Source organism: Polaribacter sp. M10, assembly GCF_054968445.1.
Genome location: NZ_JBSSBG010000021.1, coordinates 1 through 57,671 on the forward strand (window position 1 = coordinate 1; position 57,671 = coordinate 57,671).

The following is a 57,671-nucleotide window of genomic DNA, read 5'->3' on the forward strand; positions in this document are numbered from 1 at the left end:
GAAGGGTCTTTAAGTTCATCAAACAAAAAGAATTAAAGTACGGAATATGCTTTTAATAACACGTAAATAGAAAATATGAGTTAATCAATTGGTTAAAAAGAACAAGAAGTATTGCCAATAATTATGAATATTCTGGAAATTCTTTAATTATTGATTGTTTAGGTGATGTGCTTTCTGATATCTCTAAAAATAAAATTGATATGATTGAAGCTGCTTTAAATAAAAGCAATCAACAAAAGGATATAGAGCACAATTAGTTTGAAATCAATTTTTAGCTATATTTGAAAACAGGATTAAACTATGAAAAATCTAATCCTGTAATTTTTAACTTACACACTTGATGGGAAAGTGTCAAACTTGATGGGAAAGAGTCAAATTATCATACCCATTTTATTAATTGTATTAATTGTTATTTAACAATAATCTTTAATTGCTTAGTAACTTTTGTTGTTCTAATTTCAACAATATAAATATTACTTTTAGACGGTGCTTTAATAGTCATTTTAGCTTTATCAATTTTATGAGTACTTACTAAAGCTCCTAACAAATTATAAACGTTAATTGCGCCATTAATGCTTTTACTGTATATAGTGCTAAGGTCAATGTTAATTTTCTGTTCTTTTTCTAAGGGATTAGGATATACTCTAACATCTGCAGTATTAACATCGTCTATACTTTCTACAGATAAGGTTTCTCTATTAGAAAGTTTTGTAATATCACTTTCTGTTAAAGCATAGTTATAAATTCTAAATTCATCATAACTATAATTGGTAAACTCGTCTTGCGAATATTGTGATTTACCTAAATAATTTTGATTTGTAGAACCTACATCAGAAGGACTTAAAGTACAGTTATTGTCTGTAAATACTAATTCACCATTAATAAAATATTTTAATGTATTACCTTCTAAGGTTAAAGCTACGTGAACCCATTCGTCTATTGGAAAATTACAAGGCATGTACACATTATATCTACTACCTACAATTGGGTCTATTATAAATCTTGATTCTGTTTCGTTTGCCTTAGGTATTAATAACATAAAATTAGAACCACCAGCACCAAAATCAAATAAACGTAAATAGTTGTTGGTAACTGCGGGTGTTTTAAACCAAGATGCAATAGTAAAATCGGTAAGGTTTGCTACAATATCATCTCCAAGCTGTATATAAGATTCATCTGTTGCCGATAATGTAACTGCACTTCCATCGTTACCAGAAGACCATTGTGGATTTTCTTTTAACTCACCATGATAACCACCCCATTCATCAAACGTTTTAACTCCAGTGTTTTCATTAAAATGAAACATTGCATGTTGCCCCTTTTTAGGATTTGCAACTAAAACATTAGATTCTGGTCCAATACCTTGATCATTGTATGGTTGTACTTTATAGTAATAGGTATTATCATTTTCAACATTGCTGTTATCTACATATCTTGAACCAGAAAAGCTTGAAGAGATTTCTGTAAAAGGACCATTTAAGCTCGATGATTTACTTATTTTATATGCAGTATCATAAACAAAATCCCAAGTAATTATTACAGATTTATCACCAGAAGAAACATATAAGCCTTCTATTTCTTCAGGACTATTTATGGCATTGGTTGTAACCTCTACAACAGAAGAGTATGCTCCTTCTCCAGCACTGTTAAGCCCTACAACTTTATAATAATAAGAAGTTGTTGCAGTCAAATTTTCATCCTTATATGTAGTTGCATCAATATTTTCTGCAATTGTTTCAAATGTACCATCTATAGAGTTAGCTCTTTTTAAAGTATAGCTTTTTGCATGTGTTGCATTATTCCAATCTAACTGAATTATAGTTCCAGATATTGCTTTACCTGTTAACACTGGAGCAACTGCTGGTTGATCTATAACTACTTCTATTTCTCTAGAATAATTAGATTCTGTGTCTTTATAACTAGTAGCTTTAACTCGATATTTTGCAGAATTGTAAGTTAAATTATCATAGAAACTTACTGTTCCTCCAATTTCATAATCCTCGCGTTTTACTAAAGTTGCAATGGGTGTAAAATTGGTTTCTGTATCTGTTTTTCTTTCTAAAACATATTTTTTACCTGTTTCTCCATTATGATCATACCAAGAAATTATACTTTTGCTATAATCACTAGAAAAACGCTGTTGTAACCAAGCAGGTGCAATTTTCCATGTGTGATTATATTCTATAGATTTTTTAAACCCTTTATCAGATTTAAATTCTCCAAACATTTCACCTGCAGGTGTAAGTTGACCTCCTAATTCTAATGCTCTAGCATCATTAACCCATTGATATAAAAAATGATGTTCTACTAAATCATTTGTTTCAAAATAATTTAATATTTGTTCTAGTTTAACTTTGTTTCTTTCTGCATTAGCAGGTGTAAGTGGTAATGATCCTGTTTTTTGTACACCGTTTTCGTCTAATATTGGGTCTCCATTAGGGTAAAACCTTGGTCCGCTAACATCTGGCCATTTAGATGCATCTGCTCCATTGGTCCAGTTTGCTCCATTATTCCACTCTGTAATCCATACAGGCCTTCCTCCAATTGCTGCTGTAGAAATATTCCAACTCCACCAACTTGTTGGCTGATCTTGATAAGCATGAAAAGCAATAAAATCTACTCGATAATTTAGTTCGTCGCAAATTTGCATAAATTCTGTTAACCAAGAGCTACCTATAGCAGCTGGAGCAGGTGAACCGATTCTTAAACCAGATTTAAAAATTTCTGGCCATTGATTTATTGCAGAGGCAACAGACATGTTTGCTTGGTCTGGTCTTGCAGGTTCGTTATACCCTAATACATGAGATACATTGGTGTTAGAGTTTATTTTGGTAAAAGAATCCCAGCCCAGATTATGTCTCATAGGTACAAAAGTAACATCAACACTTTCTGTATCTCCACCTGCAGACCAGTTATAGCTTATTGTTGGACTTGCTTTATAGTTTGCATCTCCTCCTAATTTATTCGCTAATCCTTTTTTAGAATTCCATTGCCATTTAAACACTCTAATAAATGAAACAAAACTACTTTGGTCTGTTGAAGTTGCTATAAAACCTTCAGGTAATGTTGATACTTCAATATCATTATCACTGGCAATAAACATTTTACTAAATCCAGTTCCATTTGGGTTATTTGCAAAAGTTGCTGCGAAACCTTTTTTTAGTTTAAAAGATTTTACATTATTATCAAAAGCTCCTAAATTATTGTGGTATGTTTCAACTTCTAAATCTGTAGAAGTTCCACCAAAATTTTCTTCAGTATAAATGGTAAGTGCATTTTGCATGGCTAATTTTCCATTTGGAATAATAACACATCCAGACGCATAGATACCAATTCTATCTTTGGTAATATCAAATTTTTGTCCGTTAATTTTTACAGCATCTAACCAACCGTTTGTTTCCTGTAAAAAAATAGATGGTTTAATTCTTTCTATAAACAACCAAGCATCATTTGAAATTAAATTAATAGAACTGTTACGCAGAGGATCTTTATCTGTAATATGTAAATCAGATTTTCCAGAAACAGTTACTTCTGCATTTATAAAACGGGCTATACTAAAATCTTCATTATCTATTACTACCGGATTTCTAGGTGCATTACCTGATGAAACTGGTGCATAAGAACCAGAAGCATCAAAAGTTACAGATTTTATATTTATATCTGCTGCATTATTTGGGTAATTTTTACCTAGAATAATTCTGGGTTGTGCTTCAAATTTTTTAAGTGATAAATCTCCCACAAACCAAATACCTCCACCATCATTCTCAAATAATAAGTAATATGTACCGGCCTCTGTTGTTGTAAAAGCCATATTACTATCGTTTAGTTTTCTTTGGTTTCCGTTTGTAACAGTGGTAGAAAATTGATTGATAATGTTGTTTCCTGTGGTATCTTTACTTGCACTTATTTTAAACGTTCCTGCAGAACCATTTCCCCAATAAGCATAAAGAGAACTAAGATTATACGTTGTATTTGCCTCTAGAGTTACTGGATAATAGTACGAAGATCCGTTAGTTACACCACTTTCCCAGCGCATTAACATAAAATGACTTGCGTCTGTAAAAGTTTGTCCGATGTAAGTTAGATTAGCATTCAATGTATTTGTAAATCTTACTCCAGAGTTAGAGTTTGGGGTATTCCATGGTACATTTCCAGCACCATTATTATTCCAACCCGCCTGTAAAGGAGTTTGTGTTGTTAAATTACCAAATACATTTTCTAGTTTGTTCGGTCCATTAGTTAAAGAAGATAGGTCTGGATTTGTGTTTTCTACTCCGTTTTCAATATTAAAAATAGTTTCTAAATTTTTACTTTCAATAAAACTACCATTTTGATAAATGTGTACTTTATCTCCTTCTATAGCATATCGAATAGTTTGTTCTTCTATAGAAGAAAAATTCATCATGTATGAATTTGATAGTGAAGCTGTCCATTGTAATTTTTCGGTATTTAAAGAAGTTCTAAACCCTCTAAAATCTTTTTTTCTAAAGTCAAAATCTAACCCTCTACCACTAGTAGAATTAATGGTAGCTGTAATTTCTAGAGACATATTTTGATTCACATTTAAAGGTATATGAATAGTATCTATAATGTTTGTAGCATTAAAAATTCTATTAGATAAAAGTGTTGTGGGTAAATCTGCTTTTTCTACTAAGTTAGGTTCTTGAGAATAGATTTGAGTTGTTAAAAAAGCAAGTATTAAACTTACTAAGAGTAATTGTTTTTTCATTGTTTGTTGTTTATAGTTAATTGTTTTATTTTTTAAAATAAATCATGATAATTAATAGCCCATAATTATTTTACAAGTAATTAATCACATCATTTATAGTTAATTAAATATTTTATCTAAGAGCGTTTTTGCAATAAACAAAACCAAACTAAAAAATATAAAGAATGTTTTTGTACATTTACTCTTTTACAAGTGTAAATATAACACTTGTAATATGTTTGTATGGGGTATTAATCAGCAGGTAATGGGCTTTAAAATGACCTAAAGTACAGATTAAGTGCAGATAACTTATATACATTATAATAAATAGATAGCTATTTGATGATTTAAAATTATAGGAAAATGAAATTCTTTTTAGTATTATTTTTAACTTTTGGAGTATCAATATTCTCACAAAACAAGCATAAAAAAAATAAGATTTTTAATATAGAAAATCCTAATTATGAGATAAGTCCTTATACAGGTATGACCAAGCAGCATTGGAAAGATGCAGCCATGTATTTGTTAGAAGGTGCATTTAGTTACATAGATCATTTAGATGATCCGATGAAGTTTCCTAAACAACTAGGAAAAAGCTACCCTCATAATGAAGCGAGGGTTCCAACTGAAAAATTAGAGGGGTTGTGTAGAACATTGTTTGTAGCATCTCCTATTTTAAGAGATAATCCAGATTTGGTTATTAATAACATTAAAGTTGCCGATTATTATCGATATCAAATAGGTAAACTCATAGATTCTGATAGTAAGTCATATATTGTTCCTAGGTCTAAAAATGGAGGACCAAGTCAGAATTTAGTAGAGTTTGGAGCTTTAGCTTTATCAATGCTTGTAAATCCTGATGTTTTATGGGAACCTCTTCCACAACATCAAAAAGATGAATTGGCTAGAATTATGTTAAGTTATGGAGATGGACCCACAGTAGATTCTAATTGGAAGTTCTTTAACATTTTTGTGTTAAGCTTTTTTAAAGATCAAGGATATCGTGTTAACGAAAACTTATTGGTAAAATATTTAAATAGATCTTTAACTCATTATAGAGGTAATGGTTGGTATAATGATAGTCCTGCATATGATTATTATAGCATGTGGGCTTTTCAAATGTATGGAATGGTTTGGTCTCAATATTTTGGAGATAAATATTATCCAGAAATTGCAAAACAATTTAAATTAAACTTTAATGGTTTAAAAAATAATTACCCATATATGTTTAGTAAAGATGGGAAAATGATTATGTATGGAAGAAGTATTAGTTACAGAACAGGATCTATTGTTCCTTTTCCTTTAATGGGTTTCCAAAACGATGAAAACTTAAATTATGGATGGATGCGCAGAATTTCATCTGGAGTAATTAAACAGTTTTTTACACACCCAGATTTTATGAAAGACAATGTACCTACACTTGGATTTTATGGTGTCTTTGAACCCGCAGTACAAAATTATAGCTGTAGAGGAAGTGTATATTGGATGGGGAAAGCTTTTTTTGGTTTGTTAGTTCCAGATGATAGTCCTTTTTGGACAGCCAAAGAAAATAATGGAGCATGGGATGATGAATTGGAAAAAGGAAAAGTTTACAATAAGTTTCAAGGCAAATCAGAAGTTTTAATTACTAATTATCCAAATATAGGAGCCTCAGAATTAAGAGCTTGGTGTCATGAAAAAGTAAAAGATGATTGGCAAAAGTTTAGATCAACAGAAAATTATAATAGATTGTCATATAACAGTGCTTTTCCTTGGCAAGCAGATGGTAAAAATGGTGAAGTTGCCATGAATTATGTAATAAAAAATAAACAAAACCAATGGGAAGCCTTTAGGTTATATACCTTTAAAAAGTTTGAAGATGATGTTTATTATAGAGATGTAGTTTTAGAAACAGATGAAAATATTAAATTTAATTTAGCGGATATTCCTTTGCCAAATGGAATTTTAAGGGTGGATAAAAATAATAGTAACAAACCTATTTCTATGAGATTAGGACATTATGCATTGCCAAAACTAGATAAAGAAATTATAACAACTACAAAAAAAGTAAAAGGATATAAAGTAACAATTATTGATAACGGAGTTTATCAATTAGCAACTATTCCTTTATTAGGTTGGCAAAATATAGAGGTTGTAAAAGCAAAAGGATTGCATCCAGAAAGTGATGAAAGCTCAGTCATAAATGTTTTAGTTAATGAAAACATACAGCCTAAAAAAGCAAATATTTACGCAACTTTAATGCTTTGGAAAAAATCTGGAGAAAAATGGACAATAAAAGAATTATGCCCTGTTAAAAGTATAAAGGCAACAGATAATTCAAAAAAAATTATGATAAAATTTAATAATGATGAAACAAAAACAATTATATACAATGAATAATCAATTAAAAAATATCCTAATTTTAGGGTTATTCTTAATAACTATTAAGAGTTTTTCACAAGAAAATAAATTACAAAATAAGACAAATAAAGAAGTTAGAGAATTTTTTGTATCCTCATTAATTAAAATTGCAGATCCTCTACTATCCGCCTTAAGCGAAAATAAATTAAAAACATTAATGCCTGTAGAGAAATCACCTGGTGCTTGGGATGATAGAACCCATGTAACTTACTTAGAGGGTTTTGGCAGGTTACTCTCTGGAATGGCTCCTTGGTTAGAGTTAGGAGCAGATGATACAGAAGAAGGCAAATTAAGAGCAAAATATATAGCTTTAGCTCAGCAATGTATTCGTAATGCAACCAACCCAGAGTCTGCAGATTTCATGAATTTTAATAACGACAAACAGCCTTTAGTAGATGCAGCTTTTTTTGCGCAGGCCTTAATTAGAGCTCCAAAACAATTGTGGGAACCTTTAGACAAAACAACTAAAGAAAATGTAATTAATGCATTAAAATCTACAAGAGTTATTAAACCATATTATAGTAATTGGTTACTTTTTTCTGGAATGATTGAAGCTGCACTACTTAAGTTTGATGCAGGAGCTGATATGATGCGATTAGATTATCCTTTAAATAAACATAAAGAATGGTATTTAGGTGATGGTATGTATGGAGATGGACCAAATTTTCATTGGGATTATTATAACAGTTTTGTTATTCAACCTATGATACTCGATATTTTAAAAGTAATTATAGAAAAAAACAAGCATTTTAAAAGAGATTATGATGTAGCGTTAAAGCGAGCAAAACGTTATGCAGCTATTCAAGAACGACTAATTTCTTCTGATGGTACATACCCTCCAATTGGCAGATCATTAGCCTATAGATTTGGAGCATTTCAATCATTATCACAAATAGCTCTTTGGCAAGAATTACCAAAAGAAGTTAAACCAGCACAAGTTCGTTCTGCATTATATACTATGGTTAAAAATCAAATAAATGCAAAAGGTACTTTCGATAAAAATGGTTGGCTAAAAATAGGCTTGTATGGTCATCAACCAAATATCGGTGAAGGATATATTTCTACAGGAAGCTTATATCTTTGTTCAGAAGTATTTTTAATTCTTGGTTTGCCATTTAATAATGAGTTTTGGAATGCTCCCTATCAACCTTGGACTCAAAAGAAGATTTGGTCTGGGCAAAAGATAAATATAGATCATGCAATAAAGAACTAAAACAAAGTTTTTTAAAAAATTGCAATTTATACCAACTTATTGCAATTTAAAACAATTCACACCTCATTTTAAGCTGAATATTAACCCATAAATAGCCTAAATTTATATTTACTTTACAAGAAATTAAACAAGTGTAAAATATACATTTCTATTATCTCTTACAGAAAATTAAATACTTGTTTTTTAAAAAAAATTATAAACTATAAACTAAACATTATGAAAAAAATTACATTCTCTATTTATTTTATGTTAATCAGTGCATTTTCAATATTTGCTCAAAGCACAGAGCCTTTTCGCGTAGAAGCAGAATCTGGCACTTTAGGAAGTGATTACACCACTGGAACCGATGGTAGTATTACATATGTATATCCACAAACAAATTTTTTAGCAACAACCAATCCAGGTTCAGCTACTAAAGTAATTACATACAATATTACTTTTCCAGAAGCAGACACTTATGATCTGTATATGAAAATTTATATTGGTCCACTTGGTGACAATGACGACAGTTTTTATGTAGCAAACAGTATGGGTGCAAAAGACCCTTTTAGCGGTTCAGATTGGGTTAATATGAATCAATTAAATAATACAGGTTTTACTACAGCAACTGATGTTGTAACTGGTGAACTAGTAACGCCTGAAATTATTAATCAATGGAAATGGGTAAATATTTCACAATTGCATAACACAAGTGGATGGAGTTATGATATAACACCAGATAATCTTACAGTTACCTATCAAATAGGAGCAAGAGAAGATGGGATTTGGTTTGATAAATTAGTTTTTGGTAAAACAGGCACATCTTATACCGTTTCAGAGCTAGAAGCAGCTGCCACTTTAAGCACTGCAAAGTTTGATATTTTAAATACTGTAAGTGTTTATCCAAACCCAACCAATAATCAATTTACTATCGATAGTAAAGAAAAATATACCTCATATAAAATCTACAATATTTTAGGTGCAAAAGTTAAAGAAGGAACCTTTTATTTTGGTAAAAACACTTATGGGAAAGACTTAAAGGCTGGTTCGTATATTTTAGATATGACTTCTAGTAATAAAAGAAAAGTAATGAAACTTATTAAGTTTTAGTATCTATAATAATAGTAACCGATTATTATTAAAAAAGCTTCTATTCAAAAGAATAGAAGCTTTTTTTTTATTACAAATAATTATAAAACTACGATATAAAAGTAATGTTAGTTTAAAATAAAATTACCTCCTTAAAGTGTAATAATACTTCAACTATTTAGTTAGAAAGTTTTACTTTATTAGAAACATATAATCCATACCAAGCAATAAATACAAAGCAAAATAAAGGTAAAATAAACGAAAAATTGATTTCTGAAACGCCTAATATTTTAATGTCATTTACTTTATTACCACCAAGATCTATAATCATACCTTGTAGCTTAGGCATTAATGCACCACCTACAATAGCCATAATTAAACCCGCAGAACCAACTTTAGATTGCTCTTCAGTTAAGTCTCCTAATGCAATACCATATATTGTAGGGAACATTAAAGACATACAAAACGAAACCGCCACCAAACTATACAACCCAACAGTTCCTTCTATTACAATAGCACTAAACGTAAATACAAAACCTAATATAGCAAAGTACATCAACAATTTACCTGAGCTAATAAATCTAAGTAAATAAGTGCCCACAGCTCTACCAATTGTAAATATTACAAATGCAAACATTTGGTAATAACCTGCAGTAACAGCATCTATCCCTATGGCCTCAGAATATTGGTAAATATAAGTCCAACACATAATCAAACATCCCATGTGAAATATTTGAGCCAAAACACCCAAAGCATATTTTTTATTTTTAAAAAGAGATTTAAAAGTATCGCTTATTTTAGGCATTTTACCTTGATCTTTAGATTGTGGCATCTTACTTATTAAAAACAAAATAAAAACACCAATTAACACCAATCCTAAAATTACGTATGGATTTCTAATTACTAATAAATCGGATGTTTTTATTAAAATTTTTGAAGCTTCATCTAGAGTACTAAAATCTTCTATATCATCTGATTTTAAATTTTTTAACACAAATTGTTGTGCAACAAATAAACCAGCAATTAAACCAATAGGATTAAATGCTTGTGCCAAATTTAATCGCTGAGTTGCTGTTTCTTTAGCTCCCATTGCTAAAGCATAAGGGTTTGCTGCAGTTTCTAAAAAAGCCAATCCAAAAGTTAAAATATATAAACCTAAACAGAAAAACCAAAATTGTTCTGTAATTGCTGCAGGATAAAATAACAAAGCACCTGTTGCATATAAACCTAAACCAATTAAAATTCCTACTTTATAAGAATATCTTCTCATAAACATTGCCGCTGGTAAAGCCATACAAAAGTAACCACCATAAAAAGCCATTTGCACCCAAGCAGCTTGAGAATTGGATAGCTCTAAAACCTTTTTAAAGGCTTGTACCATAGGGTCTGTAACTGCGTTTGCAAAACCCCAAAGAGCAAATAAAGAAGTTACTAAAATAAAAGGAATTAAGATTTCTTTAGAAACCACAGGTGGTTTAGATGTATTTTTCATGTGTTTTATTTGATGTGTTTAGTTAATCAAATATGAATAATTAATACTAATTAAACCAAGACAAATTACTCAAAAGTATGGATAATTATACTACTTTATTAAAGTACTAGGTGCATGACCAAATTGTTTTTTAAAACATCTACTAAAATATAAAGGATCATTAAAACCAACCATATTGGCTACTTCAGAAACGTTGTAGTTTTTTGTTTTCAGTAATTTTGAAGACTTTTTTAAACGAATTGTTCTAATAAATTCATTAGGAGACATGTCTGTTAATTGTGTTATTTTTCTATATAGTTTTGAAGAGCTCATTGCCAACTCTTTACACAAAAAACTAGGTGTTAACTCTGGGTTGCTAATGTTAGCTTCTATAATATCTTTAATTTTTGAAATTAAATCGATATCTATTTGAGAATGTGCCAATGTTATAACATCACTTTCTGCATCTCCAGAAAACTTCTGTTTTAAATCGAAATAAGTTTTTATAATATTATCTATTCTTGTTTTAAGTAAAGATGGGTCGAAAGGTTTTACTAAATATCCATCTACACCAATTTTATAACCTTTAATTCTATTTTCATTTTCTGCTAACGCTGTAAGTAAAATAATTGCTGTATGGCTTATATTTTCATCTGTTTTTAATTCTTCTACAAATTGAAAACCGTCCATTACAGGCATCATAACATCTGCAACACATAGTACAGGTTTTACTTTCCTGCAAATATCTAAAGCCTCTTGTCCATTTTCTGCTTCATAAACCTTGTAGTAACTAGAAAGATATTCTACAACATATTTTCTTAATTCAGAATTGTCATCTACAACCAATATTTTATGTTTAATATCTACATTAGATTTAGATTTTTTTACAGAAATATTTTTGTAAGATGCCTCTACTTGTCTAACAGACACTAATTTTTCATCATTTTCTTTAGAAACTGTAAAATTAAATATTTCATCTTTAGAGAATGCTTCTAAATAAACCGGTAATTTTACTGTAAAAATACTTCCTTCTTTTGGTGTACTTTGTACTATAATTTCTCCTTTATGTAAATTAACTAGGGCTTTAACAAAAGACAAACCAATACCGGTTCCGGTAGTACTATCTTTACTGTTTTGGGCTTGATAAAATCGTGTAAATATTTTTTCTTGACTTTCTAATGGAATTCCAATTCCATCATCACTTACCTCAATTATAAGTTTTTTATTCTTTTTTCCTTTAAACCCAATAAATAAATCTACGTTCCCGTAATTATTTGTAAACTTCATGGCATTAGAAAGTAAATTGTATAATATTTTATTATACTTATCCATATCTATCCAACACTCTAAGTTTTCTTCTTCGATATATATATTAAAGTTAATATTTTTGGTTTGAGATAATTCTATAAAAGAATTAAAGATGTTCTTGGTTCCTGTTAAGATATCAACTTTAGAAATTTTAAGTTTTAATTCTCCTGTTTCTGCTCTTCTAAAATCTAAAGTTTGATTTACTAATCTTAACAATCTATTTGCATTTTGATTTATTAAATTTACTCTACTTTTTGCATATTCACTTAAACTTTTCTCTACTTGTAATTGCTTTACAGGGCCTAGAATTAAAGTTAACGGTGTTCTTAATTCATGAGAAATGTTTGTAAAAAAACGTAATTTCTCGTTATTTAATTTTTCATCTCTTTCTCTTTTTACTTTTTCTAGGAGAAGTTCTTGTTTTAATTTTAAACGTATTTTTAATTGTTTTCTTAATAGATAAATAAATGACGAAAGCAATAAAATTATTAAAAGAATACCTTCTACAGTTAGCCAAAAAGTAGGCAATACTGTAATGTTATAAGAAGAAGTTTTACTCCATTTACCATCACTATTACTAGACCTTACTTTAAAAACATAATCTTTAGAATACAAGTTTGTATATTGTACTGTTCTAGATTCGCTATTGGTTTCAATCCAATCATCATCAAAACCTTCTAATTTATATTCAAATTTATTTAACCTTTGATTTGTATAAGATGCTGTAGAAAATTGAATAGAAAAATTTCTGTTATTATAGTCTAATACAACCTTTTTTCCGTAGTTTAAATCTTCTGTAATTGGTGTTTTACCATTAATTTTAACACCTGGAAAAACTTCTTTATTCTGAATTTTAAATTCTGTAATTATTGGCTTTGGCGAATAATTATTTTCTTTTATTTCATTTGGCGCAAAAACAATAACTCCTTCTTTACCTGCCGCATAAATTTTAGAATTATTAAAATTATAAAATCCGTTAGTACTAAAAACGTCTAATCTATTACCACTTCTTACATTATAAATGTTTAAGTTTTTAGATTTTGTATTGTATTTAGCAATGGTATTATTATTCATGTTTAACCACAAATTGCCAAAATTATCGTTACTAATATTTGTAATCCATTTACCTTTTAAAGCCTTAGATTGAACAGGTTCAAAATATTTTTTCTCTTGGTTAAAAATTGCCAAACCCTTTCTAGTTGCTGCCCAAATTGTATTATTGTTATCTATAAAAATATCGCTAACATTGTCATGAGGTAAACCTAATTTATTATTTGTATTGTAACCATACTGAATAGTTTCTTTAGTTTTCAAATTAAACTTTACAACACCACCTTCAGTAGCAAACCATAAGTTATCTGCAACCTTTATTATTTTATTTACATCAAAATTTGGTAGTAATAATCCATATGCAGGGTTTGGTTGTAGAGTTTTTAAATCTATAATTTTAGTACCACCTCCAAAAGAACCTACTACTAAAGTATTTTTATTATACTTTACAAAAGTAAGAACAGGTGAGTTTTCAAAACCAACATCTACAATTTTTGAAGTATTGTTGGGGTAGTTATATATTAGTATTTTTCCGTTCCATAAACCACAGTAAAATATTTTTCCATCATTAGAATAAATACTTGCTATATTTTTATTATTACTAAGCGTATAAAATTTTTCTTTTTTCGAAATAAAAAGTCCATTATGCCATGTAGCTACAATAATATTATCATCAAATGTTTTTGCAAAACCTCTAATTCTAGGAACTTGATTGTCTATGTACAAAGAAATACTTTTATTTAAATGAAATTGATTTTCATAGGGATCGTACTTATCTAAACCTTCTTCTGTACCTATCCATAAAACCCCAGAAGCATCAAAATATAGCGAAGAAATAAGGTTGTCTACTAAAGATGTGTCGTCTGATAATATAGAATAATGCCATTGAAATTTTCCTTTTGCAATATCTTCTAATGTATTACAAACCAAAAGTCCACCAAGAGTTCCTACCCAATATTTTTTATCTGGAGCTTGTGCGATAGATAAAAAATAAGGACCCAAATTTTCTCTAATAATATTGTCTTCTATGTATAAATTTTTAAACCTATTTGTTTTATTATCTAATTTATACAATCCTTTTCTGGTTCCTATAAATATGCTAGAATTACTGTCTTCATATATAAAATTTAAGTATGGATTTTTTTCTTGAGAATTAGGGATTGAAAGTGTATAATTTTCTATTTCAGAAATATTACCTTTTGTATCTAAAGATATTTTGGCAACAGAAGCAGTACCAAAACTTCCAATCCAAATATTGCCTTTTTTATCTTCAAAAATTTCTTTTATGTATTTAAAACTTGGTAATTCTATTTTTTTAAAAATATTTTCTTCAGGATAAAATAAATATACTCCAGATGTTTTTGTACCAACCCAAACACGTTTAAATTTATCTACATGTACAGATCTAATTTCTTCATCTGGTAAACTATTCGAATTATTTTTATCTGGTAAATAGGTTTTAAATATTCTGGTATCTGTTTTAAAAAGTGTAAGCCCTTTTCTTGTACCAATCCATAAATTATTTAAAGACTCGTCTAACTCTAAATCTGTAATATCATCATTAAATAATTTGTTGTTTTTTGTTGATGAACTTAAATAAGATTTAAATTGATAACCATCAAACCTATTAAGCCCTTCAAAAGTACCTATCCATAAAAAACCATGTTTATCTTGTACAATATGTCTTACAGAATTATGTGATAATCCATCTGTATCATTGTAATGTTCAAACTTTAAATTTTGAGCATTAACACTGAATAGTGAAATGAAATAAATACATAAAATAATCTGTTTTTTCATAAATAAAACTTCCTTTTAGAAAATTACATACAAATTAAAAGAATACTAATATAAAGGATTTATAACAGTTATTCTATTGGTCTTTAAATCTATTTTAAAATGATTGGCAGGTGCTCCTTTTAAGCTTTTTAAAAATATAGTAGCCCATAATTTTAATTCATTTTCATTAGATTTTATTAAGTAATTACACAATATTTTATAAGCGTTTAATCGATTTTTATCTATGTCTGCAAAGGCCAATTTATCTGCACTTCTTAACTTATAAAAATCATTAATCATATCTAGACCTGTCCAATTTTCAAAAGAAGATAATCTTAATTTTTGCTGATTTAATTCTGCCTTATTTTTAAATGCTTTTAATAGTAAATCTTTACCTGTAGAAGTTAACATAACTGTTTTAAAAGTTTCTGGCCAATCGCTTTTTAGAAAACGTAATCGCACCAATTCTTCTAAATGCCACTTTGTAAAGTCTTTGTAGGTTTTTGCCTCTAAAACCTCTATATTCCAGATTGAAGGGTCGTTTTTAGATGATAAATACTTGTGTTCTTGCTTATATAATGAAAATAAAGTATTAAAATTAGGAACAGAATCTATAACAATTGTTTCTATTTGAAAATGAGAATTAGATTTAACTGTAAGCAATTTATACCCAGGAATATATGCTGCTAACGATGGTATTTGTATGTTTATTAAAGACGTTCCATTTTTAAAATTTCTAATACCTGTATCGTTAATATGCATATGTCCACCAAAATGAATTTTAACTCCGGCATTAGATAGTGCTTTTGCAACAGCCTCTTTTGGTACTCTATGCAACTGCATTTTATTTGCTCCGAATAAAGACTTCAGTTCTAAAGTAGCATCATCATTAAAATCTACCATTGGATAATGGCTAAACACAATTAAGGTTTTCCCTAACCTATTTGCTCTTTGGGTTACAGATTTAATCCATGTTAATAAATGCTCTTTATGAGTTAAAACATTGTTGTAACCAATACTTGCACTATTAAAATTCTCAGGATTATTATTTTCTTCATTAAGGTTTTGTTTTGGAACATAAACATTCGCATCTATAGCTAAAAACCACAAATTATCTGCAGGTTCAACTAAATAGGAAACATCGGGAAGTGATTGTTTGGTATTTGGTAAATTATAAGTTCTGTTTGTAATTTTCGCTTGTTTTTCAGCTTCACTAAAATTATAATTTTTATAAGAATAATTAGTGAACGGTGTTTCCCAATACACATCACTCTTTTTAGGAAAGAAACCAAAATCTTTTAATTCGCTTAACACACCTTGGTAGCCCAATTTTGCAATATCTTTTGTTATTACAGGTTCTAAATCATTTTCGTTTTCAAGAATAAATAATTCTCTTTTACTAAAAATAGCTTGCGCTTTACCTTCTTCTCCTAAAAAATCAGATTTTCCTGCATCTTGATAAAAGGGTTTAACTGGATCGTGATTTCCTGTGGTTGTTATAAACTGAATATCGTGCTTTTTGCTATAGTTATGTAAAATTCGTTTTAATCCTCTTATATTTACTAGTTGTCCGTCATCACTAAAATCTCCAGGTAATACCACATACTTAACACCGCGTTTTACAACATCATTTAATGCGGCTAAAAAAGCGAAATAGTTTTCGTTAAAAAGTCTCGTAGATTTTAACTGAGACCCCATAGTTCTTGCTAAAGTGTATTTTCCTGTAGAAGGATTTAAAACACCCTTGTAATCGTTATCTCTAAAATTACCATAAATATCACCCAAATGCACATCTGCTAAAAATGCGATTTGAATATTTGCATCTTTTTTATCTGTTTTTTTATTACAAGACACTACTAAAAAGAACAATACTAATAGTGCCAGTATAAATTTAGTCTTATTTTTTTTTACCATTTATATTAATAATCTACAACTAAAAACCACCTGTTTTTGTAATTTAAAGAGCAAACTTAGGATTTTTTACTTTTAACGGCATTAGATAGAGGTATTTTTTATCGATGATTCTAATGCTTTATTATACCATTTGCTATTAAAAACAATTGGAATAAAGCAGTTATTTTTAATATAAAGCGTTCCATAACCTTAATTTTTAATTTTGGTTTCTTCAGGAAAAGCATAACTCGATTTCCAACCACCTAAGTCTATTAAAATTTGATCTAGCATAACACCAGGATCTACCATCCAAATTTTTAAAGTGTGCTTACCAGCTTTGTTTACAATTTGCGAAACGGATTTTACGGCAGCATTTTTAAGTACATTTTTTTTCCATTGTTCACTACGTCCAAAGGTTTGAAAATCTACAATAACTGGTTCTGCATTATCAATGGCTACTGCAACACGTACACCAATACCTACATGAGGTGCATGGGTTGGCACCGCTTGAAGGTTTACATCAACCTCGCCAAAATTAAAGCTATAAAAATCGTATTCTAGAACAGGGCTGTCCTTTAAAATATTGGTAATATTCTCGATAGGTTTTATTGTTCTTGGTAATGCAGTAATAACATTATTAGTGTAGCCTAGACCTTCATAAATATCCCAGTTAGCTTCTGTACCTTTTAATTTTCGGCTAAAATTTTCGGCGTTTATAGACACATACCCTTTATCTTCAACAAAACCATTGTAGTTTTTTAAGTCTTCGAATTTAGGATTGTAAACAGAAACACCTATGCTCGTTTTTTTTCCTTCGGAAATAAAATCGATCGCACTATTTACTTTAAAACTAGGCGGAATTAACTGAAAATCATGACCAAGAGGAGCTTCCTTTTTGTTTTCTCCTTTAGGCACTTTATCCCAATCGATACTTACCCAAATACGTTTTTCTGATGTGTTTGTAGCTGAGTTTAGAGTTCCTTTACTTTCCGACAATTTAATCCATTCTACCTTAGGTTTTGCTTCCCAATTTATACTGCCTTTACCATTAACAAAAACATCTATAAAATAAGTGCTTTTCGTATAACTGTTAAAAACGGGTAAAACATCAGCATAACTATTTACAATTTTATCATTCACTTCCATTTGATAACCTTCTAAAGCCAAACCTAAAGTGGCTTGCTCTTGGTTTCCAACATTTGATGTTGCAGGTTGCGAAAAAACAGGTAAAAAACGTGGGGCCATTGTCATAATATGATTCCATTTTCCGTTTTGAAGCACTTCATTATAATAATTAGTTTCCTTTTCTATACGCTTAAATGCCGCTCTAGATAAATCGCCAAAGGTATTTGCACTTGCTCGACCTTGTTTTGCCGTAAATTTATTTTTAAAACTATACAACCATTTCTCATTTAGTTTTGATGCGCCAATTATGGGATAATATACCAACTGATAAAAAGCATCTTTACGATTATCTCGTATGTTTTTGTATAAATTTTCTGTAGTTTCAACTAACTTCTGATGACATTCAATGCGCGTTGAAACCTCATCGTTATAATGAAATTGAGTTAACTCGGTTTTGCCGGCTTTAGTTACAGGTTCTACTTGACTCCATGCCATAAACTCTGGGCGTCTAATATAAGACAACCGATTGTTTTCGAATAAAAGATTGGTTATTTCTGAAGCAGATTCGGCTCCAAATTCTCTTGTAGCCCAAGTGTTCATGTGTGTTTTTACAGCGGTACTTTTTTCAAAATTATCCATATCCCAAGCCATGTCTAAAAACAACTCCATGCTGTACTCGTGTGGTTTAATATCGCCACAATTTAATATCCATAAATCTCTAGATTTAAACTCGAAAGCTTTAGTCATTTCTTCCCACATTAAAACAGGATTTGTAGAATTTAGCCACAAATAATCGTGTGGCCTTCCCCAATACGAAGTGTGGTAATAAACACCAGCACCTCCTTTGCGTTTTTGCTCTTCTGGATTACTTAATTGGCGCATATAACCATAGTTATCATCCGTCCAAACTAAAGTAATATCTTCTGGTAAATTTAATCCGTTTTGATAATAATTTAAGACTTCTTTATAAGGTACAAAAGCCTGCGGAATAGTTGTTGGGTCTTTTTTAGTTTCTTTTTTTAAAATGGCTCTTTGGTCTGTAATAACACGCTCTAAAAGTTTTACTTGCGAGTCGGTATCATCTTCTCCAACAATCATTGGCGAGTCGTGCTCACCACGCATACCAACTGTATAAATACCATCGTATTTTGCAGTTTCTTTGGCTCGTTTTTTAAATAGATTTTTAATCACTTCAGCATTAGTATCATAACGATATTCACCCATGGTTTCATGATTCCATTCTGTGTTTATATTACTTAGCATAGGTTCTGCATGCGAGCTTCCAATAACGATAGCATAATTATCTGCCACTACTTTATTTTCTGGGTAATGATAAAATGCTTTGGTACTTTTATGCATTGCAGGCCAAATGGTATTAGCACGCAATCGCAGTAACAATTCAAATACTTTGGCATAGGTTTTTGGACCAATATCTCCTGTTTCTGGTTCGTAATTTAATGCAGCCCAACGTTGTAAACCCCAATCTTCATCATTTAAAAAAACACCTCTGTACTTTACAGAAGGTTCGCCATATATTTTTGAATGGATAGATAGTACTAACTCATTTTTTTTATCAGGAGTTACATCTGCCCACCATTCCCATGGAGACACTTCTAACATTCTCGAAATTTCTAATAATCCATAGGCGGTTGCTCTTCTATCAGACCCCACAATTACCAATGCCTTTTCTATACCTTTTATTGGGTTTTCTACCACTTCAATTTTATAAGTTTCCCATTTTCCCTGTACTTGAGAGGCGTCTATTTTTTGTTTAGAAACTAAGTCATCAATCCATTTACTTTTCCCTAAAGTTCCGGCAATTATAGCAACTTTACCAATGGTATTTATCTCTATAATTTTATTAGAAATATTTTGAATATCGCGAGCTAAAATACGAGCTGCAATGTCTACAACTTTAGCGTCTTTTTTATCAATTAGAATGCTTGCTTTTTCTTCTCCTGAAATAATAGAAAATGATTGTTGTGCACTTAAATTGTTAGATAAAATAATGAGTAACAAAAGCATACTATGATACTTAATTTTAAACATTTTATTCATTTTTTTATGTTATAGTTTTATATAAATTCGTTTTTTGTGTAACAACCAGCCTACAAACCAACAAAGTATGGTAAATACAATGGCTGTTGTAAAAGCTCCAAAACTTCCAGGAAATATATTCTGAAATATATTTTGACTTACCCACTCGAAAGCATCAATCCCTGATTCTGTGGGAATTAAACGTAATGTGATGTATAGCAATTCTGACAACAGGTAGATAAACAATGGGTTTTTACCAAATACATTGAAAAACTCGGTACCTTTAGTAGCTTTTTTTAATTCGATTCCATAAATTAAAATAGCCATAACAGATAAATCGATACCAACTGTAAGCATTACAAACGGGCTTGTCCATAATTTTTTACTTATTGGAAAAATTAAATCCCACCAAAAAGCGAATGCGCAAAGCAAAAAACCAACCATTAATAATTTTGCTATACCTTCAAAGGATTTTCCTTTCTGCTGAATAAAACGCCCTGCCAAAAAACCAACAATAACATTTAATACTGAGGGTAAGGTGCTTAAAAGCCCTTCTGGATCGAAAGGAATACTATCTTTTTTATAAATATGTCCTTCTCCTAAAATAGCTAAATCTAAACGTGTGATAGCATTAGTGGCCATTTGTAATTCTAATCCTGGTTCTCCAAAAGCGTATAGAATTAACCAATATGCTAATAAAACTAATGTTGCAATGAATATAATTATTTTAGATTCTAAATAATAAAACAGTATAGAAGTAATAAAATAACATAAAGCAATACGTTGCAAAACACCCATAATTCGAGTTTCTGCTATAGGCTTTACTTCTAACCCCCCATCCATACCGATTTTAAAAAACGGAAACCAATACATTAAATAACCAATAAAAAAAATTAAAATGGTTCGTTTTATTACTTTTTTCCAAAAAAATGATGTTGATGTTACCTTTAATTTTTGCATTGAAAAACTCATAGCATTTCCCATGGCGAATAAAAATGATGGAAAAACTAAATCTGCCAAAGTAAAACCAAACCATTTGGCATGCACTAAATAAGGATAAAATTCTGCACCTGTACCTGGAGTATTTACTACAATCATTAAAAAAATAGTGAGTCCTCTAAAAACATCTAGAGACAAAAATCGATTGTTCATTTTTATAGAAACCTCTGTCATGTTTAATAATTGTATTTAATAGGTTTCATTTTTTTTGTTGCTGGTACAATATGTTGTCTATACTTTGCATGTAATTCTTTTACAATATCTCTTGCGTTTCCTTTCGCTTTTATTGGAAAATCTTTTCTTGCAGTTACCCAACTCCACTCCCATTGTTTTATATCTTCATCAAATGCAACCTGATCAAATTGTTTCCAATCTTTTTTAACTTGTGTAAAAAACTGTTCCCAACGTGGTTTGTAGAAATCAGAAAATAAACCACTCCACTGTCTATTGCTATACTCATGTAATCTATTATTAGCATCTCCCCAAAGGGTAATTAAATTTCTTGCATTCTGTTCGTAAAGTGCCTTTTCTTTTTCGGTTTGCCCCCAACTTCTAGCATCGGCAATCCAAGGACCGAGTAAAAAATCTTTTCGAGTAGCCAAAAGCGTATCCATATCATCAATTAAGTCTATAAACTCGTTACTATATTTATTAAAATCAACTTTATTATTAGCCTTATATGCAGTTGCTATTTGTTGTTGTAAAGGCAAAGCGTAGTTTGCAAGAACTTGTCGGGTTAAATCGACCAAATCGTATTCAAAACCATCCGAATTTTTGTTATTCGGTATCGTTTTTACAAACAAATCCCAGGCGGGTAATAAATCTTCAGGGGCATAATTTAGTTTGGTTCTTGCCCAACGTCTATAGCCTTTAAACGTTGGTCTAGCCACAATAATAGATTCGGCACCATCGCGAATTACTTTACCATTGTATACAGTTTTCACCATAATATTCCAAGCCTTCAAAATATCTGGATTTAATTCTCCATAACGATTTAAAGTGTACCGTTTTAACCAATCCCTTAAATTTATAGGTGTGTCTCTCCAAGTATTATCGGTCATTAATTCATACAAAACAGGGTTTTGCTCAATAGATTCCATAGTTAAACCTATTCCCTTTAAATTTCTTGAATTAGGATCTTTTAAAGCTTTTGCAGGTTGATTTGCAATGGTTTCAATACGACCGAACATACTAATATTACCTCCAAAACTGTGCAACATATTCCATATCCATTGTTTACCATAATAAGCTTCGGTTTTTTTCCAGATTGGTGCTATTTCTGAAGCTAAATCTAGAATAATCATTTTATCATCTGGAACAGGAGATAATAAGCCTTTAATTTGCGGTGCTTTCCAGAAATCTCTATGACTGTAAAACAGCCACCCTTGCATCACCCAAACAGCATTAGGATCGGCAGATTTCATGCCTTCGTAAACTTTACCACTTAAATTTGATAAATACTCTGGATCATTTGATGGAGGTGTATTTTCGTTAAAGGTATCTGCTGAATATAAATGATCTGTGCCATAAATACGTTCTTGAGTTTCTAAGAATTTCTTTCCAATTTCCGCAAATAACGGATCGTTAGCATCTAGAATATATGTATCGGAAAAATCGTTACCCCAATTGGTTTTCTTTAAATTAGCTTCTGGAAAAAAGGTTTTAAAAGATGCAGGAACATGCCCTGTAAACGCAGGTAAAACAGGTTTCATACCTAATTCTCTTTGACGCTTTAAAATCTTTATTTGTAAGTCTCGGTGAGAGTCTTTCCAATGTTGTGATAAGGGACCACCCCAACCATCTAAATTACCCATCCAAAACCACGAAAAATAAGCTGGCCCGCTAAAAAAAGTACTTAAATCGGTATCTGTAAAACCATAAGACTTATACACTTCGTCCCAGATATACTCTTCTCCTGTAATAGCCAAAGGCATATTAATGCCGTGTAAAGCCATCCAATCAATTTCTTTTTCCCAACGTTCCCAATCCCACCAGCTCATGGTATAATTAAAGGTGCAATAATTTAAATAATAGCGATATTCGTAGGGTGTTTTTTTACGAACTGGTGTTTTTAATGCTGGTAATTTTTTAGGTAAATTAAGGTTTGTACCATTCCAAGTAATTTGGCTATTTGTATATTCTTTTAAATAATAATAGAAAGCAGAAGCAATAGAAACACCATTATTACCGCGCAAGATAATTTTATCGTTTTTAGATTCAATTTCAAACCAATCTTCTTTTTCATCAAAATTATCAATTTGTATAATAAACTGAGAAGCATGGTTTGGCGCAATACGAGTTATAAGTGCTTTTTCTGGTGTTTCTGTACTTATAGCTTGTTTCTTTTTACACTCAACAAACAGTAAAATAACACAAAATAGGCTTATACTTAATTTCATATTTCTTAAAATTTAATGGTTTCAGGAGCAATTTTATTTAAGTTATTAGTTACAGGAACTATATAAAACTCATAACCATAATTCCCCGATTTTACCTTGAATTCTTTGTGTGGTTCTGCCTTAAAAGACCACGTATTATCGCCACCAACACCCTGTTGAATTAAATCTACATTAACGGTTAAAACGTTTCTATCTATTAATTCGTAAGTATGTGTAGCATCGTCTATATTTTCGGTACTGTATGGTAAAACACTAAAATCAATGGGTTTATCGCCTTTTACTAATACACCTTGACCCAATTTATTTAACAAACTAAACCAGCGCGTTTCCATGTGGTTTCCATATTCCTCAGGAACGGCATAACCATAACTCATGGTATACGCATCTCCATTATACACCCCTAAAAATGCACCAGAATTTCTATCTTGATAATTGGCTTGTGGACCTTTACCAAAATATTCTACTTCTTTATATTGATTAGAAATATCAAACTGCATTCCTATTTTAGGAACATCTGGCATGTTTTTATTAATACGAATTGCATGTGATACTTTTGCGTAGCCATTACCTAAAACAGTATAGGTTAAAGTAACTGAAGTTTTCGGATTTGAAATTTTTCCTTTTACGGTAATCTTAATTTTTGATTTATTGGTGTCTTCAATTTTTACATTTTGCACTTTAAACTGACTTGCCGCAGTTTTCCAATCTAATTCATTGGTTTTTCCCATAGATTTTCTATAGGCAGCTTCATTTTCGGTTTGAGCACGCCAAAAGTTTAATTTTAAAGGAGTTTCAATAAGTTTGATTCCTTTTGAATTATACGATGAAATGTAACCCGTTGTTTTATCTACTATCAATTCTACCAATTCATTTTTTACGCTGATGGTTTTAGATGTTTCTGAAACCTTTAAAGTTTCTTCACTTTGAATTGTACTTAAGATTTCTTCGGAGGATAAATTTAAAACAAACTGCTCTTGAAAAACGACAAATCCGGCGTTTTCCCACAAGGTATCTTCTTTTAACAAACCTTTTATATTGATAGTATAATGACTACCAGTTTTCGGAGTAATTTTTTTGAAATTAACTTTAAACAATTCTTTTTGATAAGGTTTTGTATTTAAAGTTTTTAATTTACCAGATTGGATGCTTTTTCCATTTTCTAAAAGTTCCCAAACCAGGTTATATTTTGCTAAACTAGAAGCATGATGACGATTTAAAACTTCGAATTCTCCCTTTATTGCATTTACCTCTGAAATAACAACTGGTTGATTAACCTTTTTAGCTTCATAAATTTCTGGTTTTGGTGTTCTATCTGCAGCTACAATACCATTTAAGCAGAAGCTACCATCGTTTGGCACATCACCAAAATCGCCACCATAAGCAAAAAATTTTTTTCCGTTTTCTGCTGTTTGCAAAATACCTTGGTCTATAAAATCCCAAATAAAGCCACCCATGGCTCTATCGTATTTATGCACAATATCCCAGTAAGTTTTGTAATTTCCAAGGGAATTTCCCATAGCATGAGCGTACTCACACATTAAAACTGGACGCTTATCGAAACGGGTATTGTTAATTAAACTTTCTAATTCGTTTGGTTGTGGATACATTCTACTGAGCATATCTACCCATTTTGGATCGGTTGGATTACCAACATGAGATGGCCAAAAACTGCTTTTATATCTAGGATCGGTTGGATCGCCTTGCGCACCTTCGTAATGCAAATAACGTGTTGGATCTAAATCTTTTATCCATCCAGACATTGCTGCATGGTTTGGCCCTGTACCAGACTCGTTTCCTAAAGACCAAATTACAATGCTTGGGTGGTTTTTATCACGCTCTACCATGCGTATTCCACGTTCTAAAAATGCGGTTGCCCAAGACTCGTTGTTAGATAGTTTTCCGCCTAAAGCATGACTCTCTAAATTAGCTTCATCCATTACATAAAGTCCGTATTTATCGCATAAATCATAGAAATAAGGGTTATTTGGATAATGCGAGGTACGAACAGCATTAAAATTGAATTTTTTTATAAGCTGCACATCCTTTTCCATATCGGCTTTGGTAACCGTTTTACCATTTATCATGCTATGGTCGTGACGATTTACACCTATTAATTTCACAGGATTTCCGTTTACCAAAAAGCGCCCTTTTTTATCAATTTTAACTTCTCTAAAACCAACTTTTGTACTAGTGTACTCAATAGCTTTTCCGTTATTATCTTTCACTGTTAAAAGCAAGGTATATAAGTAAGGTTCGTCTGCAGACCAAGATTTTGGGTTTTTAATTACGGTTTCAATAATTCCAAAATACACGTTATCTCTAGCTGGATATTTTTCACCTAAAAAAGACTTTAATAGTTGTGTTTTTTCGGGAGTAACCGCGTTTCCGTCGGCATCTATTAATTGTGTGGTTAACGACCAATTATCCACAACAGTTTGTAAAGGTGTATTGCTAAAATGCCCTACTTTTTCAATAAATTTATCTTCAATATTTACAGTGAATTGTGGTCTAATTTGCAATAAGGCATCTTTGTAGTTTTCATCAAAATCTGTTCTAACCGTAAAATCTGAAAGTCGCACTTTAGGAACCGCTTGCAAAAATACTTCGCGCTCTATACCACTCATTCGCCAAGTATCTTGATCTTCTAAATAACTTCCATCGCACCAGCGATAAACTTTTACTGCTATTTTATTTTTGCCCGTTTTTAAATGTTTTGTAATATCGAATTCCGAAGGCAATCGTGTATCTTCACTATAGCCCACGAACTCACCATTTACCCATACATAAAAAGCCGAAGAAACCCCGCCAAAATGAAGAATAACGTCGCGTTCTTTCCAAGTTTTATCTATGTTAAAACTTTTTACATAATGCCCAACAGGATTATCGCTATGATTAATAAAGGGAGGATTATTAAAAAACGGATTGGTTGTATTGGTGTAGATCGCTTTTCCAAAACCTCGCATTTCCCAGTTCGATGGAACATCAATAGAAGCCCATTTTGATACATCGAAATCTACGTTTTGAAAGGTGCTTGATGCTTCGTTAGGTGTTGCTACCCAATTAAATTTCCAATCGCCATTTAGTGATTTAAAATATTTAGAACCCTCTTTATTATTTGCTATGGCTAAATCGCTATTTTCATAGGAATAAAAAGTGGCTCTTGCTGGCAACCTGTTAATTTGATTAATAGCTGGATCTTCCCAAATATTATTTTGCCCAAATAACAAAACAGGAAACAAGGAAAATATTATGACTTTTAAATATAATGTATTCATGTATGGTTTTTCTATTTTTTTTTTTGATGATTAAAGCTTTTTTGCAAGCGTTGAAGCTTCAGAATCTAAAGTGATATTTTCGGTATCTTTTAGTATAATTTGTTCTTTAGCGTCTTTGTTTAAAGAGATGTTATTTATCTCTAAAGTAGCTACATCATCGAACACAAAAGCAGGGCGAAAATCTACATCATCGAGTGTAAATTTTATATTATTTAAACGAATATCTTGGGCATGCCTAACATAAAGACCATAAGCAGGATACTCGCCAAACATAGAAAACTCTGGAGATGCTGTAATTTCTTCTGGCACTTGATCTAAACGACTTAAAGGCATATATGCCATAGATTTGGATGCTCTACCAGGATAGCTAATTTCAAAATTTTCTAAGGTTACATTTTCAATTTTATAACCAGGAATACCCACAATAGCCGATGAAAAAGGATTATGAAAAAAATTTACTTCCGGACCTCTTAAATCATAATTAATATCGGGTCTGCCAAAAGGTATTTGTACTTTCACATTTTTAATAGTTATATTTTTAAGACTTCCTGGTTTTTCTCCAGAACGATGCCCCAATCTTAAAAAGATAGCATTACCGGTATTTACTGCTGAAATATTATTAACTGATACATTTTCTATAAAACCACCGTCTACAGTTTGAATAGCAATTGCAGAACGGAAGGTGTCGAACACTTTAATATCTTCTATTTTTATGTTTTTAAAACCACCAATAGATGCAGTTCCAAATTTAATAGCACTTGCACTAGATCTAATGTTACAATTTGCGATATAAATAGAGTCGTTATAGAAACCTGGATAATACGATTTTAAACAAATAGCATCGTCTGCTGCGTCTATTTTACAATTGGTGATTTTAACATTTTTAGAATCTGTTATATCAATTCCATCATTGTTCCAATAAGCACGATTAACTATATTTAATTTATTAATAGTTAAATTATTACAAAGCTCAAAAGACAAACCCCAACAAGATGCTTGCCCTACTTTTAACCCTTCTACCAATATGTTTTTACATTGCGAAAAACGAAAAAGTTTTGGTCGCATGGTTTCGTTTGGCCTGTGTCTGCGATAATTATAATTAGGATCTACAGTAACACCTGCATGATGCAAACTATCTATAGCTAAAGCTAATTTTAATCCTTGTCCATCAATTTCTCCTTTACCTTTAATAGCAATATTATTTGATTTATGTGCTAGAATTAAAGCTAATTGAGAATTGTCGTCTTTTTTTGGAGAATCTGGCCTGCCAGGAAACTCCATTTTATAATAATCTTTTGGGTTTGTACTTCCTAACAAAACCGCTCCTTCTTCAAAAAACAAAGTTATATTGCTTTTAAGCTGAATACTACCCGATAAAAAACATCCTTTAGGAAAAACGACTTGTCCGCCATTATTTTTAAAAGCTTCATCTATCGCTTTTTGAATGGCATTTGTATTTAGTGTTTTGCCGTCTGCAACTGCGCCATAAGCTAAAACATTAAACTTATTAATAGCTTCTTTTTGTGTATCAAATGTATTTTCTTTTTTAGAATCTGTGCAGCTGACAGACATTAAAACGATTAAGAATAATGGGATAAGTTTGAAAAAAAAGTGGTTCAATTTTATCATAAAACAAGGCTAAATAATAAGTGGAACATTACTTTTCTGTAATGGTAGTTAGTGTACAATTTACACCTAATGGGTTTTTTGCTATTTTGCAAATTAAAGGAAAATCTGGATTATTTAAAATCCATAACTCGGTTTTATCAATTTCAGCTTTTACAAACAAAACATCTACAACCTTACCATCTATAACCACTTCGTTGGCTATTTTAGTTTTATCTAAATTATAGGTTGTGTTGTTATAAACAAACTTGTTATTAGTTACCAAATCACTAAAAGCTGATTTAGAAATCATAAAAAAAGTATCTGTTGGTTTTAAAACCAATACATCTGGAGATACACCTTGATCTAATGTAATACCTGTACCTTTTTCTAAGGCTTCTGGTAAAATTACAAATGTTCGTTTTGTACTACGTAGGTCCCAATTTATATACAACGTATCAGACACAAATTTAGGCCTTAAATTTAAAGGTCTTGTTTGTCCATATAATTTACAAATGTAGTGTAGCTCTGTGTTATTTGTTATTAATGGCATATAGCGCTGCGATTGTACCGAATTAAATAGTAAGCATGCTATTACTGTAAAAAATATTTTTTTCATCTTTCTATATTTTTTTGGGTGGTAAAATGGTAGTTCCCCAAGCTGAAGGTTTTGAGCTCATGGTAAATGTAAGCTCACCGCCTTTTACAATATCTTCGTGCATTATCCATGCTTTATCGTATGGTTTTCCGTTTAAATACGCTTGTTTAATATACCTGTTTTTAGCACTTAATTTTTTAGTTGAAATTTTAAAATACACGCCCTCTTGCACTTCTATTTTAGTTTCTTTTAGCATTGGCGTATTTATTAAATAATACGGTTGACCAGCATTGGGATAAAGCCCCATCATATGAAAAGCTAACCACGAGGACATAGCTCCAGAATCGTCATTACCAGGTAACCCAAAATTTGTAGCGTTAAAGTGGTTTCTAATAATCTTGCCTATTCTATCGCTACTTAAATCTGGACGACCAATCCAGTGATATAAAGTTGGTGTTAAAAATGAAGGCTCGTTTGCTACATTATATAAACCTTTATCAAAAAAGGTATTCAACCTATTTTTAAATACCTCATCGCCTCCAGATTTTTTAATAATTTCTGGAATGTCGTGTGGTAAACTAAAAGAATATTCCCAAGAATCACCCTCGTAAAAGAACACGCACCAATGGCAAACATACCAAGGCGATTCTTTTACATGCGTAGTATATTTAAATGTTGGTTTCTGTATTTTTGAAGTTCCAAAAACAATATCATCTAACCAATTACCATTTTTATCTTTAGGCATAATAAAGCCCTTAAAACCTTCATCTTCATAATCGCCCCTCCAAAGATTTTCCCAATAGCTAGATTGTTTAATATAACGCTCGTAAATATCATTATAACCCAAACCTTTTGCTACGGTTGCAATATTATAATCGTTATAAGCGTAATCTATAGTTCTGTTTCCTGCACGCGGAATTCCATAAGGAATATAACCCAAATTTAAATATTCTTCTAAACCACCTCTACCTTCTGCCTCTTCATTGCCTCCAGGTGGCACTTCTGCATCTTTAAGCATAGCCTCCAGAGCCAATTCATAATCGATACCTTTTAAACCTTTCACAAAAGCATCAGCTAAAACCACCTCTGCATTAGAACCACCTTGTGTACGTCCGTTTGCATTTCCGCTTCTTCCTTCGGGTAAATAGCCATCTCTCTTATAAATGTTAAGCATTGCATTTACAATATCTACTTCGCGTTTTGGGTCTATAAGAGTAATTAAGGGACTTGAAGTTCTAAAGGTATCCCAAATACAATAAAAATCGTCATAATACGGCACTTCATTCCAAAGTGGGTTTTCACCACTTCTATCAACTGGCATTAACATGGTATGATACAAGCCTGTGTAAAACATTTTTTTATACTCAAGAGATGTATCTTTAGCAATAGTTATCCGCTTAATAATTTTTTCCCATTTATTTTCTAAGCTAGATAATACCTTGTTAAAATCCCAATGCGGAATTTCTACCTTAATATTATTTTTAGCTTTAGAAGAGCTTAAAAATGAAATTCCAATTTTTACGTTTAAAGTTTTATTTCCTTTATTTCCGAAGGAAAGTAAAGCTCCAGTTTTTTTGCTAGAATCAAATTGTAGTGGCTGATTAGCTTCTAATTTTCCATTTTTCCAGGTTACATATTTTGCAATGGGCTGATCAAATTCTGCCCAGAAAAAAACGGTGTATGCTGGCCCGTTATTCCAACCACCTCTAATTCTGCTATACCCTCTAACTTCTGTATCTGAAATAATTTCAATTTCAGACCCCACAAATTGTTGAGACTCTCTACTATTAGGAATTTCTTTTTCTCCTAAGAAAAACCCTGGATCAATTTTAAATTCTTTACTCGAATTTTCTGGATATGTAATTTTGTAAAATGCAACTTTTTCGGCAGTAGTAATTTCGGTTTTAATATTATTTTCTTTAAAAACAGTTTGATAATAACCGAGTTTTACGTTTTCTTCGGCACGATAAGAGGTTTGATCTATTTTATTTAAAGCACCAGAAAAAGGCATTACTTGAATATTACCATATTTTGGTCCACCACCAGTTCCACTAACATGAACTTGGCTAAAACCCGTAACCTCTTTTGGCATGGGTAGCCAACCACTATTTGGATTTACAGTACAATCTGGACTTGGTTTTACCATACCATAAGGACAAGAGGGCCCAATAAAAACACGTCCTGTACCTTCTGATCCTATCATGGGATCTATATATTTATGAAGTACTTCTTGAGCGTTAATCATGTTAAAAAGCACTCCCGTATATACTATAAGTAATATTTTTTTTATCATAATTATTTTATCTTTTTTCGGAATTTAAAACAACCTAATTAATATTAGTTTCTTTATTCATTTTTAAAACTAATGTACCTCCATTGATAATATCATTATGTTTAATGCTAAAATTATTAAGTTTCTTATTTTGAAATTCAATAGCGTTTACATAGATATTTTCTGAGGAATTATTTTCTGCTTGAATAATAAACTCTTTTCCTTGGGCATACTTTGGATGTAACTTAATTGTAATTTTTTTAAACAGAGGACTTCCAATTTGATATTCTGGATTTTCTTCGGTTCCACCGTTCATTTGAAACAATCCCATTTTCATTAAGACTGCTAAACTGCCCATTAAACCTTGATCTTCATCACCATTATACCCGGTTGAAGGAGATAAGCCAGAAAACACATTATCTACAACTTGTCTAGACCAATACTGGGTTAAATCTGGACGCCCAATTTTATTAAAAATATAGGCGGTTTGAATGGAAGGTTGATTACCATAGTTTATAGGAATTCTACTATATTCTGGATGCAACTCTGCAGCATGAGAAGTACCGGAAGTAAATTTTAATTTTGAAGCGGTTTTAAATTGTGTATTTAATTTTTGAACTGCTTTTTTATTTCCGCCCATTAAACTAGCTAAACCTTCAATATCTTGGGGCACAAACCAAGTAGATTGCGCACCATTAGATTCTGTAAATCCAGTTTCATATTGATAAGGATCGAAATCTTTTTTCCAATGGCCATTAATATCTTTTGGCGCCATCCAACCTAGTTTTGTATTAAAAACATTTTTATAGTTTTTAGAGCGCTTTAAAAAGTAGTTGTAATCTTCGGTTTTATTTAGCTTTTTAGCCAATTGAGCTAAGGTCCAATCTTGATAGGCATATTCGTTTGTTTGGCTTGTTCCATCCATATGAATACCAAATTCGCCGTCTTTATGAGCAATTGGAAAAGGAAACGGCACATAACCATTATTGATATAATATTTTAGACCACCACCAATATTTGTGTTATGCTCATAACCTGCTTTACCCATAATACCGTTTAACATATGATTCTTTTTTACGGCAGTATAAATGGTTTCTAAACTATCTTTTACAATATTTTTTTGAATGGCTGTAACTATAAAAGGAGTAGAAGTAGAACCTGTCATTACATAAGTATAATTACCTCCTGAAGGTCCGCGAGGTATTAAGCCTCCATCTTTATAATACTGCATTAAAGAATGTGTAAACTCTTCCATTATTTCTGGATAAACTAACCCCCAAAGTGTGTTTATAGTCCATTGTGCACCCCAAAAAGAATCGGAGTTATAATGGTTAAATTTTGGTTTTCCGTTTGCATCTAATGGTAATTGACCTATTTTAAAGGCTTCGCCAGTATTATCTGGGTAAGCGCCATTATAATCGCTAATTACACGCCTACCTTGTAATGCATGCCACAGATCTGTATAAAAGCGACTATGTTCTTTTTCTGTTCCGCCTTCTATTTTAATACGCCCTAGTAAGTCATTCCACTCTTTTTTAGAACTAGCTACTACTTTATCAAAATGCCAATTGGGTAATTCTTGATTTATATTATCATTGGCGTTTTCTATGGATGTATATGAAATTCCTACTTTCATCAATAAAGCAGTATCTACATCACTTAGATTTAATAGGTAATTTTTAGTAATTTTATCTTGTTCTATTGATGTTAGTGGAATGTTTAATTTTATTTTGAAGTAAACTGTAACTGGTTTCGGTCTGCGGTGGGTAGGTTGCATTACCAATTGCCCAGAAAGCTCTTTATCACTATCCTTTTTTAAGACACCTTGTGCGTTTTTACACGGCCCCAACAATGTGTTTAGATTAAAAAGTATAGCTTTTTGAATATTTTTTTTCGGATAGGTATACTTATGAAAACCTACTCGTTTTGTGCTTGTTAATTCTGTTGAAATAGCATAACGCTCTAATTCTGTATAATGATAACCAGGAAATGCTTGCTCTTTATTATGATTAAATTTTGAATAAAAATCTGTAAAAATATGCTTTTTATTTTCTGTATTTATGGTTACTGGCATAACTGATAAACCAGACATTTGCCAAGCATGAATATGGCTAAAACCTTTAATTGTATCTTTGGCGTATCTATAACCACTACCCCAAGCTCCATTTATTTCGGTATCTGGACTTAAATTCACCATTCCAAAAGGTCGGTTTGCAGAAGAAAAGAAAAACCATCTAGAGTTTTCTGTATCTAACATAGGGAATACCTTTTCTACAAGCTGTTTTTTTCGAATCGGGTCTTTTTTTTCGTCTTTACAAGAGGTTAAAAAAAGGGTTATTAATACTATCCCTACAATTTTTTTTAAATGAATTCTATATAATTCCATTCGTATATAAAGCTAAGATGATTTGGGGTTTGGATAATTAGTTTATATCCTTAATCTGTAGTATTAATTATTTTAAAGAAAAATATAAGCAGGCAATCTTACAAGCCTGCCTATATTTAAACAAACAATCAACTTCAAATTAACTAATTCTATATATTTTATTAATTATAATCTGGATTTTGTGTAATACTACCGCCTGTAATATCAATTTCTCTTTGTGGAATTGGTCTTAACAAATGTTTAGTTTTAAGCGCATTATTAAATGCTGCATGCGGATTATGCATTAAGGTTCTTTCTATTAATTTTCCAGTTCTTTTTAAATCCATCCATCTGTTAACCTCTCCTGCTAATTCTCTAGCTCTTTCATCAAGAATAAAATCTAGGTCTACATCTCCGGCTACAACAGGTGCTGTTAAACCAGCTCTAGATCTTAACGTTGTAAGATGTGCTGCAGCTGCTCCTGATTCAGATGCCTTAAAACGAGCTTCTGCTGCAATTAGATAAGCTTCACCAGACCTCATAATAACCATGTCTCTCTCTCCTTGAGAAGATTGATCTGGTTGTGTAAAAGGTACTGTTGGGTCTTCAAATTTTACAAATGGTGGGTAGTGTACTGGCGTAATTCCATCGCTGGTAAAATAAGTTCCTGGATTAATTACCGCATATGGTACTGCATCTATTTCTGCTTGAGTCCAGGCTGTTTTTGGTAACAATATTGCTAATTCTCCTGCTGATACTGCTTCTCCATTTTTACCTGTATAATCTTCAGTTGCATATATTTCTCTAGTAAATGTAGCCTCTGCTCTTTCATCAGCATCATCAAAAAGACTGTAAAAGAATGGCGTAGGCATTGGGTCTAAACCTTTTAAAGTTCTAGTTAAACCAGGGTAATCAAAAAATCTAAATTGGTACAACATGTGTCTAGAATTACCCCAACCTCTACTTACTGAATTAGTTCCAAATAAGTATGAAAAAACAACTTCAGAATTTCTTTGATTACCAATATCCACCAAACTAGCAAAAGAAGGCACTAAAGGATGATTTGCAATCACTGTTTCTGCTAATGTTGCTGCATCTGTAAAATCTGTACCAGAGCTAAAAGGCTTATAACCTCTTGTTAATAATACTTTAGACATTAAATGTCTTACTGCGTCCTTAGTTACGCGTCCGTATTCACTTGCAGTTGTTGGCACACCTACTAAAGCATCTTGAAGGTCTGAAACTATTTGTGTGTAAACAGCCTCTTCAGCAGCTCTTGTATAATCTATATCTGCACTTGAAACTTGATTAAGAACTAAAGGCACCTCTCCAAAGTTTTCTGTTAGATTAAAATAAGACATTGCTCTAAAAAACTTAGCTTCAGCTATACCTATTGTTTTTGTTTCAGCATCTAAACCTTGAATTAAATCTGCATTATCTATAACAATATTAGCGGCTGATATTATACCATATTGGTTAGACCAATATACTTGTACAACCCAATTTAAAGGATTAAAATTTACATAATCATTAATATCATTAACGCCAGCAATTGCAGAACCTCTGGTTACAATATCGGTTCCTAAGTCTTCTAACATGTAATACATATCTGGAGCATACCTTGTAGTTGCCTCTCTAGATCTTTCATAAACCGATGCTACTAACTGTTCGAAAGTTTCAGGTTTTTCAATTGCTGTCTCTATCGTTAAAGACGATCTATTTTCTTCATCTAAGAAACTTTCACAGCTCGTATGAACTACCCCTATAAAAAGGAGTATTAAAATTATTTTATAATTGATATTTTTCATTTTTATTAAATTTAATGATTGGTTAAAAGCTTAAATTAACACCTGTCATAAATGTACGTGACATATACGCTGCACCCCATTGGTTTCTTCCGGCATTTTCAGGATCCCATCCATCGTAATCTGTAATAATAAAAGGGTTTTGTACTGTAGTGTAGACTCTTAAATTACTAATTTTAAGCTTATCTAAAATTGTAGATGGCAACTTATAACCAAGTGTTATAAAACCAACTTTGGTAAATGATACATCTTTATATTGAATAGTATAACCGTAAGGACCTGCATTACCTGGTTGGTGATATGCATTGGTTGGGTTTTCTGGTGTCCAATATTCTGTATCATAACCATTAAATGTTCTTTGAGGCTGGCTACTCCACCCCCAAGCATAATTAGCATGGAAGTTACTTCTCATTTTAGCACCTTGGCTTGTACTTATAAAAACTGTGAAATCGAAGTTTTTATAATTTATAGTACTTGTAAGACCTCCTGTCCATTTTGGAGTTACTTGACCAATTACTTTTCTGTCAGCAGGTGTAATATCTCCACTATTGTCTAAATCTGTAACTTTTACTTGACCTGGTAACTGCCCATATGATGCAGCCTCAGCTTCTTCATCTAACTGCCAGATACCTGCAAACTCATAATCATAAATAGCACCAATTGGCTCTCCTACTCTATGGATAAGATTGGTTCCTCCTACATTAAAAAAGATATCTTGATCTCCATTTAATTTTATAAGTTCGTTCTTGTTAGACGCAAAATTAAAATTAGTTGTCCATTTAAAATCTCCTTTATTTATATTAACGGTATTTAAAGCAATCTCTACTCCTTTGTTTGTAGACTCTCCGATGTTTTCAAATATTCTAGAAAAACCAGTAACAGCAGGCAAGTCTTTACCAAAAATAATATCTGTATTTTTTCTGTTATACACATCAATAGACCCACTAATTCTGTTGTCTATAAAACCAAAATCAAAACCAACATTTATTTCTGTTGTTCTTTCCCAAGAAAGATCTTTATTAGCAATACCTGTTACATAAGCAGTAGACACAGAAGTGTCTCCTAAATTAGTAGCGCTAGCACCCAATAATGATTGAGAAGCTAAAGGCCCTAAACCTCCTCCTTGACCATTATTACCTGTTTGCCCGTAACTTAATCTTAATTTAGCATTAGAAAACGTTTGTTGATTTTGCATAAAATCTTCATCCATCATTTTCCAAGCAAACGCTGCAGATGGGAAAAACGCCCATTTATTATCTTCTGCTAATATAGAAGCACCATCGTAACGCCCTGTTACTGTAAACAGGTACTTATCCATTAATGTATAGTTTACTCTTCCTGTATAAGATTCTAAAGTTTGTTTAGAAAAACTACTAGAAACATTTCTAATATCTAGACCTGCACCAATATTATAAAATAAGAAATCATCTGTAGAAAAGTTTCTAACTTGATTATAATATCCTTCGCTACGTTCTAAAAATCTTGAAATTACAGCAGTAACATCTAGCGCATGATCTCCTTTATTATATTTGTAATTAAAAATATTATCCCAAGAATACGAGAAGTAATTATAATTATTTACTTGCGCTCTTCTATTTGCAGGGTTTCCACTAACACTTTTTGTGTATAATGATCGGTACTCACCATATCTTGTATATTTAATATTTGGAGAAAATTTAGAAGTAATTGTTAAGTTTTCAATAGGATTTAATTTTACAGCAATATCACCTATATATTGTAAAAATTTATTTTCTCTAATTTCTCCTCCTGCTTCAAATAAAGGGTTAGTAATTTGAGTTTCTTTATTTGTTGGAAAAAAACGTAAAGATCCATCTTCATTATAAGGGCGTCCTATTGGTTTTAATCTATAAGCACTTCTAAAACCTTCAAAACTACCTTGATTTTGAATTGCTGTTGTAATATAATTACTCACACTTACATTTAGCCAATCATTAAGATCGCTATTTAAACTTCCTCTAATATTATATCTCGTATAATCTTCACCTTCAGCATTTCCTTCATCTAAAGTATATGCTAAACCAGCAGAATAAGTTGTTGATTCATTACCTCCACTTAATCCTATAGTATGATTTGTTTGAAAACCATTTTTAAGCATAAGATCTACCCAATCTGTATCTACACCATCAGCAATATTTTGCAGCTCTTCAGCATCAAAGATTCCATCTGTTAAATCTACATCACTTGCTCTATAATTGGTGTTACCTGCCGCAAATTGACCACCTACTGCAGCATCGGTTACTAATTGTATATAACCTTCTGTATTAAATATTGGAGGCAAGTGATATGCTTGTTTAAAACCAACGTAATTACTATAATCTACCTTTAATTTTCCGCTTTTACCTCGTTTTGTTTCTATTAAAACAACACCATTACTTCCTCTAGAACCATATACAGCAGTAGCAGAAGCATCTTTAAGGATGTTCATATTACTAATATCTGCAGGATTTAAAAAAGAAATATCATCTACAAAAATTCCGTCTACAATAAATAATGGATTTTGCCCAGGGTTAAAACCTCCACTATCATTAGTATTAATTGTACTTGCACCACGAATACGAATATTAAAACCACCAGAACCAGGCTTATTATCTGTACGCTGAATTACAACACCAGGTGCTTGACCTTGAAGTGCAGATACAGCATCAACTTTATTAGCTCGTTGTATATCTTTAGAACTAACCTGAGCCACAGATCCTGTTAAATCGCTTTTCTTTACAGACCCGTATCCAATAATAACAACCTCATCTAATAATGCTGCATCTTCTTCTAGAGTAACATTTAAAGTTTTACCTCCTTTATATGTTACCTCTAAAGTTTTATAACCCATGTATGAAAACATAAGTATATCTCCTTGCTTAGCCTTAATCTTGTAATTTCCATCAAAATCTGTAGAACTACCTACAGTAGTTCCTTTTACCAAAATGTTTACACCTGGTAAAGGATTGTCTGAAGCATCTTTTACAATACCAGAGATATTGTCTTGTGCCCAAGACATCGACGAAAAACATAGCGACATGGCTAATAATAAAAGTTTAAGTTTTTTCATTCTAATTTGTTTAGTTAAAAATTTAGTTATAATCTTTTGTTAAAATTAAGGGTATTAAGATATTTAGTTATGGATATTTTATTCAAAAGCATGGAATTTTATTAAAAAAATAAAAAAACACATAATTTATCATTCAATCCATATTTTTGAATTTATAATCCATGTAATTCTAAAGGATGAGTTCTATTTTTGATAGTACTAGACTATTAACATTTAAAACTTAAATCATGGAAAAACTGACTAATAATAAGACTTCTAACCCAATGGATAATATTGACGATTGGGAAGAAAATTTAAAGCATCGTTATCCAAACCCAGAAACTCCAATTAAAGAAAAAGAAGAGTTTAGGAACTATGTAGATTCTGAAAGATTAGAAACTGTAAGAGAATTTTATAGAATAAACCATGAATTTCAGACCTACGATTTTGTTTGTAAAAAGGAAAAAGAGTTTTTAAAGTTTGATAAAAAAGAATTGTCTTTATGGGAAGCTATTGATTTTTTAAACACTTTAGTAGATGATAGCGACCCAGATATCGATTTAGATCAGTTTCAACACTTATTGCAAACATCTGAAGCAATTAGAGCAGATGGGCATCCAGATTGGTTTGTTTTAACGGGGTTTATTCATGATATGGGTAAGGTTTTATGCTTGTTTGGCGAACCACAATGGGCAGTTGTTGGAGATACTTTTCCTGTGGGATGTAAGTTTTCGGATAAAATAGTATATCCGGAGTTTTTTGCAGCAAATCCAGATTCTAACAACAAAAAATACAATACAAAATACGGAGTTTATTCTCCTAATTGTGGTCTTGACAATGTAAAAATGAGTTGGGGTCATGATGAGTATTTGTATCAAATAATGAAAGATTATTTACCAGAACCTGCATTATATATTATTCGTTACCATTCTTTTTATGCTCAGCACAGAGAAGAAGCGTATTTGCATTTAATGAATGAAAAAGATATTGAAATGTTTGAATGGGTAAAGAAATTTAATCCGTATGATTTGTATACTAAAGCTCCTGTAAAACCAGATGCAGATGCTTTAAGACCTTATTACGAAGCGTTAGTTAAAAAATATTTACCAAATAAATTACACTTTTAATAAAAACAAAACCAACCTTTACAATGTTATTTACTTATATAGGCTTTTTCGGATTTACTTTATTCGTTATTCTTTACACAACTTATAAACTTCGAAAAGACAAGTTTACAACTACTAAAGGTTATTTTTTAGCAGGCAAAAGTTTAACAGGGCCAGTTATTGCTGGTTCAATGATACTAACCAACATTTCTACCGAACATTTAATTGGTATGAATGGTAGTTCTTATAAAAACGGAATTATTATAATAGCTTGGGAAGTTACATCAGCAATAGCATTAGTTATTGCTGCTATTTTCTTTATCCCTAAATTTATAAAGATGGGGTTAACAACAATTCCAGAGTTTTTAGAAAAACGTTTTGACGGTACTATAAGATCTTTGGTAGCATTTTTATTAATGTCTTCATTTGTGGTTACCTTGTTGCCTATTGTATTGTATTCTGGGGCTATTAATATTGAAAGTGTTTTCGATTTTTCTTTGATGTTTAACATATCTAAAGAACAATCTTCAATTTATACGGTTTTAGTTATAGGAATTATTGGATCGCTTTACGCAATTTTTGGAGGATTAAAAGCTGTTGCGTATTCAGATTCTTTAAACGGACTGGGTTTAATGATAGGTGGTTTATTAATACCAATTATTGCACTTTATCAAATAGGAGAAGGAGATATGTTTAGCGGTTTAACAACGGTTTACAATTTTGCACCCGAAAAATTTGATATTATTGGAAAACCAGACTCTGTATTACCATTTTCTGTATTATTTACAGGCTTAATGATAAATCAGTTGTATTTCTGGGGAATGAACCAAACAATTATACAAAGAGCATTTGGTGCTAAAAATTTGGTAGAAGCACAGAAAGGTTTAATTTATACCGGAGTTTTAAAGTTATTTGTACCTGCAATTATTGTGTTACCAGGGCTTATAGCTTATTATTATTTTCAAGACCAATATTATAAAACACCAGATTTAATTTATCCGCTTTTAGTTAAAAAAGTATTACCAACCTATTTGTATGGCTTTTTTGCGGCAGTTATTTTAGGTGCTGTATTAAGTACATTTAATAGCGTGTTAAATTCTGCAAGTACAATTTTCTGTCTAGACATCTATAAAAAAATAATTGATAAAAATGCTTCGGATTCTAAATTGGTTAAATATGGTAAAATTTCTTCTGTTGTTTTAGCTCTAATTTCTATTGCTGTTGCACCCATGGTTGCTTATGCTTCTGATGGTCTATACCAATTATTACAACAATTAAATGGTATATTTTTTATACCAATTTCATCTATAATTATTGCGGGTATATTTTTTAAACAAATAAACACTTTAGGTGCTAAAGTGGGCCTTTTCTTTGGTTTTGTATTCTATATTTTATCAACATTTATATTGAATCTAGACATACATTTTGTTCATTTATGGGGAATAGAATTTGTTCTAAATTTTATAATAATGTTTTTAGTATCTCACTTTTATCCATCAAAAGAACAAATAACATACAAGGAAGAAAGTACAGAAGAAAAATCTTGGTCTTATGTAAAACCAGCAGGTTATATTTTAATTTTCTTAACCGTTTTAATTTACATTTTGCTTTCTTAACAATATATTATACCAATTATGTATTAAACATAAAGCGTTACTAATTTTTAAAAATGTAGTTAAAAGCAAGATAAATCAACGTTTTATCTTCTATAAATTTATTTATCAAAACCAACTTAAATTCTCAGTTATCTAACCCTTTAACAAGTAATCTACTCTTATTATAAAAGTTTACATGCAAAACCTAGATTAAAATTGTCTTTATAAAGCTTAAATACTTGAATACGTTAATTTTATTCTAAATGAAAAACTTCTTTTAAAGTATTTGTTTTTGGCGAATTATCTTTATTCGTTTCCATAATATCTGACATATATTTCCACCAATTTTGTATTAAAGGATGATTTGGTAAAAGTTGATGATTAAAATTTTTTGCTAACTTTTGAACAGCAAATAAAGTTAAGGTTTCTTCGTCTAGAAAAATAGTATAATCTTGTATACCAGATTCTGAAAGCAACTTACTTAATTCTGGCCAAATTTCATCATGTCTTTTCTTATATTCTGCTGTAAACCCTGGTTTTAACTGCATCTTAAATGCGTTTCTAGTAAAATTAATCATAATATATATTTTTCGTTTTTACCTACATAGTTTCTTATACGCCTATGTTTGGTGTGTTTGTTTCAGAACCTTTTTAACCAACAGTATTACAAAAAACTGCAATAATTACTACGATATTAGATTTTTTACTAAAATACTTCTTCTCTTTTTTTATTTACCAGGACATGTAGCATAAAAGTAAATTAATTAAAAAGAGGTAATTTTTTACTACTTTTAATAATTTATAAAAATTTACTTTTTAATATTTATGATGATGTTTTTTCTATTTGATTCCTTTGGAGAAACAATCAGTATTCCATCTTTATAAATATTTGTGATATTAATTTTTTGATTATTAATTGTTACTGAAGTTGGTTTTTTTGTAAGGTGAAATTTTACAACGTAATTTATTTTATTTCCATTAAATTCTCCTTTTGTTTTATTAATCTTAAAATTAATTTCTGAAATAGAAACTTCAGATTTTACAAAAGTTGTATTGTAATTTCCTTGTTTATATTTTAGCGTTTTACCATCATCATTATAAATAGTAAACGTGTTAGATGCGTTTGCATAAACATCTAAAGTTAACTTGTTAATTTCTTTTTCGCCTACATATTGGATTGGTTCTTGTGTTGGAATAATGGCTCCTTGTTTTATAAAAATGGGTAATTTGTTTAAAGGACAAAGAATGTTATAATATTTTTTACCTGTATATGTTTTTTCGGTCCAATAATCGGTCCATATTCCTTCTGGTAAATAAACAACTCTAGTTTTTGCGCCTTTTTCTGTAACCGGACAAATCATTAAACTTTTGCCAAGCAAATATTGGTCTGTTATTTGATATACGTTTTCATCGTTTTGATAATTTAAAACTAATGCACGCATTAACGGTGTTCCTGTGGTATGGTTTTGATAAGAATGACTGTATAAATATGGAATTAAGCTGTAACGTAAATCATCGTATTTTTTAAATATTTGAACTGCTTCTTCGCCATAATTCCAAGGTTCTTTATAATTCGGGTGTTCCATTCCAAATAAATGTGCAATAGGGCTCATTAAACCAAACTGCGTCCATCTAATATACAATTCTGGGTCTGCAACGTGCTCAAAACCACCCATGCAGTGTGCCCAATTACTAACACCAGAAAGTCCTATGTTTAACCCAGCTTTTATTACAGGCTCAAAATATTGCCATTCACTTGGCCAATCGCCTGCAAAAATAAAAGGATAACGTTGTATGCCTGCAAAACCCTCTCTAGTATTATTCATTCCTCTAATTCCGTTAAATTCTTCAAATTTTTCATATGCTGCTTTTGCATAGGCTAAAGGAAATACATTGTGTAAAGATTTAATTTCTTTACCTTTTGGTCCTGTCTTATTACTTTCATTTGCTTTTCTACCAAAGGCACTACCTTCATCTGTTTTAAGAAACATAGCACCTTGATTTGCAATACGTTTTACTCCATTTTCAAACCACCAATCTACAGCTTTACTATCAAAGAAATTTACAAATTCCCCTGGGTTATCATCCTCAGGATATACAAATCCTTTTGCTTGTGCTTCATCTAGCAAACGTAGGTTTTTACCATTATCAAAACGTGGTCTTAAATGTACCCCCACCATATTTATATTTAAAGCATATAAATCTTTAAACATTTTTTCAGGGTTTATAAACGTTTCTCTCCATTCAAAAGAAGTTGCACCTTTACCACCATTTTCTCCAAAAATTCGCCATGTAGAATCTAGATGTAATACATCTAAAGGAATTTGTAAATCTCTAAACTTTTTAGCTAGGTTAACCACATAATCTGTTGATGTTTTCTCTTCATGACCCCATGTTCCACCACTGTAAGTTCCAACTTGTAAACCAAGTGCATACTTTGGCAGTAAAGGAGATTTACCAGTTATAGAGGTATAACTATCTAAAATTTTTGTGAAATTTGGACCATATATAAAGTAATAATCTAACTCGCCACCTTCTGCAGAAAAGCTATACATTTTTAAATCGCTGTAACCCATATCCCAAGTTGATGGGTTAGAATTATGCAAAAATACACCATATCCTTTTGTACTCATAAAAAACGGCACCGGACAATAATTTGCTTCTAAAACATTATAGGCTCCAACTATATGTGGTAAACCTATACCTCTGCCAACATCCAGTTTTACTTGTTTTCCTCTTCTATCTAAAAAATCCATGCGCTCACCAAATCCAAAAAAATGTTCATCGGGTTGTAAAACTTTATTTACCTCTACAGCACCATTATCTGTAAAATATGCTTTATTTGTATCTGAAGATAACAAAACACCTTCCTTATCATAAAACTGTATTGCAAAAGGTTTTTTTTGAATTTTTACATCTAAACTTGCTGTACTGATATTTAAAACTCTTTTTTTGTTTTCTAATATAAATGACACTTTATTCCATTTATAATTTGTTACCATCCAAGGTTCGTTCGCTTCAAACTTGCCATTCCACACAGTTCTTACTCTTACCACTGATGGAGTACAAAATTCAATTTTAACTATAGATTTTTCAGTCTTTAAAGTAATCGTATTTTCTTTTTGCGAAATTACCCTTTCATAGTTACCTGTATATGTTTGGGCCAACATTATATTAGATATTAAAACACCCATAATTAACAAGTTATATTTCATAAATATAATTCTATATTTCAGTAAAAACTCAAATATATTATTCCTAACTAATTTTAGTATCCTGCGCTATGCTGAATAAAACTTTATGATTTAAGGTTTGATAGTGCTTAAACACCTTGTTCAATTAATAAATAATAATACTATTTAATATTTAATCAAAGGTCTTATACTAAAGTACAAACATTTAATTTTTAAGGCTTCTATCATTTATTTTTACAGGTATTTTGTTGAAATTTAGAATTTTACTTTTTAAACATTAATCAACATAAATGCTTAAACTGATAAAACCATTTCATTGTTAATTTTTAGGGTCTTATCCTAGTAAATTCAACTTAATAATAATCTAAATCAAGCTCAAACCAAGTAACTTATTGATATGTAAAACTTATTAATAAACATACATGACAGGTAAGTGCAGGATGCCTACAGTAAAGAAAATCGTCATTTTTGAGTAATCGATTATTCTAAAATTTATATCCGTTTTACTAGTAAAAAAATTGTTTTAATAACATTTCAGAAAGTTTTATGCTAAAAAATAAACTATTTTTTATTTTTATCATTTTAATAAGTTACCCTTGTAGGTCTCAAAGTAGCATTCCAAAAATGGAAACAAGTAAAAAGAGTTCTCTTAAAAAAGTTTGGATTGACCTTTCAACAGGGTATAAAGTTGAAAAATTAGTTAACTTAAAAGGAAGTAATAAAAGTTTTTATTTTCATAACAATCCGTTTATTAAATCAAAAGATGGTAAAAGTTATTTAATGATTTTTTGTAATAGGAAAAAAGGTAAAGATTATCAATATTATACTATAGATTTAACTAGCAAAAAAACTCAACAAATAACCTTTACAAAAGGAGCTAAACGTGGCGAGATTTTGGGTACAAAAACCAGAAAAATTTATTATACAGTAAAAGACAGTGTTTTTTCTACTCATATTGATACTCATAAAACTGAATTTATTTATACTTTTAAAGATGATGTTATTGGATCTATTTCTACAATCAACGCAGATGAAACACTTTTAGCAGGTGCTTTAATAACTAAAAAAGAAAATGATATTTTAAAGAAGAACCCAAAGAAAACTGGTTACTTTGATAAAATATACGAGGCTAAATTAAAAAGGAGTTTAATAACAATAAATATAGGAACAAAAGAGTTATCAAATATCTACTCTGAAAATGCGTGGTTAAATCACATACAATTTTCTACAACAGATTCTAAAAACTTAATGTACTGTCACGAAGGTCCTTGGCATAAAGTAGATCGTATTTGGAATATTAATATCGATTCTAAAAAAAATAAAATTATACACAAAAGAAGCATCGATTGGGAGATAGCCGGACATGAATTTTTTAGTCCTGATGGTAAAACTATATGGTATGATTTACAAATACCAAGAGGTGTTTCTTTCTATTTAGCAGGAAAAAATTTAAAATCTGAAACAATAACACGCTACAAGTTAAAAAGAAATGAATGGTCTATTCACTACAATATATCACCAGACGGAAAATCATTTGCTGGTGATGGAGGGGATTCAAGACAAGTAGCCAAAGCTAAAGACGGGATGTGGATTTATCATTTTACGCCTAGTGGAGATCAACTAAAATCAACCAAATTAGTAAACATGAAAAATCATGATTACGATTTAGAACCAAATGTACATTTTTCTCCAGACGGAAATCAGATCATATTTAGAGCAAATTTTGAAGGTAACTCTCAAATTTATGCTGTAGATATTAAAAAATAAGAAAACAAAATGCAAAAAAGGATACTTATAGCATTCCTATTTTTAGGGTTATTGAGCCAAAATTGTTCAAAACCAAAAGATATTGAACACTTAAGTGAGAATAAAACTGCTTTATTAAAATCTCAAAAAAAACCATGGACTCGTTGGTGGTGGATGGGAAGTTCTGTAGATTCTATGAATATAAAACAGAATCTAATAGCATTAAAAAACGTCGGTATTGGAGGTGTTGAAATTGCACCTATTTATGGCGTTAAAGGAGAAGAAGCTAATTTTATTGATTATTTATCTCCTAAATGGATGGCTATGTTAAGTTACACCACTAAAGTAGCAGATAGCTTAGAAATGGGTGTAGATTTAACGCTAGGTACTGGTTGGCCTTATGGTGGTCCGCAAATAACTACTCAATTTGCAGCTACTAAATTAATAACTCAAAAATATACCGTTAAAAAAGGACAAACTTCTAAAATTGATATTGTTGTAGATAACCCTAAAGATATAGAAACAGCAACTTTAAATTGTGTTTTAGCTTACGGAAAAAACGGTTCATATAAAGACTTAACTAAAACCGTAGAAAAGAATAGCTTTACATTTACTGCAAACGATTCAGAATATACTATTTATACTGTTTTTACAGGTAAAACAAGACAGCAAGTAAAACGTGCTGCTCCTGGAGGAAAAGGACTAACAGTAGATCATTATTCTAAAAAAGCACTAAATGTTTATTTAAAACCTTTTAATAAAGCATTTAAAAATTTTGATGGTAAAATTAGATCTGTGTTTAATGATAGCTACGAGGTTTATCAAACAAATTTTACACCAGACTTTTTTAATGCTTTTAAAACATTGAGAGGTTACGATTTAAAACCTTATTTACCTTTAGCACTTAGCGAAAAAGAAACTGAAGAAAACTTTAGAGTAAAAAGTGATTACAGAGAAACCTTATCGGATTTATTGCTTAAAGATTTTGATAAACCCTGGACAGCTTGGGCGCATAAAAATAATTTTAAATCTAGATTACAAGCACACGGATCGCCAGGTAATTTAATAGATCTTTATGCTTCTGCGGATATCCCTGAATGCGAAACATTTGGCTCTATGCCTTACGAAATTGCTGGTTTAAGGCGCGAAAAAGAAGATATTAGAGAAGGTGATGCAGACCCAGTAATGCTTAAATTTTCATCTTCAGCAGCTCATATTGCTGGTAAGCCTCTAACGTCTTCTGAAACGTTTACATGGCTTAGAGATCATTTTAAAACAGCACTATCGCAAACAAAACCAGAGGTTGAAGATTTATTTTTAAATGGTATAAATCATATCTTTTTACACGGCACAACGTATTCTCCTAAACGTGCTGTATGGCCTGGTTGGAAATTTTATGCTTCGGTTAATTTTAATCCAAACTTATCTATTGGAGAAGATGAAAATCAGCTTTTTTCATACATAGAAAATTGCCAAAACATACTACAATCTGGAAAACCAGATAATGATATTTTATTGTACTGGCCAATTTATGATGTTTGGAATTCGCATCTAAAAGGTAGTTTGTTTTTTCAATTTAAAATACATTCTTTAGAAGAGTGGTTAACTAACCAACCTTTCTACAATACCACAAAAAACTTACTATCAAAAGGTTATACGCTCGATTTTATTTCAGACAGATTTATTGAAAAAGCGAGCTATAATAATGGTAACATTATTCTTCCAGGAGGAACTTACAAATCTCTTGTAATTCCAACTTGTAAATATATGCCTTTAACTACTTTAAAAAAATTACTAGTTTTAAAAGAAGCTGGTGCCAATATTATTTTTGAAGAACTTCCTAAATCAGTACCTGGTTTTAAAAATTACAAACAAAAAAATATTGAGTTAGAGCAATTGTTAGCTTCAAATAAAGATAAGTTACACACTTCAAAAGATATTTATAAAGATTTAAATACAGCAAACGTAATCCCTGAAAAATTAGTAGAAACTGGTTTAAAATTCATCAAAAGAATTAAAGGTGAAAACAAAATATATTATCTTGTAAACCATACTTCAAAATACATAGACCAATATATCCCAGTAAATATCAATAGCCAAAACATAAATATTTATAATCCAAACACAAATACATATGGCAAGGCTGAAACATATAATAATGATATTAATACTTATGTTAGGGTACAAATAAAATCTGGAGAAAGTCTGTTTCTAACTACAGAAAATAAAGAGAAATATTACAATTGGAACTATTATAAAATGGCCGGTAATGGTTATAGCTTAGATGGTACTTGGAAAATTGAATTTCTAAAAGGCGGCCCTAAGTTACCTGAACCTACAGTCATAAATCAATTAGAATCTTGGACAAATTTAAGTAAAGATGCTGAGCATTTTTCAGGAACTGCCAAATATGAATTAACATTTAAGAATCCTGAAGTTAATATTAAAACATGGTTACTTCAACTAGGTGATGTTAGAGAAAGTGCTAAAATTTGGTTAAACGGAAATTATATTGGCGGCTTATGGTCTAATCCTTTTGATATATATATTAAACAACTAAATGATGGTATTAATACACTAACTATAGAAATTACCAACTTATCTGCTAACCGAATTAGAGCAAAAGAACTAAGAGGTGAAGAGTGGAAAAATTTCTATGAAATAAATATGGTAGACAAAGATTACAAAACATTTAATGCTACCAAATGGAACCCTATGCCTTCTGGCATTTTAGGTCCTGTAAAACTAATCCCTTTACAAAAAGACTAACTTTAAATATAAATTTTATAAAATGAAAAAAATTGCCCTTATTTTTTACCTAACTATACTCTGCTATAACCCCTCTTTTTCTCAAATTTCGGATAAAAAAAATATTTTAAAAAATATGCAACTCGCCAATGACTATTTTATGAACAAATGGCAAGATGTAGGCAAAACAATTGTTACAAATAAAGAAAGACCAAGTAATATTTGGACTCGAAGTGTATATTATGAAGGGTTAATGGCACTTTATGAAATATACCCAAAAGAAGCTTATTATAATTATGCTTATGATTGGGCAGAATTTCATGATTGGGGCTTTAGATATGGTAATGCTAATAGAAATGCAGATGATTATTGTGCTGCACAAACATATATAGATTTGTACAATTTAGAACCCAATCCAGAAAAGCTTAAAAATACAAAATCGTGTATTAATATGTTATTAAATACACCTCAATTAGACGATTGGTCTTGGATTGATGCTTTACAAATGGGAATGCCTGTTTTTGCTAAATTAGGTGTCTTAGAAAACGATAATCGCTACTACGAAAAAATGTACGAAATGTACATGTATACCAGAAATAAACATGGAGATAATGGTTTGTATAATCCAAAAGACGGTCTTTGGTGGCGTGATGCAGATTTTGATCCACCATATACAGAACCAAATGGAGAAGATGCTTATTGGAGTAGAGGAAATGGCTGGGTAATTGCTGCATTGGCAAAAGTTTTATCTATTATGCCAGAAAATGCACCACATAGAGAGCAATATATAAAAGATTTAAAAGCAATGTCTAAAGCTTTAGTTCCTATTCAAAGAAAAGACGGATTTTGGAATGTAAGTTTGCACGATTCCAACCACTTTGGAGGTAAAGAAACATCTGGTACTGCCCTATTTGTTTATGGTATGGCTTATGGTGTAAACAATGGTATTTTAGATCGTACTAAATATTTACCAATAATTGAGAAAGCTTGGAATGCCATGGTTACCGAAAGTTTACATCCAAATGGTTTTTTAGGTTATTTACAATCTACTGGAAAAGAACCTAAAGACGGGCAACCTCTATCTTATAACAAAGTACCAGATTTTGAAGATTATGGCTTAGGTTGTTTTCTATTAGCGGGTGCAGAGGTTTATAGAATTGTAAAGTAAAAAAACTATCTATAGTTCATCTATATTTTAGCAATACGATATCTAATAGCAACTTAGACATTTATATGTGCATAGCAGGTAACACTCATGTAATATACTATTAATAAAAGTACAAAACGTAATAATAACCTTTTAAAGGTTTTAGATAAACTTTTTAATTCGGTATTTCATATCTGTTTGGCTGTCCTTCTGGCTGAATTGATAGCTGATCTATTACAATACCTGTTTGGTTTACTAGAATTTTAATGTTGTGTTTCCCTACCTTATCAATTTGAAAAGAGTGTTTTACTATTGCACTATTTCTTAGTACATTTTCTTTCCAAGTTTTACTTCTTCCTTTTGTATTAATCGAAAACTTCTTCTTATAATTAGAATCAATTTCAACGGTAATTTCATGATCAAAATTATTAGAATGCGTAGGCAATACTCTAATTTCTAACTCGTACAACCCTACTTTTTCTATATTAAACGAATAGGATACGTAAGGTTGATTATTCTCAAATTTTTTTGATGTAAAAGGAAATAATGTGATTGAAGAATTACTATACCCTAAACCTTCTACTACCTTCCACTTATATTTTTCATCATCTCTTTTCTCAATGAATTCATTGGCCTGAATGTTAATTGGTTTTACTAAAGCTTTATTAACACTTCTTTTTGTTTGTTGAACTTTATTATTTATAATTGGAGGACTAAAAACAGGAAGATTTCTTGGAGACATAGACATTATGTGATTCCATTTTCCATTACTTATACCTGTATTATAAACCTTTGTAAATTCTTTAATTTTTCTATAAGCATTCATAGAGAGGTTATAATATTCCTTTTTCTTTAAACTATTATCTGCCTCTTTTGCCAATTGTAAGTACATAAATTTATGATTCATAAAACCAGCCGTTTTAACAGGATATTCAACTAGTTGAAACCAAGCTGATTTACGTTGTTTTGAAACATATTGACTTAAACTATCAACTTTCTGCATTAAAGTTGTGTAATATTTTATTCTTCTTTCTACTTCTTCAGTAGTAAAATCAGAGAGGTTATTAGGAGTTGTTGGTTCTGTTTGTCCCCAACCCATAAATTCTGGTTTTCTAATTAAAGCAAGCCTGTAATACTCATTCATACTTATACTCAAGTCATCTGAAATTTGATTTCCAAATTCACGAGAAGCCCATTTTTTTAAGTGATCTTTTATTGTATTTTCTTTAATGCTATTAATATCCCAAGCTAAATCAAGAAAGAATTCCATATTGTATTCTAAAGGTTTTATATCACCAACATTAGCAATCCACATTTTCTTAGCTCCATTTTGATATGCTCTCGTCATTTCATACCAAATTAAACCTGGCTGTGTAGAGCTCAGCCATAAATAGTCATGTGGTCTTCCCCAATAACTTAAATGATAATAAACTCCACCACCACCATTTCTTATTTGCTCTTCTTTTGTACTGTATCTTCTTATATACCCATAATTATCATCTGTCCACATTAAAGTAATATCTTCAGGAACTGATAATCCATCATTATAAACGTCTAGAACTTCTTTGTAAGGAATAAAAACTTGTGGAATATCAATAATTGGTTTTTGAATTGTGTTTGATAAAATTTTGCGCTGATCTTTAATAATCGTTTCTAAAATTTCCTTTTTCTCTTCTTTAGATGCATTACCTTCCATTCCAGAATCGTGAATTCCTCGCATACCTAAAGTAAAAATTCCATTTCCATTTTTTACCTCTTCTATTCTAGCTTTCCAATATTCTTTTATTTTATCACTATTTGTAAAGTAGTTGTACGCTCCATATACTTTTTTATCCCATTCATCAACATTATTTCTAAGCATAGGCTCTGCATGTGATGTTCCTATAAGAATATGATATTTTTCAGCCACATCTTTATTACCTTCAATAGTAAAAAAACCTTTGGTAGATGGGTGCATTGCAGGCCAAATCGTATTAGCTTTAAGTCTTAAAAGTAACTGAAATATTTTTTCATATGTTTTTGGTCCAATGTCTCCTGTTTTGGGCTCAAAAGTTTTGGCTGCCCAAGGTTGTAACCCCCAATCTTCATCATTTAAAAAAACACCTCTATATTGCACTGATGGAGATTGTATAATTCCATTTTCTGGCAAATTAACATGTAATTTTTCTTTTTTTTCAGGGTGTACATCTGCCCACCATTGCCATGGAGATATCCCTAATTGCTTAGATAATTCAAAAACACCATAAACAGTTCCTCTTACATCACTACCAATTATTGTTAAATATTTCTTTTGATTTTTAATAGAAAACGTTTCCCAGTTAGAGCTAAAAAAATCTTTAGAATTGGTAGATTTAAACAAAAGATCCTTACTCTGCCCAATGTAAATACCTTTACCAGAACCTATAGTTGTAGTTTTAATAATTTTAGGTTTTTTACCAGTAACACTTTTAATATCTGTAGCCAATTCATTAACAGCCCATAGAATTAAATCGTCTACATTTTTATCAACATAAATAGGAATTTCCTCAACCTGATTAGAAACTGTAAAACTTTTTTTATTCTTTTCAATTTCTATGCTTTTGCAACCTATAAATAAAAACATAATAATTGCAAAACAGCTTATATTCTTAATCTTAGACAATAAATCATTTAAGTTGATATTTAGTTTTTTTAAAAATTTATGTAAATAAAACATAGTTCGGAATAATTGGGAAATGGAAAAAATAAAAAATTTCGGGTTAGAAATAATTTCGAAAAATATTTAAATGCTATTAAAAAACTATCCTGTGCTATACTGATACATTACTATTCAAAACCTAAATTTTAAGGCCTAAATATAATTTTTTAAAACTTAATTAAAACCCAAATAAAATCAATAGAAATCATTGAAAGAACTGAAATTAATTGGGCAAGTAAAATTTTATTCACTTCACTTTTTAGGCCAACTTTTAATACGAATAGTCCCTTAATAAACGCTCTTTTGAACATTTCATTTACAAGTAGAATTTATCACAAAAGTTACGTAAATAGTTTGTAAAAAAACATTATACAGTTCATTATTTGAGGTTTAACAAAATATTTTTCTTTGAAATTCAAAAAAAAATGACTAACATTGTAATCGATTACATTAATTAACTATTAAACTAATAAACATGAAAAAAAAACTACTTTATGTAGCGCTATTCCTTGCTACAATTAATTTAACACAAAATGCACAAACAAAAATTTGGGGCAAAATAATGGATATGTTTATCCTAGCTCATAAATGGATTCAATAAAAGCTAAAGATGTAATTAAAACTATTGTATAAATGAACTCTATTTTTTATACAATATTGTAATCGATTACCTTGTTGAAGAATAATTTTTAAACTAAATATTTAAACATGAAAAAAAATATACTATTGTTATTTGCAATATTTGCATTCGCAATTACAATACATGCGCAAACCGCACTTGTAGATACTACTTCTGGCATAACCTGGGAATTAGACGAAGGTTCAGACAACCAATCAGCAGATTACTTAATAAATACCGATTTATATTTTAAACCCGCTAGTGTTTCTACTGGTAGCAACTTGTTTTTTACTTCTTTAGTAGATAATGGAGGTGGAGCTATAGGAACAAGAACTGTAAATGGAGAAACATTTACTTGTTGGGAAACCAATGGAAAACTCGATGCAGCTGGTCCTGAAAGTGCTGTAGATTTTACCATAGAACCAATCTCTGGTTTATCTTTTATGCCTACTTTAATTACACTTGATGCTCAAAGATTTGGAACTGGTAATGGTAAACTAGATATTGAATGGATAAATGAAAACGGAACTACAAATGTAGTAACCGCACAAGCTACAGCCAGAGATAACACAGGTGCTTACTCTTCTTTAAGTTTTGATGTTAGTGGGTTAGGAATTGCGGCTGGTACAGGTAAAAGTACATTAAGATTGTATTTATATGGCTTGCAAGAAGCAAAGCAATTTGGACTTGCAAATGTTAAAATAGAAGGCTTGTTAAATGGTACTGCAACAGCAGATACAGAAGTTTGGGACTTTGGAGCAGAACAGTTAGACGCAGTGCTATTCAACAATATGCTTAATGAAAATAAAATTAATGCTTGGTATACAGGTATAGCATCTGGTTCTTCTGGCGTAAATGTACCATCAACCTTTACAGAAGGAGCATTAACTTGGACAAGTTCAAGTAGTACTAGCGATCGTTTAAGAACAAGCAATACCAACTTAACACGTTATGATGAAAATGTAGGTTCTTCTGATTATACAGGCAGAATCTATAGTAATAGTCGTTCTGATAGCCGATTTTTTACAATAACATTAAACGAAGATGATGAAGTTACTTTTGTAGTTACAAGTCAAGATGGAAACACTAACAATTTTCAGTTTCAAAATGCTACTGACCCAAGTCTTCAAGATGAATTCATTTCAGTAGGCTCAGGAGAAATAGTTGAAGCAAAATTTGTTGCTAAATCTGCAGGAGATTATAAATTCTTTTCTCCAAATGATAAAATGAGTGTTTACAGAGTAATTAAAAAAAGTGCTAACTATATAACTTTAACTGGTATTGTAGATGTAACAAATGCTCCTGGATTACCAAATGGTTATTCAATAGATTTTACAAACCAAGCAGGAAAAACGTTTTCAGCAGTAGTTACTAGTGGTACCTATAGTGTTGATTTACCAGCAGAATATAGTTATACTCTTAGTGTAGGTGGTGCCAATGGATATTTAATTGGTAATGGAGATACAATAGATATAACAGAAGATTCTACAACTTATGATGTAGAGGTACTACAAGTAACTTTGTTTAATATTACTGGGTCAATTACTGGATTATCAGATTTAAGCAATCTTACAATAGATTACACTCCAGATCCAGCAGCAAATAAAGTATATAGCCCAAATGTAATAATTGATAAAACCAACGCAACTTACAGTGTTAGTTTAGAAGCTGATGTAGAATATACTATTACTGCAGAAGGAGTAAATGATTATGAAATTTTATCAAATAAAATCACCATTACTGGAGATCAGACTACAGACATAGACTTTACTCCTAAGCCAGTCTATAATGTAACAATTAATGCCGCAAATTTAAATGATGCTCAATTAGGAAAATTAAGCTTAACATTCACAAACTTAAATGAAGATGGATATAGCTATACTTTTTCAGATGTATCAACAATAACCTTAAGAGATGGTGAATATTCAGTTGCTTACGAAGATGGTTTAGATGAATATGCTGTAGAGTTGGCAATTACATCAAACTTAACGATTGCAGGAACAGACGTAACTAAAGAATTAACTTTTAACCCTGTAACAGAATGGGTTTTTAATGATAGAACTATTTCTGGAGCAACAGCTTACAAAGGTCTTTTATTTACGGGTAGTGTAAATGTTAGAGGTAATAGTGGAGATTTAAATGCAGGATCAGGAGCAACAATACGTATTCCTGTTAGTGTTGGTGATAAAGTGATCATATCAGATTACTATGCATCAAATTATACAATTGATGGTGGAGCACCAATAACAAATACTTCTAATAGTACAAGTTCTAATTTAGTTACAGAATACCTTTATCCTGGTACTACAGATGGCAATGTTACCATTGCTGTGGCAAGCACTTCATATTTTGTTTCTATAAAAACAGTTCCTGTAACAGCTTATAAAGCTACAATAACTGTTGGAGAGAACAAAGATTATACTACTATTAATGCTGCTTTAAAAGCAATAAGCTATATGGATCGTGCAGATAACGAGCCAGTAACTGTATTAATAGATCCAGGTAACTACGAAGAAATGTTAGTAATTGAAAATCCAAATATTACCTTAAAAAATGCAGCTACTATCCCAAGTATTGGTATTTTAAATAAAGGTGTAGATATTGAAAATAATGCTGTTAGAATTACATCTTATTATGGTCAGAAATACAATTTCTTTAGTCAAGGAGTAGACAACAAATGGAGTGCAGAAGCGCTAGCTATAAATAGAGAAAATGGATATACAGAATATATAAACAGAGAAGGTACTGGTTCTGGATCTTCTTATTGGAATGCAACTGTAGTAGTAAAATCTACTGGTTTTAAAGCTGAAAATATTATTCTAGAAAATTCGTTTAACCAATACATTTCTAAAAAAGAATCAGAAGATGTAGTATTGGCTAAAAATCCATCTGCAGAACCAACAAGACCTACAGATTATGGAAATACAAGTGTACAAGATAGAAGTGCAGGATATGTAACACAAGCAGCTGCAATTGGTATTGCTGCAAGTGCAGACAAAGTTATTTTAAAAAACTGTAGAGTTATAGGGCGTCAAGACTCTTTTTATGGGGCTGCACCTGCAAGAGTTGTGGTTTATAAAGGAGTTATGATGGGAGCTGTAGATTATATTTTTGGAGGAATGAACGCGGTTTTTTACAAAACAGACTTTGTATTTAATACAAGCGATTACTCTTCAGATGCTGCCTATATAACAGCTGCACAACAAAATTCTGGTGAAAGAGGTTTTTTAATGTTCGAATGCCATGTAAAATCACCTATTGCTGGTGTAGAAACTGCATCTACTTTTGGAGCAAAACCAGGATATTTTGGTCGTCCTTGGGCTGCAAATACAAGTGAAGTTGTTTTTTACAAAACTACCGTAGATAAATCAACTTATCCAGGTTCAGAAGGATTATCATTAATAAATCCAGAAGGATGGACAAGCTCTTTAGGAGGAGAATCTCCACTAATGTATGAGTATGAAACTATTGAAGAATCAGGAGTAAATAACTCAGGAAACAGAGCTTCTTGGTCTACAATTTTAACAACACCAACCTTAGCTGATGGTAAAGAAATTACAACTTTTAATTTTACTAAAGGTAATGATGATTGGGATCCAATCTCTGATTTAAATGCCAATGAAGATTCAGATTTTGATGGTATTCTTGATGTAAATGACAACTGCCCTACTTCATACAATCCTGACCAAGCAGATTTTGATAATGATGGTATTGGTGATGTTTGTGAAGATAGTGATGGAGATGGTTTATTAGATAGCGATGATAAATGCCCATCTACTACAGCAGGAGTTACGATAGATATTTTTGGTTGTGAGTTAATAGAACTTCCAACTGATAATTTTACTATAGAAACAGTAGCTGTAAGTTGTAATGGCGCAGGTGATGGTTCTATTACTGTAAACTCTAAAAACACAATTTATACTTTTAATGCTTCAATTTCTGGAAATGGAATAAACAGATCAGAAAGCTTTAACAGCAACACATCAATAGAAAATTTACCAGCAGGTATATATCAAATATGTCTTACTATAGATGGTAAAGATAACTTTAACCAATGCTATAACATTTCAGTACAAGGCCCAACACCACTGAGTGCTTATGCTAAAGTAAACAGAAACACTAAAACTGCTTTAATTTCTTTATCTGGGGCTACCAGTTATAGAATTAATCACAATGGTAAAATAATCAACACTAACAACTCTGTTATTAAGTTAGCTTTAGAAACTGGTAATAATACTATAAAAGTAACTACAGATTACGATTGCCAAGGTAAGTTTTCCGAAAACATATTTATATCAGAAGATATTTCAGCTTTTCCAAATCCAACAAAAAACAATGTAAAAATTTACGTAAACGGATTAGATACTAACGTAATATATACAGTTTTAGATTTAAATGGAAGACAAATACAAACATCAAGCAA

At 30.9% G+C, this 57,671-nt stretch carries 26 protein-coding genes (1 of these 26 running past the window's edge); 9 read left to right on the top strand and 17 right to left on the bottom strand.

Annotated features, from left to right (window positions below; all coding sequences use genetic code 11):
* Positions 1-409: 409 nt before the first annotated feature.
* Complete coding sequence (locus tag ACWYN7_RS15035) at positions 410-4,729, bottom strand: glycosyl hydrolase (RefSeq protein ID WP_462860789.1); 4,320 nt, start codon at positions 4,727-4,729, stop codon at positions 410-412.
* Between the two features lie 342 nt (positions 4,730-5,071).
* Here ACWYN7_RS15035 and ACWYN7_RS15040 point away from each other — a divergent pair, with 342 nt between their 5' ends.
* The 3 genes from ACWYN7_RS15040 to ACWYN7_RS15050 all read left to right on the top strand — a co-directional run bounded on the left by ACWYN7_RS15040 (position 5,072) and on the right by ACWYN7_RS15050 (position 9,410).
* Positions 5,072-7,087 (top strand): DUF2264 domain-containing protein, encoded by a 2,016-nt coding sequence (locus ACWYN7_RS15040; protein WP_462860790.1) that lies wholly within the window; start codon positions 5,072-5,074, stop codon positions 7,085-7,087.
* Positions 7,080-8,321, top strand: coding sequence for a DUF2264 domain-containing protein (locus ACWYN7_RS15045; RefSeq protein ID WP_462860791.1), 1,242 nt, complete (start codon positions 7,080-7,082; stop codon positions 8,319-8,321). Before ACWYN7_RS15040 ends, ACWYN7_RS15045 begins: the two co-directional genes overlap by 8 nt.
* A gap of 216 nt (positions 8,322-8,537) precedes the next feature.
* Positions 8,538-9,410 carry a T9SS type A sorting domain-containing protein gene (locus ACWYN7_RS15050; RefSeq protein ID WP_462860792.1) on the top strand — a complete coding sequence of 291 codons (873 nt, stop codon included), beginning with the start codon at positions 8,538-8,540 and terminating at the stop codon, positions 9,408-9,410.
* A 157-nt stretch (positions 9,411-9,567) separates the two neighbouring features.
* On the opposite strand, the gene fucP is transcribed toward ACWYN7_RS15050, so the two are convergent.
* The 13 genes from fucP to ACWYN7_RS15115 all read right to left on the bottom strand — a co-directional run bounded on the left by fucP (position 9,568) and on the right by ACWYN7_RS15115 (position 38,437).
* A complete protein-coding gene (fucP, locus tag ACWYN7_RS15055; RefSeq protein WP_462860793.1) occupies positions 9,568-10,881 on the bottom strand; it encodes an L-fucose:H+ symporter permease in 1,314 nt (437 codons plus the stop codon).
* Positions 10,882-10,971: 90 nt separating this feature from the next.
* Positions 10,972-15,018 (bottom strand): hybrid sensor histidine kinase/response regulator transcription factor, encoded by a 4,047-nt coding sequence (locus ACWYN7_RS15060; protein WP_462860794.1) that lies wholly within the window; start codon positions 15,016-15,018, stop codon positions 10,972-10,974.
* A gap of 45 nt (positions 15,019-15,063) precedes the next feature.
* Entirely contained in the window at positions 15,064-16,851 is a 1,788-nt protein-coding gene (locus ACWYN7_RS15065; protein ID WP_462860795.1) for a metallophosphoesterase, read from the bottom strand.
* A 249-nt stretch (positions 16,852-17,100) separates the two neighbouring features.
* A complete protein-coding gene (locus tag ACWYN7_RS15070) occupies positions 17,101-20,064 on the bottom strand; it encodes a glycosyl hydrolase 115 family protein (RefSeq protein WP_462860796.1) in 2,964 nt (987 codons plus the stop codon).
* 18 nt (positions 20,065-20,082) lie between these two features.
* Complete coding sequence (locus ACWYN7_RS15075) at positions 20,083-21,225, bottom strand: acyltransferase family protein (protein ID WP_462860797.1); 1,143 nt, start codon at positions 21,223-21,225, stop codon at positions 20,083-20,085.
* Between the two features lie 2 nt (positions 21,226-21,227).
* Positions 21,228-23,450 carry an alpha-N-acetylglucosaminidase gene (locus tag ACWYN7_RS15080; protein ID WP_462860798.1) on the bottom strand — a complete coding sequence of 741 codons (2,223 nt, stop codon included), beginning with the start codon at positions 23,448-23,450 and terminating at the stop codon, positions 21,228-21,230.
* A gap of 5 nt (positions 23,451-23,455) precedes the next feature.
* Entirely contained in the window at positions 23,456-26,725 is a 3,270-nt protein-coding gene (gene lacZ, locus ACWYN7_RS15085) for a beta-galactosidase, LacZ type (protein WP_462860799.1), read from the bottom strand.
* A 30-nt stretch (positions 26,726-26,755) separates the two neighbouring features.
* Complete coding sequence (locus ACWYN7_RS15090) at positions 26,756-28,297, bottom strand: glycoside hydrolase family 28 protein (protein ID WP_462860800.1); 1,542 nt, start codon at positions 28,295-28,297, stop codon at positions 26,756-26,758.
* Between the two features lie 85 nt (positions 28,298-28,382).
* A complete protein-coding gene (locus ACWYN7_RS15095; RefSeq protein ID WP_462860801.1) occupies positions 28,383-28,949 on the bottom strand; it encodes a hypothetical protein in 567 nt (188 codons plus the stop codon).
* Positions 28,950-28,953: 4 nt separating this feature from the next.
* Positions 28,954-31,221 carry a GH92 family glycosyl hydrolase gene (locus tag ACWYN7_RS15100; protein ID WP_462860802.1) on the bottom strand — a complete coding sequence of 756 codons (2,268 nt, stop codon included), beginning with the start codon at positions 31,219-31,221 and terminating at the stop codon, positions 28,954-28,956.
* A 34-nt stretch (positions 31,222-31,255) separates the two neighbouring features.
* Positions 31,256-33,586, bottom strand: a complete 2,331-nt coding sequence (locus tag ACWYN7_RS15105; RefSeq protein WP_462860803.1) for a GH92 family glycosyl hydrolase — start codon at positions 33,584-33,586, stop codon at positions 31,256-31,258.
* 161 nt (positions 33,587-33,747) lie between these two features.
* On the bottom strand, positions 33,748-35,373 hold the full coding sequence (locus tag ACWYN7_RS15110; RefSeq protein WP_462860804.1) for a RagB/SusD family nutrient uptake outer membrane protein: 1,626 nt from the start codon (positions 35,371-35,373) through the stop codon (positions 33,748-33,750).
* A gap of 22 nt (positions 35,374-35,395) precedes the next feature.
* Positions 35,396-38,437 (bottom strand): SusC/RagA family TonB-linked outer membrane protein, encoded by a 3,042-nt coding sequence (locus tag ACWYN7_RS15115; protein WP_462860805.1) that lies wholly within the window; start codon positions 38,435-38,437, stop codon positions 35,396-35,398.
* A 227-nt stretch (positions 38,438-38,664) separates the two neighbouring features.
* Here ACWYN7_RS15115 and ACWYN7_RS15120 point away from each other — a divergent pair, with 227 nt between their 5' ends.
* Positions 38,665-39,543 carry an inositol oxygenase family protein gene (locus tag ACWYN7_RS15120; RefSeq protein ID WP_462860806.1) on the top strand — a complete coding sequence of 293 codons (879 nt, stop codon included), beginning with the start codon at positions 38,665-38,667 and terminating at the stop codon, positions 39,541-39,543.
* 23 nt (positions 39,544-39,566) lie between these two features.
* Positions 39,567-41,138, top strand: coding sequence for a solute:sodium symporter family transporter (locus ACWYN7_RS15125; protein ID WP_462860807.1), 1,572 nt, complete (start codon positions 39,567-39,569; stop codon positions 41,136-41,138).
* Between the two features lie 233 nt (positions 41,139-41,371).
* Here the strand turns inward: ACWYN7_RS15125 and rhaM are convergent, their stop codons facing one another.
* Positions 41,372-41,695, bottom strand: coding sequence for an L-rhamnose mutarotase (rhaM, locus tag ACWYN7_RS15130; protein WP_462860808.1), 324 nt, complete (start codon positions 41,693-41,695; stop codon positions 41,372-41,374).
* A 231-nt stretch (positions 41,696-41,926) separates the two neighbouring features.
* Complete coding sequence (locus ACWYN7_RS15135; RefSeq protein ID WP_462860809.1) at positions 41,927-44,332, bottom strand: glycoside hydrolase family 31 protein; 2,406 nt, start codon at positions 44,330-44,332, stop codon at positions 41,927-41,929.
* A 603-nt stretch (positions 44,333-44,935) separates the two neighbouring features.
* Here ACWYN7_RS15135 and ACWYN7_RS15140 point away from each other — a divergent pair.
* The 3 genes from ACWYN7_RS15140 (at position 44,936) to ACWYN7_RS15150 (ending at position 49,973) form a co-directional block, all read left to right on the top strand.
* Positions 44,936-46,078, top strand: coding sequence for an oligogalacturonate lyase family protein (locus tag ACWYN7_RS15140; RefSeq protein WP_462860810.1), 1,143 nt, complete (start codon positions 44,936-44,938; stop codon positions 46,076-46,078).
* Positions 46,079-46,087: 9 nt separating this feature from the next.
* Complete coding sequence (locus ACWYN7_RS15145; protein ID WP_462860811.1) at positions 46,088-48,826, top strand: glycosyl hydrolase; 2,739 nt, start codon at positions 46,088-46,090, stop codon at positions 48,824-48,826.
* A 115-nt stretch (positions 48,827-48,941) separates the two neighbouring features.
* A complete protein-coding gene (locus tag ACWYN7_RS15150) occupies positions 48,942-49,973 on the top strand; it encodes a glycoside hydrolase family 88/105 protein (protein WP_462860812.1) in 1,032 nt (343 codons plus the stop codon).
* Positions 49,974-50,127: 154 nt separating this feature from the next.
* Here ACWYN7_RS15150 and ACWYN7_RS15155 read toward each other — a convergent pair whose 3' ends face one another.
* Positions 50,128-52,554, bottom strand: a complete 2,427-nt coding sequence (locus ACWYN7_RS15155; RefSeq protein WP_462860814.1) for a glycosyl hydrolase 115 family protein — start codon at positions 52,552-52,554, stop codon at positions 50,128-50,130.
* 783 nt (positions 52,555-53,337) lie between these two features.
* Between ACWYN7_RS15155 and ACWYN7_RS15160 the strand changes: the two genes are divergently transcribed.
* Positions 53,338-57,671, top strand: the 5' portion of a protein-coding gene (locus ACWYN7_RS15160) for a pectinesterase family protein (protein WP_462860815.1). It continues 121 nt past the right edge of the window; 4,334 of the gene's 4,455 nt are visible here — the first part of the coding sequence; its start codon is at positions 53,338-53,340; its stop codon lies off the right edge, out of view.

What these genes read in the sequence shown, in the direction of transcription:
- ACWYN7_RS15035 (WP_462860789.1), bottom strand. Translation starts at nt 4,729, where the DNA reads ATGAAAAAACAATTACTCTTAGTAAGTTTAATACTTGCTTTTTTAACA.
- ACWYN7_RS15040 (WP_462860790.1), top strand. Translation starts at nt 5,072, where the DNA reads ATGAAATTCTTTTTAGTATTATTTTTAACTTTTGGAGTATCAATATTC.
- ACWYN7_RS15045 (WP_462860791.1), top strand. Translation starts at nt 7,080, where the DNA reads ATGAATAATCAATTAAAAAATATCCTAATTTTAGGGTTATTCTTAATA.
- ACWYN7_RS15050 (WP_462860792.1), top strand. Translation starts at nt 8,538, where the DNA reads ATGAAAAAAATTACATTCTCTATTTATTTTATGTTAATCAGTGCATTT.
- fucP (WP_462860793.1), bottom strand. Translation starts at nt 10,881, where the DNA reads ATGAAAAATACATCTAAACCACCTGTGGTTTCTAAAGAAATCTTAATT.
- ACWYN7_RS15060 (WP_462860794.1), bottom strand. Translation starts at nt 15,018, where the DNA reads ATGAAAAAACAGATTATTTTATGTATTTATTTCATTTCACTATTCAGT.
- ACWYN7_RS15070 (WP_462860796.1), bottom strand. Translation starts at nt 20,064, where the DNA reads ATGTTTAAAATTAAGTATCATAGTATGCTTTTGTTACTCATTATTTTA.
- ACWYN7_RS15075 (WP_462860797.1), bottom strand. Translation starts at nt 21,225, where the DNA reads ATGACAGAGGTTTCTATAAAAATGAACAATCGATTTTTGTCTCTAGAT.
- ACWYN7_RS15080 (WP_462860798.1), bottom strand. Translation starts at nt 23,450, where the DNA reads ATGAAATTAAGTATAAGCCTATTTTGTGTTATTTTACTGTTTGTTGAG.
- lacZ (WP_462860799.1), bottom strand. Translation starts at nt 26,725, where the DNA reads ATGAATACATTATATTTAAAAGTCATAATATTTTCCTTGTTTCCTGTT.
- ACWYN7_RS15090 (WP_462860800.1), bottom strand. Translation starts at nt 28,297, where the DNA reads ATGTCTGTCAGCTGCACAGATTCTAAAAAAGAAAATACATTTGATACA.
- ACWYN7_RS15095 (WP_462860801.1), bottom strand. Translation starts at nt 28,949, where the DNA reads ATGAAAAAAATATTTTTTACAGTAATAGCATGCTTACTATTTAATTCG.
- ACWYN7_RS15100 (WP_462860802.1), bottom strand. Translation starts at nt 31,221, where the DNA reads ATGATAAAAAAAATATTACTTATAGTATATACGGGAGTGCTTTTTAAC.
- ACWYN7_RS15105 (WP_462860803.1), bottom strand. Translation starts at nt 33,586, where the DNA reads ATGGAATTATATAGAATTCATTTAAAAAAAATTGTAGGGATAGTATTA.
- ACWYN7_RS15110 (WP_462860804.1), bottom strand. Translation starts at nt 35,373, where the DNA reads ATGAAAAATATCAATTATAAAATAATTTTAATACTCCTTTTTATAGGG.
- ACWYN7_RS15115 (WP_462860805.1), bottom strand. Translation starts at nt 38,437, where the DNA reads ATGAAAAAACTTAAACTTTTATTATTAGCCATGTCGCTATGTTTTTCG.
- ACWYN7_RS15120 (WP_462860806.1), top strand. Translation starts at nt 38,665, where the DNA reads ATGGAAAAACTGACTAATAATAAGACTTCTAACCCAATGGATAATATT.
- ACWYN7_RS15125 (WP_462860807.1), top strand. Translation starts at nt 39,567, where the DNA reads ATGTTATTTACTTATATAGGCTTTTTCGGATTTACTTTATTCGTTATT.
- rhaM (WP_462860808.1), bottom strand. Translation starts at nt 41,695, where the DNA reads ATGATTAATTTTACTAGAAACGCATTTAAGATGCAGTTAAAACCAGGG.
- ACWYN7_RS15135 (WP_462860809.1), bottom strand. Translation starts at nt 44,332, where the DNA reads ATGAAATATAACTTGTTAATTATGGGTGTTTTAATATCTAATATAATG.
- ACWYN7_RS15140 (WP_462860810.1), top strand. Translation starts at nt 44,936, where the DNA reads ATGGAAACAAGTAAAAAGAGTTCTCTTAAAAAAGTTTGGATTGACCTT.
- ACWYN7_RS15145 (WP_462860811.1), top strand. Translation starts at nt 46,088, where the DNA reads ATGCAAAAAAGGATACTTATAGCATTCCTATTTTTAGGGTTATTGAGC.
- ACWYN7_RS15150 (WP_462860812.1), top strand. Translation starts at nt 48,942, where the DNA reads ATGCAACTCGCCAATGACTATTTTATGAACAAATGGCAAGATGTAGGC.
- ACWYN7_RS15155 (WP_462860814.1), bottom strand. Translation starts at nt 52,554, where the DNA reads ATGTTTTTATTTATAGGTTGCAAAAGCATAGAAATTGAAAAGAATAAA.